This is a genomic window from Paraburkholderia sp. BCC1876 (assembly GCF_902833695.1).
Lineage (GTDB): Bacteria > Pseudomonadota > Gammaproteobacteria > Burkholderiales > Burkholderiaceae > Paraburkholderia.
The window spans coordinates 229,903-286,801 of record NZ_CADFGI010000010.1; the positions used below are offsets into that span (position 1 = coordinate 229,903).

The 56,899-nt window shown below is 63.4% G+C and carries 52 protein-coding genes (1 of these 52 cut by a window edge); 27 read left to right on the forward strand and 25 right to left on the reverse strand.

Features of this window, described 5'->3' with window-relative positions; translation table 11 throughout:
* Positions 1-4: 4 nt before the first annotated feature.
* Complete coding sequence (locus tag HWY05_RS30065) at positions 5-1,408, forward strand: four-carbon acid sugar kinase family protein (protein ID WP_176060595.1); 1,404 nt, start codon at positions 5-7, stop codon at positions 1,406-1,408.
* 3 nt (positions 1,409-1,411) lie between these two features.
* Here HWY05_RS30065 and HWY05_RS30070 read toward each other — a convergent pair whose 3' ends face one another.
* The 7 genes from HWY05_RS30070 to HWY05_RS30100 all read right to left on the reverse strand — a co-directional run bounded on the left by HWY05_RS30070 (position 1,412) and on the right by HWY05_RS30100 (position 8,137).
* Positions 1,412-2,212 (reverse strand): SDR family oxidoreductase, encoded by an 801-nt coding sequence (locus HWY05_RS30070; protein ID WP_176060596.1) that lies wholly within the window; start codon positions 2,210-2,212, stop codon positions 1,412-1,414.
* Positions 2,213-2,386: 174 nt separating this feature from the next.
* Positions 2,387-2,542, reverse strand: coding sequence for a DUF3309 family protein (locus HWY05_RS30075; protein ID WP_035559900.1), 156 nt, complete (start codon positions 2,540-2,542; stop codon positions 2,387-2,389).
* A gap of 162 nt (positions 2,543-2,704) precedes the next feature.
* On the reverse strand, positions 2,705-3,934 hold the full coding sequence (locus HWY05_RS30080) for a YbfB/YjiJ family MFS transporter (RefSeq protein WP_176060597.1): 1,230 nt from the start codon (positions 3,932-3,934) through the stop codon (positions 2,705-2,707).
* 96 nt (positions 3,935-4,030) lie between these two features.
* A complete protein-coding gene (locus tag HWY05_RS30085; protein ID WP_176060598.1) occupies positions 4,031-4,669 on the reverse strand; it encodes a TetR/AcrR family transcriptional regulator in 639 nt (212 codons plus the stop codon).
* 116 nt (positions 4,670-4,785) lie between these two features.
* Entirely contained in the window at positions 4,786-6,432 is a 1,647-nt protein-coding gene (locus tag HWY05_RS30090; protein ID WP_035559893.1) for an MFS transporter, read from the reverse strand.
* 121 nt (positions 6,433-6,553) lie between these two features.
* Positions 6,554-7,222: a GntR family transcriptional regulator gene (locus HWY05_RS30095; protein ID WP_035559890.1), complete on the reverse strand. Its 669-nt coding sequence runs from the start codon at positions 7,220-7,222 to the stop codon at positions 6,554-6,556.
* Positions 7,223-7,369: 147 nt separating this feature from the next.
* Positions 7,370-8,137, reverse strand: a complete 768-nt coding sequence (locus HWY05_RS30100; protein ID WP_176060599.1) for a DinB family protein — start codon at positions 8,135-8,137, stop codon at positions 7,370-7,372.
* 218 nt (positions 8,138-8,355) lie between these two features.
* On the opposite strand from HWY05_RS30100, the gene HWY05_RS30105 reads away from it, so the two are divergent.
* The 10 genes from HWY05_RS30105 (at position 8,356) to HWY05_RS30150 (ending at position 17,702) form a co-directional block, all read left to right on the forward strand.
* A complete protein-coding gene (locus tag HWY05_RS30105; protein ID WP_176060600.1) occupies positions 8,356-9,243 on the forward strand; it encodes a LysR family transcriptional regulator in 888 nt (295 codons plus the stop codon).
* Positions 9,244-9,463: 220 nt separating this feature from the next.
* On the forward strand, positions 9,464-10,159 hold the full coding sequence (locus tag HWY05_RS30110) for a GntR family transcriptional regulator (protein WP_035559876.1): 696 nt from the start codon (positions 9,464-9,466) through the stop codon (positions 10,157-10,159).
* 232 nt (positions 10,160-10,391) lie between these two features.
* A complete protein-coding gene (locus tag HWY05_RS30115) occupies positions 10,392-11,375 on the forward strand; it encodes an ABC transporter substrate-binding protein (protein WP_035559873.1) in 984 nt (327 codons plus the stop codon).
* A 7-nt stretch (positions 11,376-11,382) separates the two neighbouring features.
* Complete coding sequence (locus tag HWY05_RS30120; RefSeq protein ID WP_035559865.1) at positions 11,383-12,246, forward strand: ABC transporter ATP-binding protein; 864 nt, start codon at positions 11,383-11,385, stop codon at positions 12,244-12,246.
* Positions 12,243-13,001, forward strand: coding sequence for an ABC transporter permease subunit (locus HWY05_RS30125; protein WP_176060601.1), 759 nt, complete (start codon positions 12,243-12,245; stop codon positions 12,999-13,001). Before HWY05_RS30120 ends, HWY05_RS30125 begins: the two co-directional genes overlap by 4 nt.
* Entirely contained in the window at positions 12,998-13,774 is a 777-nt protein-coding gene (locus HWY05_RS30130; RefSeq protein ID WP_176060602.1) for an ABC transporter permease subunit, read from the forward strand. Before HWY05_RS30125 ends, HWY05_RS30130 begins: the two co-directional genes overlap by 4 nt.
* A 13-nt stretch (positions 13,775-13,787) precedes the next feature.
* The gene (locus HWY05_RS30135) at positions 13,788-14,678 is read left to right on the forward strand and encodes an isocitrate lyase/PEP mutase family protein (protein ID WP_035559856.1); all 891 of its coding nucleotides are present in this window, start codon (positions 13,788-13,790) and stop codon (positions 14,676-14,678) included.
* Positions 14,675-16,093 carry a 3-isopropylmalate dehydratase large subunit gene (gene leuC / locus HWY05_RS30140; RefSeq protein ID WP_176060603.1) on the forward strand — a complete coding sequence of 473 codons (1,419 nt, stop codon included), beginning with the start codon at positions 14,675-14,677 and terminating at the stop codon, positions 16,091-16,093. The genes HWY05_RS30135 and leuC overlap by 4 nt, the downstream gene beginning before the upstream one ends.
* Positions 16,090-16,710: a 3-isopropylmalate dehydratase small subunit gene (gene leuD, locus HWY05_RS30145; RefSeq protein ID WP_176060604.1), complete on the forward strand. Its 621-nt coding sequence runs from the start codon at positions 16,090-16,092 to the stop codon at positions 16,708-16,710. The genes leuC and leuD overlap by 4 nt, the downstream gene beginning before the upstream one ends.
* A gap of 86 nt (positions 16,711-16,796) precedes the next feature.
* The gene (locus HWY05_RS30150; RefSeq protein WP_035559840.1) at positions 16,797-17,702 is read left to right on the forward strand and encodes an isocitrate lyase/PEP mutase family protein; all 906 of its coding nucleotides are present in this window, start codon (positions 16,797-16,799) and stop codon (positions 17,700-17,702) included.
* Positions 17,703-17,843: 141 nt separating this feature from the next.
* Here HWY05_RS30150 and HWY05_RS30155 read toward each other — a convergent pair whose 3' ends face one another.
* The 4 genes from HWY05_RS30155 to HWY05_RS30170 form a co-directional block, all read right to left on the reverse strand.
* A complete protein-coding gene (locus HWY05_RS30155) occupies positions 17,844-18,125 on the reverse strand; it encodes a DUF3303 domain-containing protein (protein ID WP_035559837.1) in 282 nt (93 codons plus the stop codon).
* Between the two features lie 321 nt (positions 18,126-18,446).
* Positions 18,447-18,665, reverse strand: a complete 219-nt coding sequence (locus tag HWY05_RS30160; RefSeq protein WP_035559836.1) for a hypothetical protein — start codon at positions 18,663-18,665, stop codon at positions 18,447-18,449.
* A 196-nt stretch (positions 18,666-18,861) separates the two neighbouring features.
* Positions 18,862-19,146, reverse strand: a complete 285-nt coding sequence (locus HWY05_RS30165) for a hypothetical protein (RefSeq protein ID WP_035559833.1) — start codon at positions 19,144-19,146, stop codon at positions 18,862-18,864.
* 97 nt (positions 19,147-19,243) lie between these two features.
* Entirely contained in the window at positions 19,244-19,519 is a 276-nt protein-coding gene (locus HWY05_RS30170) for a hypothetical protein (RefSeq protein ID WP_176060605.1), read from the reverse strand.
* A gap of 415 nt (positions 19,520-19,934) precedes the next feature.
* On the opposite strand from HWY05_RS30170, the gene HWY05_RS30175 reads away from it, so the two are divergent.
* Positions 19,935-22,226, forward strand: a complete 2,292-nt coding sequence (locus tag HWY05_RS30175; protein ID WP_176060606.1) for a serine/threonine protein kinase — start codon at positions 19,935-19,937, stop codon at positions 22,224-22,226.
* 60 nt (positions 22,227-22,286) lie between these two features.
* On the opposite strand, the gene HWY05_RS30180 is transcribed toward HWY05_RS30175, so the two are convergent.
* Positions 22,287-24,278 carry an SUMF1/EgtB/PvdO family nonheme iron enzyme gene (locus tag HWY05_RS30180; protein ID WP_176060607.1) on the reverse strand — a complete coding sequence of 664 codons (1,992 nt, stop codon included), beginning with the start codon at positions 24,276-24,278 and terminating at the stop codon, positions 22,287-22,289.
* A 495-nt stretch (positions 24,279-24,773) separates the two neighbouring features.
* On the opposite strand from HWY05_RS30180, the gene HWY05_RS30185 reads away from it, so the two are divergent.
* The 9 genes from HWY05_RS30185 (at position 24,774) to HWY05_RS30225 (ending at position 37,357) form a co-directional block, all read left to right on the forward strand.
* Positions 24,774-25,148: a DUF4399 domain-containing protein gene (locus HWY05_RS30185; protein WP_231585161.1), complete on the forward strand. Its 375-nt coding sequence runs from the start codon at positions 24,774-24,776 to the stop codon at positions 25,146-25,148.
* Positions 25,149-25,195: 47 nt separating this feature from the next.
* Entirely contained in the window at positions 25,196-25,630 is a 435-nt protein-coding gene (locus HWY05_RS30190) for a DUF4399 domain-containing protein (protein ID WP_035559822.1), read from the forward strand.
* Between the two features lie 280 nt (positions 25,631-25,910).
* Positions 25,911-26,186: a hypothetical protein gene (locus tag HWY05_RS30195; protein ID WP_035559819.1), complete on the forward strand. Its 276-nt coding sequence runs from the start codon at positions 25,911-25,913 to the stop codon at positions 26,184-26,186.
* A 135-nt stretch (positions 26,187-26,321) separates the two neighbouring features.
* Positions 26,322-27,863, forward strand: coding sequence for an efflux transporter outer membrane subunit (locus HWY05_RS30200; protein WP_244146735.1), 1,542 nt, complete (start codon positions 26,322-26,324; stop codon positions 27,861-27,863).
* Positions 27,864-28,102: 239 nt separating this feature from the next.
* Positions 28,103-30,766, forward strand: coding sequence for an FHA domain-containing protein (locus tag HWY05_RS30205; protein ID WP_176060608.1), 2,664 nt, complete (start codon positions 28,103-28,105; stop codon positions 30,764-30,766).
* Positions 30,744-32,117 (forward strand): HlyD family efflux transporter periplasmic adaptor subunit, encoded by a 1,374-nt coding sequence (locus HWY05_RS30210; protein WP_176060609.1) that lies wholly within the window; start codon positions 30,744-30,746, stop codon positions 32,115-32,117. The genes HWY05_RS30205 and HWY05_RS30210 overlap by 23 nt, the downstream gene beginning before the upstream one ends.
* Before the next feature lie 37 nt (positions 32,118-32,154).
* Positions 32,155-32,907, forward strand: coding sequence for a peptidylprolyl isomerase (locus HWY05_RS30215; protein WP_176060610.1), 753 nt, complete (start codon positions 32,155-32,157; stop codon positions 32,905-32,907).
* 41 nt (positions 32,908-32,948) lie between these two features.
* Positions 32,949-36,005, forward strand: a complete 3,057-nt coding sequence (locus HWY05_RS30220) for a peptidase domain-containing ABC transporter (protein ID WP_176060611.1) — start codon at positions 32,949-32,951, stop codon at positions 36,003-36,005.
* Entirely contained in the window at positions 36,005-37,357 is a 1,353-nt protein-coding gene (locus HWY05_RS30225) for a sigma 54-interacting transcriptional regulator (protein ID WP_176060612.1), read from the forward strand. The genes HWY05_RS30220 and HWY05_RS30225 overlap by 1 nt, the downstream gene beginning before the upstream one ends.
* 33 nt (positions 37,358-37,390) lie before the next feature.
* Here the strand turns inward: HWY05_RS30225 and HWY05_RS30230 are convergent, their stop codons facing one another.
* Together HWY05_RS30230 and HWY05_RS30235 are read right to left on the reverse strand one after the other, a co-directional pair.
* Positions 37,391-38,161, reverse strand: coding sequence for a protein phosphatase 2C domain-containing protein (locus tag HWY05_RS30230; RefSeq protein WP_176060613.1), 771 nt, complete (start codon positions 38,159-38,161; stop codon positions 37,391-37,393).
* A gap of 5 nt (positions 38,162-38,166) precedes the next feature.
* Positions 38,167-38,454 carry a hypothetical protein gene (locus HWY05_RS30235; RefSeq protein ID WP_035559792.1) on the reverse strand — a complete coding sequence of 96 codons (288 nt, stop codon included), beginning with the start codon at positions 38,452-38,454 and terminating at the stop codon, positions 38,167-38,169.
* A 463-nt stretch (positions 38,455-38,917) separates the two neighbouring features.
* Between HWY05_RS30235 and HWY05_RS30240 the strand changes: the two genes are divergently transcribed.
* Both HWY05_RS30240 and HWY05_RS30245 read left to right on the forward strand, forming a co-directional pair.
* Positions 38,918-39,421 (forward strand): lecithin retinol acyltransferase family protein, encoded by a 504-nt coding sequence (locus HWY05_RS30240; protein ID WP_176060614.1) that lies wholly within the window; start codon positions 38,918-38,920, stop codon positions 39,419-39,421.
* Between the two features lie 53 nt (positions 39,422-39,474).
* Positions 39,475-39,726 carry a hypothetical protein gene (locus HWY05_RS30245; RefSeq protein ID WP_176060615.1) on the forward strand — a complete coding sequence of 84 codons (252 nt, stop codon included), beginning with the start codon at positions 39,475-39,477 and terminating at the stop codon, positions 39,724-39,726.
* Here HWY05_RS30245 and HWY05_RS30250 read toward each other — a convergent pair.
* Positions 39,723-40,601 (reverse strand): LysR family transcriptional regulator, encoded by an 879-nt coding sequence (locus HWY05_RS30250; RefSeq protein WP_176060616.1) that lies wholly within the window; start codon positions 40,599-40,601, stop codon positions 39,723-39,725. The two genes, HWY05_RS30245 and HWY05_RS30250, sit on opposite strands and share 4 nt — an antisense overlap.
* Positions 40,602-40,700: 99 nt before the next feature.
* Between HWY05_RS30250 and bla the strand changes: the two genes are divergently transcribed.
* Positions 40,701-41,639 (forward strand): class A beta-lactamase, encoded by a 939-nt coding sequence (bla, locus tag HWY05_RS30255; protein WP_035559779.1) that lies wholly within the window; start codon positions 40,701-40,703, stop codon positions 41,637-41,639.
* 106 nt (positions 41,640-41,745) lie between these two features.
* On the opposite strand, the gene tehA is transcribed toward bla, so the two are convergent.
* From tehA to HWY05_RS30305, 10 genes are all read right to left on the reverse strand, one after another.
* On the reverse strand, positions 41,746-42,759 hold the full coding sequence (tehA, locus tag HWY05_RS30260; RefSeq protein WP_176060617.1) for a dicarboxylate transporter/tellurite-resistance protein TehA: 1,014 nt from the start codon (positions 42,757-42,759) through the stop codon (positions 41,746-41,748).
* 188 nt (positions 42,760-42,947) lie between these two features.
* Positions 42,948-43,778 (reverse strand): citryl-CoA lyase, encoded by an 831-nt coding sequence (locus tag HWY05_RS30265; protein ID WP_208459120.1) that lies wholly within the window; start codon positions 43,776-43,778, stop codon positions 42,948-42,950.
* The gene (locus tag HWY05_RS30270; protein ID WP_035559771.1) at positions 43,775-44,974 is read right to left on the reverse strand and encodes a CoA transferase; all 1,200 of its coding nucleotides are present in this window, start codon (positions 44,972-44,974) and stop codon (positions 43,775-43,777) included. The genes HWY05_RS30265 and HWY05_RS30270 overlap by 4 nt, the downstream gene beginning before the upstream one ends.
* Positions 44,975-44,990: 16 nt before the next feature.
* Entirely contained in the window at positions 44,991-46,424 is a 1,434-nt protein-coding gene (locus tag HWY05_RS30275; protein WP_176060619.1) for an MFS transporter, read from the reverse strand.
* 185 nt (positions 46,425-46,609) lie between these two features.
* Positions 46,610-46,960, reverse strand: a complete 351-nt coding sequence (locus HWY05_RS30280; RefSeq protein WP_035559767.1) for a response regulator — start codon at positions 46,958-46,960, stop codon at positions 46,610-46,612.
* Between the two features lie 6 nt (positions 46,961-46,966).
* Positions 46,967-48,472 (reverse strand): ATPase domain-containing protein, encoded by a 1,506-nt coding sequence (locus HWY05_RS30285; protein WP_176060620.1) that lies wholly within the window; start codon positions 48,470-48,472, stop codon positions 46,967-46,969.
* 398 nt (positions 48,473-48,870) lie between these two features.
* The gene (locus tag HWY05_RS30290; protein WP_176060621.1) at positions 48,871-50,598 is read right to left on the reverse strand and encodes a tannase/feruloyl esterase family alpha/beta hydrolase; all 1,728 of its coding nucleotides are present in this window, start codon (positions 50,596-50,598) and stop codon (positions 48,871-48,873) included.
* A 10-nt stretch (positions 50,599-50,608) separates the two neighbouring features.
* Positions 50,609-51,748 carry a porin gene (locus HWY05_RS30295; protein WP_176060622.1) on the reverse strand — a complete coding sequence of 380 codons (1,140 nt, stop codon included), beginning with the start codon at positions 51,746-51,748 and terminating at the stop codon, positions 50,609-50,611.
* Between the two features lie 72 nt (positions 51,749-51,820).
* Complete coding sequence (mhpT, locus tag HWY05_RS30300; protein WP_176060623.1) at positions 51,821-53,080, reverse strand: 3-(3-hydroxy-phenyl)propionate transporter MhpT; 1,260 nt, start codon at positions 53,078-53,080, stop codon at positions 51,821-51,823.
* Positions 53,081-53,367: 287 nt separating this feature from the next.
* Positions 53,368-53,838, reverse strand: a complete 471-nt coding sequence (locus HWY05_RS30305) for a MarR family transcriptional regulator (protein WP_035559753.1) — start codon at positions 53,836-53,838, stop codon at positions 53,368-53,370.
* Between the two features lie 166 nt (positions 53,839-54,004).
* Between HWY05_RS30305 and HWY05_RS30310 the strand changes: the two genes are divergently transcribed.
* The 3 genes from HWY05_RS30310 to HWY05_RS30320 all read left to right on the forward strand — a co-directional run.
* On the forward strand, positions 54,005-54,832 hold the full coding sequence (locus HWY05_RS30310; protein WP_035559751.1) for a p-hydroxycinnamoyl CoA hydratase/lyase: 828 nt from the start codon (positions 54,005-54,007) through the stop codon (positions 54,830-54,832).
* A gap of 74 nt (positions 54,833-54,906) precedes the next feature.
* Positions 54,907-56,346, forward strand: a complete 1,440-nt coding sequence (locus HWY05_RS30315; RefSeq protein WP_176060624.1) for an aldehyde dehydrogenase — start codon at positions 54,907-54,909, stop codon at positions 56,344-56,346.
* Between the two features lie 119 nt (positions 56,347-56,465).
* Positions 56,466-56,899, forward strand: partial view of a feruloyl-CoA synthase gene (locus HWY05_RS30320; RefSeq protein WP_176060647.1) — the 5' portion only. 1,426 nt of this gene lie beyond the right edge of the window; 434 of the gene's 1,860 nt are visible here — the first part of the coding sequence; its start codon is at positions 56,466-56,468; its stop codon lies off the right edge, out of view.

Sequence of the window (56,899 nt, forward strand, 5' to 3'; positions counted from 1 at the left end):
GAACATGAGCGACTTGCCGCGCAACGATGGCCCGGACTACGCGTTTTACGGCGACGATTTCACCGGCGCGACCGACACGCTCGCGCATCTCGCCCGCGCCGGCTTGCGCACGATGCTGTTTTTCGAGCCGCCGGATGCCGCGCGTCTGTCGCGGCTGGGCCCGCTCGACGCGCTCGGTGTCGCGGGCGCGGCGCGGACCATGGCGCCCTCCGCGCAGCAACGTGAACTCGCCCGTGTCGGTGCGGCATTCGCGAGCCTTGGCGTGCGCGTGATGCACTACAAGGTGTGTTCGACCTTCGATAGCGCGCCGCAGACCGGCAGCATCGGCGTGGCGGTTCGCACGCTCCGCGAGTACTGCGCGAACGAACTGGTCGCGGTGGTCGGCGGACAGCCGGATTTGCGGCGCTATTGCGTGTTTGGCGAGTTATTCGCGGCGGCCGGTGCCGACGATGCGCGGCAAGCGGTCTACCGGATAGACCGTCATCCGACCATGAGCCGACATCCTGTGACGCCGATGCACGAAGCGGATTTGCGCGTGCATCTACAGCGACAAGGATTGGAAAATGTGCAATCGATCGATTGGCGGCGTTACGCGGCGGGCGCTGCTGCGTTGGAATCCGATGTGCGGCGTCGGCTCGATTCAAAGCCGGACGCCGTGCTGTTCGACGTGCTCGACGAGTCGCATCTGCAAGCGATTGGCGATCTGATCTCGCGTTACGCCGCGACGTCGGCGCCGCTGCTGGCGGTCGGCGCGAGCAGTGTCGCGCAGGCGTATGCGTTGGCGCGCGGTGACGCGTGTCGGTCCGCAACGGCAAGCGAACCCGTCGGGCTGGCGCGCGCGCGTGGTCCCGTGTTCGTGCTGGCGGGCAGTTTGTCGCCGTTGACCGAGTTACAGATCGAGGCGGCGCGATCTTATTTGCGTGTCGAGTTGGACCCGTTGCAAATGACCGGCAACGATGCCGCCGCGTATCTCGCGACACGTGTGGAAGCGATAGCCAGTTCGTTGCGCGATGGGCGTAACGTGCTTGCCTTCACGAAGCGGCGAGCGGTGCGCGCGGCGGATCGCGAGACGACGGTGAATGCCGATGCGAATATAACCGCATCTGCCGAAGGCGCACTCCCACAACTCGCCGATGCCTGCGCGGCACTGCTGCAACAAGTACTCAACGCCGTGCCTTTGCAGCGCGTCGGCATCGCCGGCGGCGACACGTCGAGCTTCGCCGTGCGTGCGCTCGGCGCATGGGGTTTATCGTATCTTGCGCCCTTGTCGGCTGGCGTCACGGTGTGTCGTCTGCATGCCGATCGCGCGGAACTCGACGGCATGGAGATCATGCTCAAAGGCGGTCAGATGGGCGGCGCGGATCTGTTCGAACAACTGCTCAACGGCGACGAAGCACAAGACGCGTAACGGTCAGCCATTATCCGCAAAGCCAGGATAAAGCGTCATGCCGCCGTCGACGAACAACGTCGTGCCGACCACATAATCGCTATCGTCCGACGCGAGCCAGACAGCGGCCTTGCCGATGTCCTCCACGTCGCCCACACGGCCGTACGGAATCAATTTCAGCAGCTTCTCGCGCGCGGCCTCGGTATCCCATGCATCTTTATTGATCGGCGTGCGGATCGCGCCGGGCGCAATGGAGTTGACGCGAATCCGTTCGGGCGCGACCTCTTGCGCAAGGGATTTCATGAACATCTGAATGCCCCCTTTCGACGCCGCGTAGTTCACATGTCCCGCCCACGGAATGACTTCGTGCACGGAGCTCATGCAGATAATTTTGCCCAACGCTTTGGACACGTCGTGCGGTCCGCGTCGCCTGAATTCCTTCACAGCGGCTTGCGCGGTCAGAAATTGCCCGGTCAGATTGGTTGCCAGTACCGTTTGCCAATCTTGCAGCGTCATATCGGCAAACGCGCTGTCTTTCTGCACGCCCGAATTCGCGATCACGATATCCACAGTCCCGAAGCGCGTACGGCAGGCGTCGAACATACTGTCGACTTGAGCGGGGTTGGCCACATCGGCTTGAACCGCGAGTGCGGCGCCACCTGCCTGCTCGATCTCGTCGGCGAGTTGTTGCGCTGCATCGGCATGCGAGTGGTAGTTGAGCACCACAGTGGCACCGGCATCCGCCAGCGCTTTCGCGACGCCGTAACCAATCCCGGAGCTAGCGCCGGTGATCAAGGCGACCTGATTCGCGAGTAACTTTTCCATCGCATTCTCCGGCATGACAAGCGTGAATAAGCGTGAATAAGCGGCAACCGTCGACATAACGAAGCCGCCGGATAACCGAGCAGCGAACTGCATCGATATCCGGCGGCCGGCCCGGTTCAAGGTTCGGTTCGAACGAAACTGAACGAAAGAACCTGGTGCTTCAATCTGCCGAGGCTATATCACACCCGCCACAAGCAACACGATGATGACGATCAGCACGACACCGATACCACCCGTCGGCGCGTAGCCCCACGAGCGGCTATGCGGCCAGGTCGGAAACGCACCGATGAGAAGAAGAATCAGCACAATCAGAAGAATAGTTCCCAACATATTAATAACCTCCGCTTGGGTTGACAGGATCTGCCGTCACGCTAGCCACGCAGCGCCCATCGTGAGAAGGGTTCGCGATCGGCAGATCGATGTCCCTATTCAGCAAACCGCATGCCCAGGCGGAGAGTCGTGTCGAGAACGTTTTAAACCCGCGTCATTCGCTTACCCCTGTGCGGGCCGCAGCGCGCCGATGCGAGCCACCACCAGATCGGCAACGAACGCAACGCCGAGCGCTACCGCACCGCAGATGAAAATCAGCGCGTAATTGTTATGCGAGTGCGAGAAAAGATACGAGTAGCCATAGCCGCCGAGCGCCTGGAAGAGAGCGAAGGCGGTCGTCGCGCGGCTCCATGCGGCACGCTGTTCGGTGTGGTCGTGCGGCACGAGTTCATGAATGCGGCCGAGCGCCAGCGTGACGATGCCAGGCGTGAAGATACCGAGAATCACCGTCGCGATGACCAGGGCCACTGTGCTACCCGACAGCGCCAGCATCGCGACCGCTAACGCTTGCAGAAGCAGCGCGAGCCGATAGGCCTTGCCCGCGCCGATACGATCGGCCATGTTGCCGCAGAGTACCGGTCCCACGATCGCCGCCACGCCGTACAACACCCAGTAGTCGGCGCCGATCGCCGCGCCACGTCCCAGGCCGCGCGCCACGTAGTCCACCAGCAGCACCATCGCCGGGACGAGTCCGAGTGCGTTCGCCGCGTATTGCGCGTACAGCACGCGTAGCTTTAAACCCTGCGGGCGCGCGTCATGATGCGCGGCGGACGACGCCGGCGGCGCGGGCTGATTGGTCGACGGCCAGCCGAACCAGCTCACGGCGGTCAGCACCAACGCGACGACGCCGAGCCCGATCCACGTGGTTTGCAAACCGAAGTGCAGTAGTTGGGGAATCAGCGTGCCGGATGCCGCGATACCGAGACCCAGCCCGAGAAAGATCATGCCGCTAACAAAGCCACGACGTGGCGCGGGAATATGCGGAAGAATCGACGTGGCCACCAGCACCATGATCGCGCCGCCGGAGATGCCCGACAGCAGACGCCAGCCGAAAAACCAGCTAATCGACAGCGGATACGCGCAGGCGAAGAACGCGGCGGTGACGACCACCATCAGCCAACGCAACGCGCTGCGATTCGACAACGCCGACGCCAGCGGACGGCCGATCAACGCGCCCACCAGATAGCCGGCGAAATTCGCCGCGCCCAGTGTCACGGCTTGCGACGAGGTGAACCAGTGCGCCTGGATCAGCGAGGGAATCAGTGGCGTGTAGGCGAATCGCGCCAGCCCGATCGCGACGAGACTCCCGCACAACCCCGCGAGCGTTGCGAACAGCGCGCGGCTATCAAGTGAGGGCGTGCTTTCGGGCGTTAAAGCGGGGACTGTGGACATGACGGTTCCTTTACCGGCGCGCGCATGGCGCGGCGACCGGATGTCGGTGGGGAAAAACTTTGCATTAGAAGAGGCGCCGCGTTCGGCGCGTGGGGCTTAGCCGGAGCTGCCTGGCGCAGATGGCGCTGGCGCGGATAACTCCGGCAGTGCCGGCAGGCCTAGCAGCATGAGCGCCGGCGCGATCGCCGCGACGAGCTGCGCGCGTTGCGGTTTGACGCGCGCGAGAATCCGGATGCCGATCAACGTGGCGAGCAGATGAGCGGCGGCATCGTCCGCTGCAACGGTGGTCGCGATCTCGCCACTTTGTTGAGCCTCCGCCACACAGCGGCGGAAAAACGCCTGAAGTTCGTCCAGTTCGGCGGCGACGGTGGCGCGGAACGCCTGATCGTCGGACGAGGTTTCCAGCGCCGAGTTGACCAGCATGCAACCGCGTTGGTCCGGATCGGCAATTGCCCGCTCGATGATTTCGTGGAAGAACATCGTGACGCGCTGTGCCGCCGTCATGGTGGTTTCCAGCCGGTTGATCCGTTCGCGCAGCGTGTGCTCGAGATAGTGCTCGAGCGCCCGCAGATACAGACCGCGCTTGTCGCCGAACGCGTTGTAAAGGCTGGGCTGTGTCAAACCGGTCGACTTGACCAGGTCGCGCGTGGAAGTGGCCTCGTAGCCCTTGCTCCAGAACGCGGCGCTGGCCGCTTCGAGCACCTCGGATTCGTCGAAACCGCGGGGTCGTGCCATGGCGAAGATCCTTCCTGCGTAGCAAACAAAATTCTGTATCACTCGATATAGAAACGGATTATATATCGAGTGATACAGAACGCAAGAAGAATGTCGACGCCCGCCGCAGCAGGCGTTTAGAGCGCGCTGCGCGGCACGGGAGGGGCCTCGGCTGGCGTTGGATCGTCCGTCGCGAGGGCGGTGTCCGGATAGCCGATCCGCACCGGCGGCACGAACCAGGCGAGGCAGAGGCCGACCAGCGCGGCAGCGCCGGCCACCAGAATGCCGATGTGAATCGACTGCACGAGGGCGTCGCGGGCGGAATTCATCATCGCGTCGCCCGCGTGGCCCGCGCTGACCAGCCGGTTGATCAACGCGGCCTGTTCCGCGCGATCCACCAGCAACTCCGGACTGGCGAACGATTTGAACCACTGCGTCGCCTGATACGAATCGAGCGAACGGTGGACGCCGCGCGAGTAGAGATGACCGAGCAGCGCGCCGGTCATCACCGTGCCGAGCATGCCGCCGAAGGTCCGCAGCGATTGCAGCAGCGCGGTCGCCGCGCCGACGTGATCGCGCGAGACGATCTGTTGCGAACAGACCGTCAGGCTGGTGGCGACCAGACCGAGGCCGAGTCCGCTGATGCCCATGCACGACATCCACACCAGATGCGGCTCGTTGCCGTGCAGCGCGACCACGCTGAGGCAAGCCAGCGCGGACAGCGCAAAGCCCACGTACATGATGCCGTTCGCGCGGCGGATTCGTGTGACGATCCGGTTGTTGACCACGCTGCCGATCGTCGTGCCCAGCAGCAGCGGCGTGATCAGCATGCCCGAGTCGTGCGCGGACATCGCGTAGCCGCCTTGAAACAGCAGCGGCACATAAAACACCAGCGAAAACAGCGCGAAGCCGCCGAGCACCGACATGGCGAACAGCGCGGACAGCTTGCGATCCATCAGCATGTCCACCGGCACGATCGGATAGCCGACGCGGCGTTCCCATAGCCACAGGATCAGCGCGCAACTCGCCGCGACGGCGGTGAGCGCGATCGTCATGGTGTCGATGCCGTGCTTGGGAAACAGTTCGATCAGCACCTGCAGCGTGCCGAACGTGAGCGCGAGCACGCACGCGCCGAGCCAGTCGAGCCGGACCGGGCCTTTGCGGCGCAGTTCATGCAAAGGCGGCAGAAAGCGCTGCACGAACAGCAGCGAGACCAGCCCGACCGGCACGTTGACGAAGAACACCAGCCGCCAGCCGCCGTATTGCGTCAGCATGCCGCCGAGTGACGGCCCCACCATATTGGCCACGCCGAACGAGGACGTGACGAACACCAGCCAGCGCAGCCGCCGTTTCGGATCGGGGAACAGATCGGCGACGGTGGCGAACATCGTGCCGATCAGAATGCCGCCGCCGATCCCTTGCAGGCCGCGCGACAGGACGAGCAGCAGCATGCTGCTGGCGAGCCCGCACAACACGGACGCGCCGGTGAACAGGATGATCGCGGCGATCAGAAACGGTTTGCGGCCGAACTGGTCGCCGAGCCGCCCGAAGATCGGAATCGTAATGACCGAGGCCAGCATGTACGACGTCGCGACCCACGCGTACAGGTCGAAGCCCTTCAATTCGGCGACGATACGCGGCAGCGCGGTGCCCACGATGGTTTGATCCAGCGCGACCAGCATCGCGACGAACGAGATGCCGAGCATGGCCAGCAGCGATTCGCGGAATGGCAGGAGTTGTCCGCTGGGGACGTTGGAGGGCGCTGCAATCGACGCTGCGGTCATGACGTGCCTATCTGAATGGGCGAGGCGTTCATAAGCATGATAGGTGAGTGGGCGGCGGCGGGCGTCGTCGCGCGCGGACATTCGTTCGCCAGGCGTGGGCGTGTAGCCGGTTTGCCACCGGTCACACTTCGAGAATGCGGAATCGCCGCAACGTATCGATCTCGAACTGCAGACAACTCGCGCGATAGTCGCGGCACAGGCGTTCGGCTGTCGCGCCGTCGCCGGCGCGGATCGCCTCCACGATCGCCCGATGCTGCGCCACCGGCAGATCGGCCAGTGCGGTCAGACGCAACGTGAGGTCGCGCACGCGTCGAATCTGGTCCCAGCATTCATTGACAATCTGCGTGAGCCGAGGATTGCCGCCCAGCTTCAGCAGATGCGCGTAAAAGGCTTCGTCGGCGGCGGTCCAGGCGGCGAGGTCGTTTTTCTCGCGCGCCCGCTCCATGGCGTTGCAGGCCTGATCGAAGGGCGCCAGGTCTTTGGCGCGCAGCGTTGCGGCCGCGGCAATGCCGGCAGCGGTCGCTTCGAGACTGGTTTGCACCTGGTTGATTTCTTCGATATCCGCGAGCGACACCTGACGTACGCGAATACCGTGGCGCGGCACGATCTGCAGCAGGTTTTCCTTCTGCAAACGCACGAGCGCTTCCCGCACGGGCGTGCGGCTTACACCGAACAGACTGACGAGGTCGCGTTCCAGTAACTGCATGCCGGGACGAAACTCGTTGCTGAGAATTTTGGTGCGTAGCTGTAGATACACCGAGTCGGTGGATTTTTCGCGCAGCGTGGTCATGTGTTTCTGTCTCGCCGACGGATTGAAGGCGATTCTGCCACGCAGACGCGAAAGATGGGTTCAGTTTATGAGCCGCTTGCGAAACTCCGTCACGCTTTCAATGCGGCGCTTTGCGCGCCGCACCACCCCGACAGGCCGGGTCGACCGTTACCTGTCCCACACTTCATCCGGCAGCGGCAAGCCGGCCAGATCCTGAGCCGTCAGCGGGCGGTCGATCGCGACACCTTCGCTTTCCAGCATCAGCATGACCTGGCGCGTGTGTTGTGCGCTATGCCACGCGGTGCGCTCCAGCACTTCGTGCATGGGCCGCCGTCCATAGTAAGTCGGCACGTCGTAGCTGAGCGAGCGATCCGTCTCAGCCTGCCACCACGCGCGCAAATGCGCCCTCACGCTGTCGCCCCAGGCGGCGATCTCCTGCGGTCCCCAGTCGGCGGGCGGCACTTCGTCGAATCCTTCGAATCGCAATTCGATCTGCTGCGCGGCCTCGATACCCATCTCGGCCACGCGGAAGACGTGAAACGTCAGACCGGCCGGCGTCCGGTTGCGATTCCTGAACGGCTCGCGATACGCGGCGCCGCCGAATTGCCGCGTATAACGCGCGTTCGATTCGAGCACGAGTTCGAGGCGGCTGACCAGTTCCGCCGGCGGCAGCGGCGTCATGATCTTCGTTTTCAGATCCAGAAACTTGATGACGTCGTTGATCGACTGACAGAACGTGTAGCGGCCGCCGAGCGCGACCACGGGCACGCTGCGCGCGCCCAGCGCGGCGAGTTGCTCGGCGCCGTCGGGATCGTTATGCACGTCGATCGATTCGAATTCGATGCCCTGCTTCGTCAGAAACTCCTTGGTGCGTAAGCACGACGAACAGCCGGGTTGCCAGAACACCTTGATCTTTGCGTGGGTCGCGGTTTGCATCGCTGTCTCCTGTCGCGCGGTTCGCCTCGAAAGAGGCCGCCGGTCAATCTCATTGTTGCCAGGCCGTGGCTACGTGCAAAGCATTGCTTGACCATGCCGCCATCGCGAGCCACGATGGCGGGCAAACGTGCCAGTGGTGGTGGCACGCACACGCCGTACCGAGGAGCGCCGAATCCATCGGCGAACCCGGTTAGCTCGGTTACTTGCCGCGGGACGTCATGCCGACACTCGATCCGCTTTCGCTCAGGCTGTTTGTCAGCGTTGCTGAAACCGGCACCATCGCGGCTGCGGCGCAGCGCGAACATATCGCGGCAGCGGCCGTCAGCAAGCGCATCAGCGAGATCGAAGCCACGCTGGGCGTGGCGCTTCTACGGCGTACCAACAAAGGCGTGATGCCGACCGCCGCCGGTGAACGGCTGGTCGCGCTGGCACACCGCGCGCTGCATGAACTCGACGACATTGCCGTGCAAATGCGCGATTACGCCAGCGGCGTCAGCGGACTCATTCGGCTGGCGGCGAATGTGTCGTCGGTCGTGCAGTTCCTGCCGCGCGAGATCCAGTCGTTTGCCGCGCAGCATCCGCGGATTCAGATCCAGCTCGAAGAAAAGCCCAGTACCGGGGTGGTGAAAGCCGTCGCCGATAACGCAGCGGATATCGGCGTGTTCACGTCCGTGCCGCATGGTTACGACGTGCAAACGTTCCCCTATCGCCGCGATTCCCTGACGCTCGTCATGCCGGCCGGTCATGCGCTGGCGCAGCATCAGGCGGTGGCTTTCGCGGACACACTCGACTTCGAGTACGTCGGCCTGCCGCCCGATACGGCGATCAGCCAGCAACTCACGCGCGCGGCGCACGCTCATGCGCGCCCGGTCAATCTGCGCATTCAGGTGACGAGCTACGACGCGCAATGTCTGATGATTGCAGCGGGACTCGGGCTCGGCGTCATGCCGCGTGCAATCGCGCAGGAGCAGGCGGACAAGCTGGGTTTGTCGATCGTCGCGCTTACCGATGCGTGGGCCGAGCGCGAGCTGCTGTTAGCCGTGCGTTCGCTGGACGCGTTGCCGGTGGCTTGCCGCATGCTGGTCGCGCATTTACGCGGTGGGTGATTGGCCTTTGCCACGCGTCATGCGCCATGCGCACCGCCTGTTTGTCATGACGTAGCGCATTGCATTAAGCGTTTCCCTTCATGCCGCCGCACAGCGCGCGGTGCTAGCATCGAAACGTTCGCGCGTTGCGCACGGCGCCAGCCGGCCAGCACGCTGCGCAGACTGCCGTGCAGGATAGTCGGATAGCCGCGTGCGCTTCGGCGCCGCCTGGAGGAGCGTCGTGCCAAAACTCAAATCGGCCACACAACCCGAAGCGCGCAACGGCAACTCATCGCAACTCGCCTACGAAAGCCTCAGGCAAAAAATCATAGAAAGCGAGCTGACGCCCGGCTCTTACGTGCTCGAACAGGATCTCGCGCAAATGCTCGGCGTGAGCCGCACGCCGATCCGCGAAGCGGCGATTCGCCTGCAGGGCGAAGGGCTGGTCGAGATCGTGCCGCGTCATGGCATTCACATCGTGCCGACCTCCGTCTCCGATATCAGCCATATCTACCAGGTGCTGATCAGCCTCGAATCGACGGCGGCGGGGTTGGTGGCCGCGCGCGGCGGCGTCGATCTGAGTCCGCTCGACAACGCCTGCCAGCAGATGACCGACGCGCTAGCCACGCAAGACATGCAAGCCTGGGCCGCCGCCGACGAAGCCTTCCACGAGGCACTCGTGCAACTCGGCGGCAATGCGCGCCTCGCGCAGGTCGTGATGAATTGCCGCGACCAGGTGCATCGCGTGCGACGCTTCACGCAACAGTTGCGGCCGCATCCACAGCCGAAAAAATCGATCGCCGAGCATTACGAAATCATCGACGCGATTCGTCGCGGCGATGCAGCGCGAGCGAGCCGCTTATACCGCCTTCATCGTGAACGCGGCTGGCGCGAGCAGACTGCGGTGCTGCAGCAACACGGCATTCATCAGGCTTGAAAAGCCCTTTAAAACAGAGGAATTCGCATCGGTATAACGGGTAAACCCAGCCGTTTTCCGATGCCGATGTTCTGTACTTTTAACGATTTAATGCATACATTAACTTACACGGTGAGCGGAAAAAGTCGACTTGACGAAGCCGTTTGCTGACCCGTCGCCGGCGTCACGGCGCGCGGCGGCATAACGACAATGACGGGCACTCAACCGTCAATCGTGGATGGAGACGAACCACATGAACGCGATTCGCAATGTCGTGCGGGGTATCTGCCTGAGCGCGACGCTGACGCTTGCGAGCGTCGGCGCCCACGCCAGTTCGCTGACGGTGACGCACTGGGGCGACGGTATGTACGGCGTGCCGTTCGCGGTTGCGCTGGACAAAGGTTTCTTCAAGGACGAGAAAGTCGACGTCACCGGTTTCATCACGTCGGAAGGCGGTGGAACCAGCATTCGCAACGCGATGGCGTCCGACATTCCGTACGGCGAGGTGGCGTTGCCCGCGGCGATCGCCGCGGTGAAACAGGGCGTCGATCTGACGATCGTGCACGGCGGCGTGCAAAGTCTCGGCGACCTCGTGTGGGTCGAACTGAAGAACGGCTCGATCACCAACATCAAACAGATGAAGGGCAAGACGATCGGCTACAGCAGTCCCAAATCGACGACCGACATGATCTCCACGATCGCGCTCGACCGCGTCGGCCTGCTGGGCCAGGTGCAGCGCAAACCGGTTGGCAGTTCGAGCGGCATGCTCACGTCGCTCCAGCAAGGCGCGATCGACGTCGGCTATATGACCGAGCCGTCGTATAGCGCGAAGAAAGAGGGCCTACGCATCGCCTTTCGTTCGAACGACGTCGTGCCGAACGAAACGCAGACCGTCGGGATTGTCCGCACCGATTATCTGAAGGCGCATCCCGAGGTGATTCGCGGCATTATCCTGGCGCGCCGCAAGGCGGTGATCTACATGGCCGCGCATCGCGCCGAGGCCGCGCAGATCCTCGCCAAGGAATACAAGATGGACCCGGCGGTCGCTGCCTCGGCGATCAACAACGTACTCGACGCCGATCCGAAGTACTGGAGCGAAGGCAGTCTCGACTACAAGAGCATGGACGAAGTACTCAAAGGCCTGGTGCTGGTCAAGGCCATTCCCGAAGGGCCATTCGACTGGTCGAAGATCGTCGACGAATCGATGTTGCCGGCCGATCTACGCAGCAAGAAGTGAGGTCGCGATGAGCGCACTATCCCGCCAGAAAGCCAATATCTCGGTGGTCGCGCCGAGTGCGCTGTCGCCCGACGGCAAGCGCATCGAGGCCACGCTTACCGACGTCACGCGCATCTATCCCGGCACGGGCGGCAAGCCGCCGTTTCACGCGCTCGGCCCCGTGAGCCTCGAATTGCGTGCGGGCGAGTTCTTCTCCGTGGTGGGTCCATCGGGTTGCGGCAAGTCCACACTGCTCGACGTGCTGGCTGGTCTGAATCCCGCAAGCGGCGGGACGGTGACGTTCGAAGGCAAGCCGGTCGGCGCGGAAGTGCCGGACGGCGTCGCCGTGGTGTTTCAGGAAGACGCGAGTTTTCCGTGGCTGAACGTGTTCGACAACGCCGCGTTCGCCGCGCGTCAGGCCGGCGTCGCCGAAGCGGAAGTGCGTGAGCGGGTCGACCACGCGCTGTCGTTCATGGGACTCAAACGGTTTGCGAGCGCTTACCCCGCGCAGTTGTCGGGCGGCATGCGCCAACGGGTTTGTATCGCGCGTGCCATGGTGGTGCGGCCGCGCCTGCTGTTGCTCGATGAACCGTTCGGCGCGCTCGATCAGCAAACCCGTCTGCTGATGGGCGACGAAACCCTGAAGCTATGGCGCGACACCGGCGCGACCGTGCTGCTGATCACCCACTCGATCGACGAAGCCGTGTTGCTGTCCGACCGCATCGGCGTGATGTCGGCATGTCCGGGCCGTTTCATCGCGACGATCGACACCGGCTGGCCGCGTCTGCGCGACAGTACGACGGCGCTCGACGCGCGTTTCGGCGAATTGACCGCGCAAGTGTGGGGCTTGCTGCGCGAAGAAGCGCTCAAAGCGCTCGGGAGCCAGCAATGAATACCGCCGCGCGTTGGCGGCTCGGTCTGATCGTCGGGCTGATCGTGCTGCTGGAGATTGCGAGCCGCGCCGCATGGATCAATCCGGTGTCGTTCATTCCGCCTTCACGGATGATCGTGAGCGCCGTGCAACTGCTGATGTCCGGCGAATACACGTCGGACATTTTGCAAACGCTCGGCAGCGCGTTGCTTGCAGTGGCGCTGGCGGTGGTGGTGGGTTTCGTCGGCGGCGTGCTGCTGTTCCGGTTGCCGCGCGTGCGGCGTGTGCTCGATCCGCTGCTGCTGTCGTATTACGCGGTGCCGGTGTTCGTGCTCTACCCGATCCTGATCGTGCTGCTCGGCCTGAATCGCTGGCCGCTGGTGGGCATCGGCTTTCTGTTCGCGGTGGTCGCGATGGCGGTGAATACGCTCAACGGTCTGGAGCGCGTGCCGCGTGTGCTGCTGCGTACGGCCCGCGTGTGCCGCCTGAATACGTTCGACGAAATCCGGCTGATTACGTTGCCGTCGAGTTTGCCGTTTGTGTTCACCGGCATCAAGTTGACGGTGGTGTACGCGTTTATCGCCGTCGTGGCCGGGGAATTCGTCTTGTCGGGTTCGGGCTTCGGCTACCAGATCGCCTTTGCGTACAACAACTTCGACAACCCGACCATGTACGGCCTGATGGTGCTGATGCTGCTGTTCGTCGGCACCGTCAACGCGCTGCTGCGTTCGGCCGAAGCACGCCTGTACCGGCGGATTCGCAGGGAGGTGGCATGAGCACGATCGTCGTTGCGCACACAATCAAACCGCGGCACGCGCGGCGCTGGCTCGACGGCGTTGTGCTGCTCGTCGTGCTGGCCGTGCTGTGGCAGGTATCGAGCGAGATGCTGGGTCCGGACGTGCTCACCACGCCGTGGCGCACGCTGGTCCGCGCGGTTCATATTGTCAGCGACCCGGATTTCCCGGCGAGTCTGTACGTGACCGCGTTCGCGTTCGGCTCGGCGTTTCTGATCTCCGCGGTCTGCGGGGTGTGTCTCGGCATGCTGCTCGGCGCGCGCAAGCTGGCCGGCGACGTGATGGAGCCGCTGATCATGGGCTTCTACTCGATTCCCAAAGTCACGCTGTATCCGGTCGTGCTGCTGGCGTTCGGCCTGGGCCTGTGGGCCAAGATCGTGTTCGGCGTGATGCACGGCATCGTACCGATCACGATCTTCACGATGAACGCCGTGCGCAACCTGCCGCCCATTTACACACGTGCGGCACGCACCTACCGGCTGAGTCCGGTCGCTTTCGCGCGCCGCATCCTGCTGCCCGCCTGTGTGCCGGAAGTGGTCGCTGGCCTGCGGATCGGCTTTTCGCTGACGCTGCTCGGCACGCTGATCGGCGAGATGTTCGCGTCGCAGAGCGGCATCGGCCACATGCTGATGATCGCGATGAACCGCAGCGAGACCAGCACGATCATGGCGCTCGCGCTGATGCTGTTCGTCTTCGCGACGCTCGTCAATCTGCTGTTGCTGGCGTGGCAACGGCGTCTTACCCATAGCAATTGAGCAGGAGCGTTCGATGAGTACTCCCGGAAAGCTGAAAGCGATTCTCAAGAGCGGACGCTTTGTCGTCGCGCCCGGCGTATTCGACATGTTCTCGGCGCGGGTCGCCGATCGCCTGCCGTTCGAGGCGCTGTACATGACTGGCTACGGCGTGTCCGGCTCGTATCTGGGCGTGGCCGATGCCGGTCTCGTCAGCTATGCGGACATGGTGGGGCGTGCGCGGCAAATCGCCGAGGGCATCGGCAAGCCGTTGATCGCGGACGCGGATACGGGCTTCGGCGGTCTGCTCAACGTGCGGCACACCGTGCGCGGCTACGAAGCCGCAGGCGTGCAGGCGATCCAGATGGAAGACCAGGTGATGCCGAAAAAATGCGGCCACACTCAAGGCCGCCAGGTCGTGCCGCTGGACGACATGCTGAAGAAAATCGAAGTCGCGCGCGAAGCGCGCCGCAGCGACGACATGCTGATCATCGCCCGGACCGATTCACGCACCACGCTCGGCCTCGACGAAGCGATCCGGCGCGGCAAGGCGTTCGCTCGCGCGGGCGCGGACATCGTGTTCGTCGAATCGCCGGAAAGCGCCGAGGAATTCAAGCGGATCGGCGGCGAACTCGCCGATTGCGGCGCGTGGCTGTTCGCCAATATGGTGCCCACGGGCCGCTCGCCGGTGGTCGCGAGCAGCACGCTGAAGGAGTGGGGCTTCAGCATCGCGATCTATCCGTCGATCGGCATGGCGGCGGCGACCTCCGCATTGGACAGCGCGTACCGTCATCTGCTCGAACACGGCGACTCGCTCGATCTGCAGGTGCCGTCGTTCACGATGGACCAGTTGCACGAACTGGTCGGTTTCCCCGAGGTGTGGGCGTTCGAGAAACGCCACGCGCAAAGCGGCGAGGCGGCATCATGAACGCGCCGCGCACGCTGTTCGACAAGCTGTGGGACAGCCACACGATTGCGAAATTGCCGGGTGGCGTCGATCTGTTGCAGGTGGATCGCAATCTGATGCATGAACTGACCGGCGTCGAAGCGATCCGCGTGCTCGAAGCGCGCGATTTGCCGGTCAGCAATCCGGAGTTGACCTTCGCGACGCTCGATCACGTGATCTCCACGCAACCCGGCCGCCGCGCCGGCGACGCGGACTGGAGCACGACCATGGTCGACGCGATGCGCGAGCAGATGACGCAGCACGCGATCCCGTTGTTCGATATCGGCGCGCAGGGGCGGCAAGGCATCGTCCATGTGATCGGTCCGGAGCTGGGCTTGTCGTTGCCGGGTACCTTGATCGTTTGCGCGGATAGTCATACCTGTACGCATGGTGCGTTGGGGGCGCTGGCGTTCGGCATCGGCTCGACCGAACTGGTGCATGTGCTGGCAACGCAAACCGTGCGTCAGAAGAAACCGCGCACCATGCGGGTCCGTTTCAACGGCAGCGTGGCCGAAGGCGTGACCGCCAAGGACATGATTCTGTACGTGATCGGCACGCTCGGCGCGAGCGCGGGAACCGGTTACGCCGTCGAATTCGCCGGCGCGGCAGTCGAGGCGCTCTCGATGGAAGCGCGTTTGACGCTCTGCAATCTGACGATCGAACTCGGCGCCAAGTTCGGCCTCGTCGCGCCGGATGACGTGACGTTCGCGTATCTGCGCGGCCGCCCATACGCGCCGCAGGACGCGAGCTTTGACGCAGCGCTGGAAGACTGGCGCCGCCTGCCGAGCGACGCAGGCGCGCATTTCGACCGCGAAGTCGAGATCGACGCGTCGGCGATTGCGGTGCAGGTCACCTGGGGCACGAGCCCCGAGCATGTGATCGCGATCGACGCCGCCGTGCCCGACCCCGTCGACGAAACCGATCCGGCGCGCCGTGAAGCGCTGCAACGCGCGCTCGATTACATGGGCGTGCATGCGGGGCAGCATCTGGACGAGTTGAGCGTGGACCGCGTGTTTATCGGCTCATGCACCAACAGCCGGATCGAAGATTTGCAGGCCGCCGCGCGCGTCGTCGCGGGACACCATGTCGCCGACGGCGTCACCGCGTGGATCGTGCCCGGCTCGCTAAGCGTCGCGCGGGAGGCGGAAGCGCAGGGCCTGGCGCAGGTATTCCGTGCGGCGGGCTTCGATTGGCGCGAGCCCGGCTGCTCGATGTGCGTCGGCGCGAATGGTGACGTCGTCGGGCGTGGCGAGCGTTGCGTGTCGACGTCGAATCGTAACTTTGTCGGCCGGCAAGGACCGGGTGCGCGCACGCATCTGGCGAGTCCCGCCGTCGCGGCGGCCAGCGCGCTGGCAGGCCATATCGCCGCGCCCGCGCGTGCCGGAGTCGTTCGATGAAAGCGTTCACGGTAGTCAAGGGGCCGGCCGCGCCGCTGCTGCGCAATAACGTCGACACCGACCTGATCATTCGCATCGAACGAATCTCGCAACTCGTGCGCGGTCAACTCGGGCCGTGGTTATTCGAAACGCTGCGGTATCGCGACGGCGGTCCCGAGCAGGGCGAGCGCGAGGACTTCGTGCTGAATCAGCCGGCCTTCCGGCACGCATCGATTCTGTTGGGCGGTGCGAATTTCGGTTGTGGCAGCTCGCGTGAAATGGCGGTGTGGGCGCTCGAAGAATTCGGCATTCGCTGCGTGATCGCACCTTCGTTCGGCGATATCTTCTTCAACAATTGTCTGCAGAACGGGCTGCTGCCGGTGCGTCTCGACGCCTCGGTAATCGAGTCGCTCGCTGCCGCCGCAGCGGACGGCGAGCCGCTCGAAGTCGATTTGCGCGCCCTCGACATTCGCGCGCGCGGATTGCCGCCGATCCCGTTCGAATTCGACGCCGCGCGTCGCGCGGTACTGCTCGAAGGACTCGACGAGGTCGACCAGACGCTGCGTCTCGCCGCCGACATCGACGCTTTTCGCCGCAAGGATCGCGCGAGGCGTGCCTGGGCTTACCTGCCGCGATAGCGCGCCGACGTGTGGCGAGCGCGAACCGTTGCGCGAGCCCCACGTCACGAGCATCGACTGATCCGACCTTGACTGGGAGAAGCACCGTGAGCCGTTCCGCACGTTTCAGAGAATTGTTGAAGTCCCCGCCGTTTGTTTGCCTCGGCGCGCACGACGCGTTGACCGCGAAGCTCGCCGAACAGGCGGGCGCCAAAGCGATCTACGTGAGCGGATTCGCGGCGTCCGGCATTCTGGCCGGCGAGCCGGATGTCGGCCTGCTGACGCAGACGGAGATGTTCGATCACATCCGCCGCATTTGCCGGGCGACGTCGCTGCCGGTTTTCGCCGATGCCGACACCGGCTACGGCGGCATTCTCGACGTGCAGCGCACGATTCGTCTGTGGGAAGAAGCGGGCGCTTCGGTCCTGCATCTGGAAGATCAGGCCGTGCCGAAGAAATGCGGCCACTTTGCGGGCAAGCAGGTGATTCCCAAAGAAGAGATGCAGGCGAAATTGCGCGCCATGCTGGCCGCGCGAACCGATCCGGATTTCTTCGTGGTGGCGCGCACCGATGCGATTGCCGTCACGGGAATCGACGACGCGATCGAGCGGCTGACGGCCTACGCCGAAGCCGGCGCGGACGGCCTCTATGCGGATGCGCCGGAAAGCATCGAGCACATGCAGGAACTGGTGCGAAGACTGAAACCGCTCGGCAAGCCGATCCTGTTCAATATGGCGCGCACCGGTAAAAGCCCTTATCTGACGCTCGATCAGGTGTACAAGCTCGGCTTCGACTACACGCTGTGTCCGATCGAATCGATGCTCGCGACGCACAAGGCCGTCAAGGAGATGATGGAGATCTTCTTGCGCGAAGGGTCGACCGATGCGGTCGCGGATCGTCTCACGTCGTTTACGGACTTCAACCGCTTTGTCGGCCTCGACGAAGCGGTCGCGATAGAAGCGTCGTATAACGTGCCGAATGCGGAGCTGGAACGTAAAGTCGACGCCGCGTGAAGCAGGACGATGCTGGAGCGGCGCACGGTTTCGCGCCGCTCCAATGAACGTTCCCCGCTTCGTTCCCGCTTATCTAAACTATCTGAACGACACGTCCCCGCGCAGACGCGAAGAACTCGCCTGTTAACTATTAACTATTAACTAGTGCGATGCCTGATGTTTGCCGAGCGCCGCGCCGAGTTCCTCGTCGGTCATGGCGGGGACAATGCTCATGGTCAGCAAGTCGCCCCATTCGAGCGCCAGTGCCGACAGTCCCCGCGCGTCGTCCGTCTCGACGATCGCGAAGCCATGCAGACCCGCAGTCGCATGCCAACGTCCGAGTAGGTTGACGCCTTCCGGCGGCTTGCCGCCCGTTTTCATGAAGCGTTCGATCACGGAACGCTCCGCAGTGGGCAGACCATTCCATTGCACGATGAATTTCATGGGGTGTCTCCAATCGTGAGTTCGCAATGGCGGTGCGTGGCACGCCGCGATCACAAATGCGCCGACAGGCTGTCCGAATAACGCGTGCTATTGGCGGACGGCGTGAATCGAACCACGTGGCGTCCTTATCAGCATAGGTGAGTGCGCGATGGCTAACCTCGCTGCGTGCGGACAATCGTCAGGCCGAAAAAGCAGATGCCCCGTCGCGCGGAATGCATGACGGGGCATCGTATTTCCAAATTGCGGACGGCTTTTGCGTCCTATAGGTAGGCGCCTTGTACGCGGTCTCCGAAGGGCATGAAGTCAATGCCTCAACGGAGACTAGCCACGCGGCGTCTTGCGTTGCATCGCGGCCTTGACGATTGCCTGATGCGCGGCAGGAAAGCCGGGCGGGTAATCGACGACGCGGGCCGAAGCGGGCACCAACGGCACGGCCAGACTCGAACGCGCGCCGATCCGTGCGCCGCCGACAATGGCGGCCATCGCCTCGCGGTCGAGTTCGACGTTGTCGCTGAGGTCTTTGATCACGAGCTGGGTCATGGCGGCTCCATAAAAGAAGTCGAGCGGCTGGCCGGTGCGATGGTCCGGACGCCGCTCGTTGTGCTGCTGAATGTGCTGAGGTCTCCTCGCACAAGCAGTATAGGAAATCTGCTCAGGGCTCGCCCGATGTTTATGCACGAGCGGCACGAGCCGCCGCGGCGTTGCGCAATCCCCGGCGCGTCGCGACGGCGGTTCGTCACACGTTGGCGAAGTTGGCGCCCGACAGCGAAGGGCTGACGTTCAGGTGCAGCGGCACGAAACCCGCGCCGATCACGCCGACGTTGTTGAGTGCGGCAACGTTCACGTACTGCATCTGGTTGAGGTTCTGGTTGATCGAGACGTTGACGTTGGCGATGCCGCCGAGGCCGGCGATGGACGGCAGGCCCGGCACGCTGCTGCCGGTGCCGCCGACTACCGCCGACATGGCGCGCCGGTCGAGCTCGCGGGTGCGGGACAGATCGCGAATCATGAGGGATGACATGGTGATTCTCCAAAGGTGCGCGGAAGACGAATGGGGTCCTGAAGCGGCGAAGCGGGCCGTAGGGGGCACATGGGCCGATGCTTCGCCGCGCCGGGCGTTACACGTGGATGTTGTTGCTCGACGTGATGCTCGGGTTGATCGTCGACGTCAGGCCGGCGGCGAAGGCGACGTTGTTGGCGTTCGCGTTCTGGATGTTCATCGACGTGTTGATCAACTGGGTCGCGTCAACGGTCTTGCTGTTGTTCGGCGCGACGACCGGGCTGAAGTTGAAGTACGAGCTCGTCGGGTAGCCGTAGCCGCCGCGTACGGCGCTCATGGCCTTGCTGTCGAGTTGAGCGGTGACGGACAGGTCTTTGATGGTCAGCGTGTTCATGGTAAATCTCCTGGAAGAAAACATCACAGTGTTGCGGTTGGGTTCGAGCATCTTGTCTGCTCGAGTGTCACTAATGCATGGGCTGTGCCAGTTTTATTCAAGGTTCCTAATAAAGTTTTGGAAAGCCCGCTGGGCAAGGCTTTCGCGTGGAACGATCCGGTCATGCACGTAGCCGCGGCAGGGTGGTGCGATCCGCTACTGATGGCGCGCACCCGACAAACACGCGCAGGCTGTTGGCTCTCGCACGACACCGCCGTGCCGCGCGCGCAGCGGGGCAATCCTGGTTTGCGAAAGCGCCGACCTGGCGCTAGTATCGAACCGGCACATGTAACTGGTTACGACAGGTTCTCTCCCAGCCGGAGCGGCGTCGGCCGCATGACATCCGGCTCAACGGCAGCGGCAGCGCTTCGCACACATGGCTAGCCTTGCGCGTGTGATTCACGACTTCCAGAGCGGCGAGCTGTCCCGTGACGAGTTCGTCGCTCAACTCGACAGCACGTTGACGACCGAAGGACTCGGCCCCACGCAGCTGCTGGAGATGCTCGGCAGCGCGCAACGCAAGGCGCCGTTGCCCGACGATCTGTACGTGGAAGTGCGCCGCCGTATCGAACAGTTGCGCGTGTCGAACGTTGCGGCGGGCGGCGAGGAAACCGGCATTCAGACTACGGTCGACATTCCGTCGCTGCACGGCATGAGCAGCGGCTACGCGGCGAGCGCGAGCAACGCCGCCAACGCCGCCAACGCCGCCAACGCCGCCAACGCCGCCAATGCGCCGGGCGCGGCCGGACACGATCAGATCAAAGGCACGGGCGATACGCTGAACAACCGCTTCGTGCTCGAAGAATGTCTGGGCGTGGGCGGCATGGGCACGGTGTACAAGGCGCTCGATCTGCGCAAGCTGGAGGCATCGGATCGCAAACCGTATCTCGCGATCAAGGTGCTCAATGTCCAGTTTCGCGGCAACCCGAACTCGCTCGTTGCGTTGCAGCGCGAGGCGCGCAAGGCGCAGGTACTCGCGCACCGAAACATCATCACGGTGTACGACTTCGATCGCGATGGGCCGATCGTCTATCTGACGATGGAGTACCTGACCGGCAAAGCGCTCAGCCAGCTTTTGCGTACGCCGGGCTATCAGGGCATGCCGGTGCGTGCGGCGCTGCCGATCGTGCGCGGCATGTGCAGCGCGCTCGCCTATGCGCATGAGCGCGGCTTCGTGCATTGCGATTTCAAGCCGGCCAACGTGTTTCTCACGACGAATGCCGAAGTCAAAGTGATCGACTTCGGCATTGCCCGCGTGTTTCAGCGGCCGGAAGAAGAGAGCGATGCGACGGTTTTCGACCCCGGCAGTCTCGGCGCATTGACGCCTGCGTATGCGAGCCCGGAAATGATCGAGCATCGCGAGCCGGACCCGCGTGACGATATTTATGCGCTGGGCTGCATCACGTATGAGCTGTTGACGGGGCATCATCCGTATGACCGATTGTCGGCCACCCAGGCGCGCAATGCGGATTTCAAGCTGCAGCGGCCGCCGAATCTCGACACGAAACAGTGGCGCGCGCTGCGCGCCGCGCTGTCGTTCGATCGCAATACGCGTATGCCGAGCGTGACGCGTTTCATCGCCGAATTTGACAATGAAGCGCGCGCGGAGAAGTCGGGTACGTTGGCGAAGGCCGGGCTCGCGGGGTTTGCGGTGGTGTGTGCTGCGGTGGTTGGGGTGTTCGCGCTGCGGTCGGCGCCGAACCGGCAAGGGGAGACGGTGGCGTCGGACTCGGGGGCGTCGGCGGCGTCGCAAGTGGCGGCCGAGCAGACTGCCTCTTCGGCAGGGAGTGGCGCGGGTGCGTCGGCTTCCGCAGGATCTTCGGCCTCGGTTTCAGCATCGGTTTCGACACCTGCCGCGTCTGCGTCCGTGCCTGCATCCGTGCCTGCGTCCGCGTCTGCGTCCGCGTCTGCGGCTTCAGGCGGCGCATCGCCTCGCATCGCGCTTGCTGCGCCGCCCGTCACACCGCCCGCACCGCCCGCACCCAAACCGGCGCTAACCTTGGCTGCGATCGCGCCGGCGTTGGCGCAGGTACCCTGCTCCGCGCTTTCCGCGTCGATTCAGGATCATTCGCTGTCTGTGCGCGGCTATGTCTCGCAGCGCTATGGGGCGGCGCATCTGAAGGAAACCTTGTCGGCATTGCCGGGCGTCGATACGGTCGCACTCGACGTCGAACCGCTCGTCGACGACAAATGCGACACCGTCAAAGCGCTCGCCCCCTACTGGACGCGCAACTGGCAAGCAGGCCGCGTCGCGGCCCTGCATGTGCGCCCGCCTGGTGGACAACTCACGGAAGGCAACCCGCTGGTCGTGGACGTGGTCACGCCGGCCTACGACTCGTACGTGAATCTGGACTATTACCAACTCGACGGCAGCGTCGTGCACATGGTCCCAAGTCCGCGCGCGAAAGACAATCAGGCGCCGCCGCACTATTCGGCGACGATCGGCAGCGCGGGCGACTGGATCATTTCGAAGCCGTTCGGATCGGAGATGGTGGTGCTGCTGATCACACCGGTCGCGCTATTCGACAAACCGCGACCCGAGAGTGAACCGCGCGCCGATTATCTGCGCGCGCTCGAAGCGCGGCTCGCGCAGATCGGCGGTAAATATGGTCAGGACCATATCGTCGCCGATTTCGCACCGATTACGACGAAGCCCGCCACGCCTTGAGCGGAAAGTCCGGCGAAGGAGCGGTTCCGGCGAGCAGAGCCCACGAACCGCTCGATCGAATCACTTGAGATCTTTGACCACCCGCAGACCGTCTTGCGATTGCCGTACGCCCGAGCTGTACTTGAAGCGCGTCGCGCTGAGCATGTAGTCGCCGCCTTCGCGCCATGAGCCGCCGCGAATTACCCGCATATCGCAGCCGGGGCTATCCCACCCATGACCGTCGAGAGGCGCGCCCTGGTAGCTGTTGTGCCAGCAGTCGGCCGTCCACTCCCAGACGCCGCCGTTCATGTCGTACAGGCCGAGCGGGTTCGGCGCGAATGAACCGGCGGCCTCAGGGCCTTCCTTGTGCCAGGGATCGCCGCAGTCTTTGCAATTGGCGTTGCCCTTGTGCATCTGATCGCCCCACCAGTACTTCGTGGCCGTGCCGGCGCGGTCCGCGTATTCCCACTCGGCTTCGGTGGGTAAGCGGTAGGGCTTGCCGGTGATTTTGCTGAGCCACTTCACGTATTGCTGCGCGTCGTCCCAACTCAGATCGCGCGCGGGCGCGGCTTTGTTCGGGTTGTTCTCCGGCGTGAGTTTCTGACACGCATTGGCGGCGACGCACGCGTTCCACTGGTCGACCGTCACCGGGAATTTGCCGATCGCGAACGGCGCGCCGATCGTCACATGGTGGACGGGTTTCTCGGAGGGGTCGTCGGTATTGCTGCCCATTGCGAATGCGCCGGCCGGTACGGGAATCATGATCGGACAGGTGGCACAGTCGCGGCTTTCACCGGCGCTGGGGGGATGGGTCGCGGGCTTTGACGCGACGGGCACAGCGGGCGGGGCGGCCGCTGTGCCCGGTGTGGGAGCAGGCCGCGGATGCTCCTGTGCGGGAGCAGCGACCGGCGTGGCTGGTGCGGCCGGCTTTACGGCTTGCGGTGCGGCTATCGGTGCGGTGGTGGGCGCCGCAGCCGACGTCGGCGCACTCGCCGCCGACGCGGCACGCAAGCGGTCGATACGCGCATGGGCAAGCGTGGCGAAGCGGCCGTTCGGATAGGCCTTCAAATACGCTTCGTAATCACCGGGGTAGTTGCTGTCCTTGATCGAATTCCAGAAGGTGATCTCGTACTGTTCGCTGCTATCTTTCGGAAGAATGCCCCGGCTGTGCAGGTCGACGACGCGGTTGTCGGCAACGTAGCGCGCGGAAGAGTCAACGGCATCGGCGTAGTTGAACTCGTGCGGAAGCGCCGATGCAATCCACGGCGTTTGCTCGCCGCCGGTCGCGCTAGCAACACGACTCGCGACGCGCCGCAGCAGCGTCGTCAGAGAGTCCGATGGCGCATCGTGAAGTGCATGTAGCCATTCGTTTGTATAAACGCCGTGCTGCGTGCTGTCCGCGGCAAACCCGCCGGGCGCCGTTGCGTACGCAACTACAGTATTCGCCGGAAGCTTGAGTGTCGAAACGTGGGTGCTTGCCGAGAACGGATTGTTCAGACACGTATCGAGGATCACGAGATTGAACGGGCCGTTTCGCGGAAAAGCCATTGCCTGCACCACCGTATTCAGGTCGAGGCCGTTACGCACTAATTCGGCCGGCGTGCCTAAATCGAGGCCGGCAGGAACCAGCAGCGTTTGCCCACCGATTTGCATACCGTGTCCGGCAAAATAGAAGAGCCCGACACCCCCCGCTTGCAATCGCCGATGAAATTGCGCAATAGCCTGCCGCATTTGCGACGGCGACGCATTCGTCCGCAGGATAACGTCAAAGCCGAGCGCGCGAAGGCTGTCACGCATGGCTTTAGCATCGCGCGGCGCATTATCGCGGACCGCATCAGCATCCGCTTTCGCACCTGGCTGATGCCCATAGGCGCCATTGCCAATCACAAGCGCAATACGCGGTGAATCCGAATCATCCCGTCGCAGCGTGAATGGCGAAATCGCGCCATGAAAACCAGCGGCGGTATTCGTCGTCGTGTCACTCGCGCCGTCGCGTTGCGTCGCGGCGCGAGCATTATCCGAATGCGCCTGAATGGCCCCGGCCATGCATACCAGCAGGAATATTCGCCACATCTTCACATCCTGTTTGATCCGGACAGAACATAGGCATTCGAGGACCGCGACGCACGCCGCAATCGCCGGAGTACATCGGACAAGGTATCGATGCCGCTATCGACCATCCATCTGCAACCTGTTAATAACGATAGCACGCGCTTTGCGCGTCACCAGGGTCTGCTTCTCCTCATTGCGCTATACGGTTAACGAGTGTGGCGTATCTTTTTGGCAAGTTACGTCCTAAGCTAATTCACAAAGTAACGCGGTACGGTCGTTTTAACTAGGCGGCCGACCCATCGAGCGAGCGCCCGCGAAATTCGGCTGGAACACTCGGTCTGCCTTGCGCGGCCGAGATGGCCATGACCCTCTTCGGGAGAGTGCGCTATGCGAAGAACTCACACCCACGTCGATCCCGGCAAGCAGCATGACGCGGCGGCGCATTTCGCCACGCGTCGTACCGCTTTGTGCGCGATTCTCGCTGCGGCACTCGGTTGCGTCGCGTCACGCGCGGCCATGGCGGCCGCGCAAACTCCTTCGCCACCGGGCGCCGAGGAGTACATCATCTGGCCTCCCGACGGCGCCGTGATTCACGGCGGCAAGCTGTGGGTCCGCATGGGGCTGCGCAATATGGGCGTGTGTCCGAAAGGCGTCGTGTTTCCGAACACCGGCCATCACCATTTGCTGATCGATACCGATCTGCCGCCGCTCGACCAGGAAATTCCGTCGGATCGCAATCATCTGCACTTCGGCGCGGGCGAAACCGACGCGCGCATCGAGTTGCCGCCGGGCAAGCACACGTTGCAACTCATTCTCGGCGATCACAATCACGTGCCGCATGTCCCACCCGTGTACTCGAAAAAGATCACCATCACCGTGCAAAAAGACTAGCGCTGCCCGCTGCTTCCACGCGGGCCCGTCAGGACGGAGAGACCTTCATGTTCAAGATCATCGCGGTCGCGGCGCTCATGGCGTCGGCGGCTTTGATTTCGTCGATTCCCGCCACCGCCGGGACGACACCGGCGCCGGCCGGCGCTTATGCCTACATCGGCTATCCGAACGATGGCCAGGTGGTCGCGGCCAATAAACCGTTCCGCGTGTGGTTCGGCTTGCGCTACATGGGCGTGGCGCCGAAGGGCGTCAAGTTTCCGAATACCGGCCACCATCATTTGCTGATCGACACCGACCTGCCGCCGATGGATCAGGAAATTCCGTCGGACCGCAATCATCTGCACTTCGGTGCGGGTGAAACGGAAACCATGATTCAGTTGCCACCGGGTAAACACACGCTGCAATTGCTGATGGGCGACGACATGCATGTGCCGCACAATCCGCCGGTGTACTCGAAGAAGATCACGGTGATCGCGCGATGACGTCGAGCGATTTTCGTCTGCGCGACTCGGTGTCACGCCGCAACCAACAGCATCACACCGGTTGTTGGCTGCGAGCCACCACTCGTGGCGCGCGGTTTCTCTGCCGTGATTTGCCGAGTAACGGGACGACTCCCCGCAGCCCTTTATCCACAGCGGTTCGGCGATTTATTTAGGAGCGTGAAGCGAAACTGGCACAGCCCATGCGTTAGTGACACTCGAGCAGACAAGATGCTCGAACCCAACCGCAAGACTGTGCAGCTTCCCTTCCAGGAGATTTACCATGAACACGCTGACCATCAAAGACCTGTCCATCACCGCCCAACTCGACAGCAAGGCAATGAGCGCCGTGCGCGGCGGCTACGGCTTCCCGTCTTCGTCGTACTTCAGCTTTGCGCCGGTGTACGCGCCCAATAACAGCAAGACCGTCGACGCGACCCAGTTGATCAATACGTCGATGAGCATCCAGAACGCCAACGGCAACAACGCGGCTTTCGTGGCCGGCGTCACGACCACGATCAACCCGCATGTGACCGCGAGCAACAACATCAACGTCTGACCGGCGTTGAAAACCGCGGAGGCCACAACGGCTTCCGCGGTTCGCTCCTCAAAAAGATTTCGCAATCAATCGTTCTTTTCACGCCCCCAACGCTCCCACGCCATCGCCCGACTCCCAGCACCGCTTCAAGCTTCAATGCTGAAGTCGCACACGAGGTGGCCGATCGACAAGGTGCGTTTTGCTCATGCAGCGAAATGGGTGTCATCGGAGACCATCGTGTCAGCGTTGCTCGATTTCCCGGTCCGTCAGCGCTTCTGTAAAGCCTCGGCGCACACTCTGCGTACTGTCTGCGCCGCGACGCTCTGCGCGCTCTCGCTGGGCGCGTGTATCGACGTCAGCATGCCCGCTTACCAGCGTCCCGAAACCCCCGCAAAAACCGCATGGTCGGACCAGAAGGGTGCGCCGGTATCGGCCGCCGCGACGATCGAACCTGACTGGTGGAAGGGCTTCCGCGATCCGTATCTGGACACGTTGATCGCGAAAGCGATTGCCGGCAACTTCGATATCAAGGTGCTGGCCGCGCGGATCGACGTCGCCGGCACACAGATCGGCGAAGCCAAAGCGGGCGGTTTGCCGACCATGGATCTCGGCGCCGGCGCGGACTTCGAAAAGACCACCGGCCAGACGTTCTCGAAGCAGTACAACCTCGCGACTCAGGTGAACTGGGACATCGATATCTGGGGCAAAGTCGAAAAAGGCGTTCAGGCGCAGAAGGCCGAATTCCACGCCAGTGAAGCGGATTGGCGCGCGGGCTATCTGGAATTGGTATCGAACGTTTCCAGCACGTACTTTCAGATTCTGCAATTCGACGACCAGATCGAGCAGCAGCAAAAAACCCTCGTCACCAACAAACTGATTCTCTCGATCTACGAAGGCCAGCGCCGCAACGGCATCGTGCCGCAAACTCAGGTGCTGCGGCAGCAGGCAGAAATCAATCGCCTGACGAACCAGTTGCTTGAACTGCGCCGCTCGCGCGATATCGCCAATAACGCGCTGTGTACGCTGATCGGCGTGCCGGCGGGCGAATTTCAACTGCCTAAAGGCCATTTGCAGCAACGCGTGCAATTGCCGGCCGTTCCCGACGGCCTGCCCGCGCAATTGCTCGCACGGCGTCCCGACGTGGTGGCCGCGGAATTCAGAGTGCTCGAAGCGTACGACCTGGTCGGCCAGGCGAAGCTCGCGCAATTGCCCACCATCAGCCTCACCGGGCACGGCGGCACGGCCAGCTTCGCGCTGACCGACTTGCTGAAATCGTTCACCTACGGCTTCATGCCGAGCATCAACATTCCGCTGCTCGATCCCGGCGTGCGCGCGCATGTGAAAGTCACCAAAGCGCAATCGACAGTTGCCGAACAGCAATATCGCGTGGCTGTGATGGGCGCGTTCGAGGAAGTGGAGAACGCGCTGGTCAATCTCAATTCGCACAAGCAGCAGCGTGTGGAGTTGCAGCAGCAGGTGGACCGCTTACAGATCGTCGCGGATCAGATTCAGTCGCAATTGCGCCTTGGTGTGGTGTCTCAGCTGGAGGTTTTCGAAACCGAACGCACGCTGCTGGATGCGCAACAGTCTTTACTCGCCAACCATCAATTGATTTTGTCCGACACCGTGCTCCTCTACAAAGCGCTCGGCGGCGGTTGGCCGAGCGTCGACGTGCAGGCCGAAGTAAAGGAACACTGAGAGAACATTGAGCTAAACCGCAACGTGGCGCGCAGCGCGGGTATTTCGGCTGCGGATGACGCGCCGATTGCCTTCATCACCGACCATCCGGAAATTGACACTTGCCATGCGTGACTTACAATCCTTAAGGAGCCGGCTTTCGCGCGGCTCGCTCGAACAACCTCATTTCGCTGCAGTTCTTCGTGCCGTTTTCGTTGCGTGTTTTTCGCAACGGGTAAACGCTTAGTGATCCAGATAAAATGGCCACCGGCGAAGCTCCGATTGCTGAGATGCGCGTGACAGCGGGCACTGCCTTCGACGTGGTGCTGTCTCCCGTTGCGTCCGCGCAGCGCCCCGCGCTCGACGCGATCCGGATCGTCGACAACCTGTTCGCGATCGGCCGCAGCGAGGCGCCGTTCACCGATTACCCCGCCGAGCGGATCGCGCGTCTGTCGCGCCGGCACGCACGCGTTTTCACGGAGCAGGGCGCGCTCTATGTCGCCGATCTCGAGAGCAAGAACGGCACGACCGTGAACGGCGTGGCGGTGCGGCAAACGCCGGCCCGCGTGCGCGCCGGCGACGAGTTGTGCTTCGGCGGCGAGCTCTGTTACCGGGTGAGTATCGAGCCGCGCGCGCGAATCGTGGCGGGAGCCGGCTCGTCGCCCGTGTCGGCCTTGCTGCTGGTGCCGCAGCGCGACGACCTCGGCCTGCAGCCGATTGAAGTGCAGGCCTTCCCTTTTCTCATCAGCAAAGCCGACGAGGTTTTCTCGCGCTACAAGGAACGCTACCCGCATCAGGTCAATTACATCTCACGGCGTCATGCGCATATTTTCCTGAAGGGCGGCGAGTTCTACGTCGAAGATCTCGGCAGCACGAATGGCACATTCGTTGGCGGAAAACGCCTGGACGAATCGGCGCTGCCGCTGGCGGATGGCAACCTGGTTGCATTTGGGGGCGATCACTTCGTCTACAGGGTGACGCTGCAGAAGCCCCCTGAAGTCGAGCCCACCGTGACCCAACTCGTATTCCATCCCACCGCCGACGAAGCCGCCGATACCGACAAGACCACCTTTGTCGGCGCGGCGAATTCGTTCCTCGATATCTTTTGCGTCGATCCGGCGCGGCAACGCGAGGACGAAGTCAATCAGGCCGCCCAACCGTGGTCGGGACCGAGCAAGCGCGACGCGACCGGCTCGGCGGCGCGAGCGGGGAACGGCCTGAGTGACGCGCGCATCGCGGAGCATGTGAACGGCGCCAATGCGACAAATGGCGCGAACGGTGCAAACGGTGCGACCCATGCCGCCGACGCGCGCGGTTCGAACGGTGCCAACAATAAGAGCGCCACACAGGGCCGCACGCATCGTTGGCGCCTCGTGGCGGGAGAACTCAGCAAGACGTTCGCTGGTGGCGATCGCACGAGCGTGCGGCGAATCGCCATGTGGGGCGGCGCCGGCCTCGTCGTGCTGATTGCACTCGTGTCGACGCTCTACCTGCGCGGCTCGTCCGAGCGCGAATTGAAGGACCTGCTGGCGAGTGGCGATTACAACAGCGCAGTCACGGCCGCGAAAGGCTACCTCGCGGATCATCCCGCCGATACGAAAGTCAGCGCGCTGGCCAGCGAGGCGTTGCTGAAAGCGCGTCTCCCCGACTGGCTGAATACGCTGCAAAAAGTGCAGTTCGATCAGGCCGACACGCTGCTCAACGAGATGCGCTCATTGAGCGCGAACAATGCGGACGCGATGTCGCTGATCGGCGAATTGCAATGGGTCGGCGATCTGGAGCGTTTCGTCGCGGTGCGCGGCGGCGTGGAAGCGCCGATTCGCATGTACGCGGACGAGACCACCATCAACGGTTTGCTGCAACGCTGGGACGACGACGCCAAAAGTCATCAGCGCGCGCTCGACCGCATCGCATCGTACGTGCCGGTGTTCGCGGAGCCGTATGCGCAGGCGCTCAGCCATCTGCGCAAACTGGAGAGCGACGACTCGGTGTACGTGGCCGCCATCGACCGTCTGAATGGAACGATCCGCACCGAGCTGGCGCGCGACAAACCCGACGCCTTGCCCGCCGTGCTCGACGATTACGCGCAGCGCTATCCGCGTCTCGCGGGCCTGGATCGGGTGCGCGACGATTTGCGGCAATACACGGCGCTATTGAATGCCGCGCTTAGCCGGCAATTGGCGCCGTTGCTCGCCATGCTGAAAACCACGCGTTTCAGCACACCGCCGTTTCAGGCGCAGTTTCAGCAGTTGGCGGCGAGCCGCCTGCCTTCGCAGGATGTCATTCAGCAGCAGTCCGCCGTGACGGCAGCGTGGCAGCGCGGCGACGCCCAGCAGGCGCTGGCGGGTTTGGCCGCGATGCCGGCGGGACCGTGGTCCGACGTGCTCGCAGCGGAGCAGACGCATAAGAAGGCCTTGCTCGATCAATTCAGCGATCTACAGAAAACGCGCGGCGGCAAGGATTACGACGAGCGTTTGCTGTCGTTCTACGCGAGCCTCGATCCGGTCACGGATGTGTGGTTCGCGCAGTCGATCCAGAAAGACGTGGCCGCGCTGCACGATAAAGCGCTGGCGCGTGCGCAAGATCTGCTGCTGCGCGCGCAGAGCCTGTGGAAACAATATCGCGCGAGTGGGCCGATCGGCGGCACGCAACGGCTAGAAGCGGGAATTTCGCCGGGCTTTCGCAGCGAGGCGCGCTTGCTGTCCGACGCGCAGACCGCGGCGCAGCAGGGCATGCGGATCTTTACGCAGTTGAAGGCCGACCATCCCGCCGACTTCGACCGGCTGCTTGCCGACATCGACGCCGAAGCTGATTTGCAGCGTCGCTCGCTGACGGAATTGCGCATGGTGCTGGATCCGGGACTGCTGAAGGCCAAGTTGGCGTTGATCGGAGACGAGCAGAGTGAAACGCGACCATCACCCTAGGCCGCTGTCCGAGGCGCTGGAGGATCACAGCGTCGAGGGCATCGCGATCCTGACCGCCGAGCCGGTGCGGCTCGCGCGCGCGCTGATCTGGGCGATGGTCGCGCTGGTGGTGGTCGGCCTGCTGTGGTCGTTCGTGGGCCGCGCGGACGTGATTGTCAGCGCACAAGGCACCTTGTCGCCGGAGTCGGACGTGCGCCGCATTTATGCGCCGATCGACGGCGAACTCGCCGACCTGTATATCGCCGAAGGGCAGCCGGTATCGAAGGGCGACGTGTTGGCGCGGCTGAATGCACGCGGCGCGATCGAAGCGGCCAGCAACGCACTGCAAGCGCAACTCAAGCTCGAAGACGCCGAGCGCGACTGGAAACAGTTTCCCGAGAAGAAAGCGCTGATGGAACGCAAAGCCGCCGCGCTGAAGGCGCAAATGGAAGTGGAAGCACGCCTGCACGAAAACCGTGTTTCCGAAGGCACCACCAAGCTTGCCGAAGGGCAGAAAGCCGAACTCGACGAAGCGCGCAGCGTGCTCGATAACGCACGCCGCACGCGAGAAGCGGCGCGCCAGGAACTGGACCGCTATTCACAGTTGTTCGCGCAACCAGGTGGTGGCGGCATTGCCGAATTGCAGGTCGAACAGAAGCGCACCGCCGCGCTGGAGGCGGACAACGCCTACCGGGTCGCCCAATCGAAACTCGCGGAACTGGATTTCCGCCTGAGCCACGAATACGCGCAGGCGAATGCGCAACTCGAAACGAGCGGACAGCAGACCACGGATCTGCAACTGCAATACGACTCGGCGGTCCGCGATATCACCGACGCCGAAGACAAGGCGCGCCTGCAACTGCAGAGTGCGCGATTGGTCGCCGAAGCGGCGGCGCGAATCCGCTTCGAGAACATCGACAAAGATAATTTTCTGCTGATCCTCGCGCCGGTTTCGGGTGTTATCACCGACGTCACGTCGACCCAGCGCGGCGACAAGATCCAGGCGAACGCGCCGCTCGGCGGCATTGCACCGAAAGATGCGCGGCCCGCGCTGAAGATCGAGATCGCCGAACACGATCGTGCTTTTCTGCACGAAGGCCTGCCGGTCAAACTGAAATTCAACGCGTTTCCTTATCAGCGCTATGGGCTGATCAGCGGCACGCTCGCCTATATCTCGCCGGCGACCAAACCGTCGCAGCAGGACAAGCAACCGGTGTACGAGGGCCGCGTCACGCTCGACCGAAACTACTACCAGATTGCCGACACCCGCTATCCGTTGCGTTATGGCATGACGGCGAGTGCGGAAATCGTGGTGCGCGAGCGGCGCCTGATCGATCTGGGTCTCGATCCGTTCCGCGAGGTGGCGGGTTGAACACGCGAATCACACGTCCATAAAAGGAGCGGATGACATGACCGCGATAGTGCGTATCGATGATGAAGTCGTGGATGTGGCCGAGTTCATTCGTCTTCTGAAACTGACCGGCCAGTTCGAGAGCCTGATCGAGCAGATTGTGCGCGACAAGCTCACGGTGCATGCGGCGAGGAAGCAAGGCTTGACGGTCAGCGCCGACGAAATCCAGCAGCGCGCCGATCAGTTCCGCCGCGTGCGGGGATTGCACCGCGCGACGGATATGAATCAATACCTCGATGCACTCCATGTTGGTCTCGACGAATTCGAGGCCTTCATTACCGACGGGCTGTATCAGGAGAAGATGCTCGACGAGGTCGGCAACGACACAGCAATCAAAGACTATTTCGCGCTGAATTCGCCGAAGTTCGACGCGATCGAGGTGAGCCACATCGTGCTGGACAGCGAGGGCAAGGCGAAGGAAATGATCTCGTATCTGCACGACGATCCCGACAGCTTTGCCGACATGGCGCGCGAGCATTCCATTGCGGATACGCGCGAGGCGGGCGGTGTGATCGGCAAGGTGCTGCGTGGATCGCTGAAGGCGGACATTGAAGCCAAGATCTTCAACGCGGCGGTGGGCGATCTGCTTGGACCGTTTCCGTCGGCGGATCGCTCGTGTTTCGAGATTTTCGCGGTGACGGCCAAATATCCGGCCGCGCTCGATGACGACGTGGCCGCCGAAGTCCGGCGCCTGTTGCGCGAAAGCTGGCTGATCGCGCGCGCGCAGGAGCACGTCATCGAAGCGCGCTAACCGATCCGCAACCGCCACGCCGAACGGAGGTCCGCAAGCCCATGGACGCCCCTCAGACCGCGCCCTCAGCCGCCGAGTTTCTCGCCTCGGTGGAAATTCTGTCGCCGTTTTCACGCGATGAGATCGAGCGTCTTGCCGATTACGCGCAGGCACGGTTCTATTCGTTCGGCGAAACCGTCTGCTCTGCGGGGGAGACAGCCGACGGTCTGTACGTGGTGCGCTCCGGCACGGTGCGGCTCTTCACCGAGGAACACGGCAAGGAAACCAGCATCGGCGTGCGCAAATCGGGCGAGATCTTCGCCGACATCGCGATGCTGCGCGCCTATGCCCACGAAGCGTCGGTGCGGGCGTCGGCGAAAACCGAGTTGCTGTTCATTCCGCGCGAGGCGATCGAACTGGTTATCACCGGCAACCAGGCCGCGTTGGCCTTCGTGGCCAGTTACGTGGCGATCAGTTCGGCGGGCGGCTTCGTCGCGCAGTTGTTCGATCTGCGCGGCAAACTGAACAAGGCGGAACTTGAGGAATACGTGCGTAGCGTCGGCGTAAAACGTGTGGCGGCAGGCAAGGAAATCTTCAGGCAGGAGGGCCGCGACGACCGGCGGCTCTACGTGGTGCGGCAAGGTGAAGTGCGCATTGTCCGGCAGGAAGAGGGCCACGACTACACGCTCGCCACGCTCGGCGAAGGGGAAATATTCGGCGAAAAAGCCTGTTTGATGCGCCAGGAACAGATGGCCTCGGCCGTGGCGGTGACCGATACACGCCTGCTGGTGATTCCCGAGCGCACCGTCCATTTCATCCTGGAGCGCAACCCCAAACTCCGCGAAGTACTCGACGAGCGGATTCGCTACGGCGACCGCGAATTGCAACGGCAAAAGCGCCTCGAACAGCGGCGCAAGTTACCGTTGATGCTCGACTTGCAAAGCAAACCGGAGTTCGGCGAAAAGGTGATCAAACGCTTCGCGCTGGTCGAGCAGGCCGAAGAGATGGATTGCGGCGCCGCGTGCCTCGCAATGGTATGTCGCCACTACAGCATTCCCATGACGCTCGGCAAGTTGCGCGAGCTGGCCAACGTCACGACCCAGGGCGCGACACTCGACAGTCTGGCGCGCGCCGGTGAATCGCTCGGTTTCACCGCGCGTGGCGTGCAGTGCACGTTCGACTCGCTGCGCGGCTTCGATCTGCCGTTCATCGTGCATTGGGAGGGCTATCACTACGTCGTGGTCTATGGACTCTCCAAAGACTACGTGTGGGTGGCGGACCCAGCGGTCGGGTTCAGAAAGATGAGCGTCGAAGATTTCGAGCGCGGCTGGAGCGGTACGTGTCTGCTATTTACGGGTGGCCCGCATCTATTGCAAATGTCGGCCGCGCGTTCGCCGTGGATTCGCTTTGTCGGCTACCTCACGCCGTACAAGAAGATTCTCGGCCACCTGTTTCTCGCCACCTTCGTGATCCAGGTATTGGGCGTGATTCCTCCGCTGATTATCCAGAACATTCTCGACGGCGTGATCGTGCATCAAAACGTCAGCCTGCTGCATCTGCTGATTGGCGGCTTGATTATCGCCAACGTATTTTCGCAATTGATGTCGTCGATTCGCGCCTATCTCGCGAACTTCATGGTACGCAACATGGACTTCGCGATGATGTCGCAGTTCTTCAAGCACACGCTCTCGTTGCCGTTTTCGTTTTTCGCCAAGCGCAAGACCGGCGATATTTTTGCGCGCTTCCAGGAAAACCAGACGATCCGCGCGTTCCTCACCGAGTCCACGGTGACCACTGCGCTGAACCTGCTGATGGTGTTCATCTACTTCACGATCATGTTCGTCTACAACGTGAAGATGACGCTGGTGCTGATCGCGTTCGTGATTCCGATTATGGCCTTGACTGCGATTGCCACGCCAAAAATTAAAAGCTACGCGCGCGAGGTGTTCACCGCTTCAACCGAGTCGAAGTCGTTTCTGATGGAAGCGCTCGCGGGTGTGGAAACCATCAAGGGCATGGGGATCGAGCGGCCGGTGCGATTGCGCTGGGAGAAGAAGTACGCGAAGGCGCTTGAAGTGCAGTACCGCGCGCACGCATTCAATATTCTCGTCGGCCTTGGCAGTCAATTGCTGAATGCGGCGACGACGATCGCTATTCTGTGGGTCGGTGCAAACCTGGTGCTGGCGCGTGAGATGACGATCGGTCAGTTGATCGCCTTCAATGCGTTCATGGGCAGCGTGCTCGGTCCGTTGATGGGCCTGGTCGGCTTGTGGAGCATGTTGAACGATGCGGGCGTGGCGATGGAGCGCCTCGGCGACGTGCTCGACATCGAGCCCGAGCAGAAGCCGCAGGATTTGCCGTCACGCGTGATGCTGCCAGAATTGCAGGGCGAAATTAGCCTGAGCGGCGTCTATTTCCGTTACGGCGACAACGATTCGTCGTACGTGCTCGAAAACATCAGCTTCGACATCAAACCCGGTGAGCTGGTGGCGATCGTCGGGCGCAGCGGTTCCGGCAAAACGACCCTGGCCAAGTTACTGGTCGGCTTCTACACGCCGAGCGAAGGCAAGATGACGATCGACGGCTACGATCTCGGTGTGGTAGACAAAGCCTATTACCGCGCGCAGATCGGTTATGTGATGCAGAGCAATCTGCTGTTCTCCGGCACGATTGCGGAGAACATCGCGAGCGGTGACGACGCGCCCGAGCGGCGCCGCATTGAAGAAGTCGCGAAAATGGCCGACGCGCACGCCTTTATCAGCAAGATGCCGCTCGGCTATGAGCAGATTGTCGGCGAGCGGGGCATTGGACTCTCCGGCGGGCAGATCCAGCGGCTGTGCATTGCGCGCGCGCTGTATCACGATCCGCGTCTGCTGGTTTTCGACGAGGCCACCTCGGCGCTGGATTCGCAGTCGGAAAGCAATATCCTCGGCAATATGCACGACATTCTGAAGGGCCGAACGGCGGTGATCATTGCGCATCGGCTCAGCACGATCATGCGCGCGGACAAGATTATCGTGCTGTACGAAGGGGCGATTGTCGAACAGGGTCGTCACGACGAACTGATCGCGCGCGGTGGCATGTATTACCAACTGGTCCAGAAGCAACTGAGCGCGTGATGATGAAAATACTCGACCAGATTGAGGAGGCGAGCCCGGCGATTTCTTATGCCGGGCTGCTGGAACGGATCGAGATCTTGCGTTCCACGCTGCGCTGGTCGTCGCGGCTGGAACGTGGCGATATCGACAAGCTCCTGCGGCAAGCCACGTCGTTGCGCGACGAGGTGATGCAACTCTCGCACAAGGAGCGTTTCGTGCAGGCGGCCGTGGCCGCCGAACCGCAGGAGCGTGTCGAACTCTCTCGCGGTGCGCGCAGAAAAGCGCTGCTGGAGCGCAGTTTTATTTTCGAAGGCACGTTCGGCGACAATCCGCGCCTGCTCGAATCGCTCGAAATCGCGGAGAAAGCTGCGCCGACCGATCTGCCGGTTCTGATCGACGGCGAAAGCGGCACTGGCAAAGAGCTGATGGCGAAAGTGGTCCACGCGAACGGTTCGCGGTCGGACAAACCGTTTATTTCGGTGAACTGCGGCGCGATTCCGGACAACCTGCTGGAATCGGAATTGTTCGGGCATCGGAAGGGCGCGTTTACCGGGGCCTCGAATGACCGCAAAGGGAAATTCGAAAGCGCGCATACCGGCACGATCTTTCTCGATGAAATTGGCGAGTTGCCGCTGGCGGGGCAGGTGAAGCTGCTGCGTGTGCTCGAAGCACACGAGATTCAACGGGTAGGCTCCGACGAAACGATCGCGGTGGATACCCGGATTGTCGCGGCCACCAATCGTAATCTGCGGCAACTCAGCGAAGAGGGCCGGTTTCGCGAGGATCTGTTTTACCGGCTGAGCGTGATTCACGTCACGCTGCCGCCGTTGCGCGAACGTCGCGACGAAATACCGTTGCTGATCGCATGGTTCGGCGATGAAGCGGCGGGCTCGTTGAAACGCAGGCCGATCAGATTGACCCCGCGTTTGCGGGACTTTCTGCTCAATTACGCGTACCCGGGGAATATCCGCGAGTTGCGCAACGTGATGTACCGGTTGTCGTGTCTCGCCGGCGAGATGGCGGATATCGATCACCTGCCGGTCGATATGCGACCGGCGGCACCGGGGTCGGTTGCGGCCTTGGCGAATGCGGCGGGTGCAAACGGCCAGGAACCGATCAGCGTGGCGAATCTGATGTCATTGAGCGACGCCAAGCGTGCCGCCAGCGACGACGCCGAAAAGGCTTTTCTCGAACGAGGCCTGCGCGAAGTAAGCGGCACGGTGGCGGAACTGGCGCGGCGTATCGACATGAACCGCTCGCATTTGCAGATGCTGCTGAAAAAACACGGGCTGCATTCAAAGGATTTTCGCAATCGGAATGCGGCGGCCGCGAATAAAAACGACGATCACGATGAGGAAGACAGCGACGCATGAGCGCGCTGCGCCTAAGGTGCCGCTAACGTGCTGCTAAGGCGCCGGATTCAGCAGGGTCTTATCCGATGCATAAGGATCTTCCGCGCGCACCACCACGGCGGTAATGTTGTCGCGGCCGCCGCGCGCCAGCGCCAGCGCGATCAGTTCCTCCGACGCCGTGTCACCTGAAGCCGTAGTTAGCACGGTGAGTATTTCGTCATCGGCGACCTCATTGCTGAGGCCATCGCTGCACAGCAGAAAGACGTCACCGTCGGCGACCTCAATCGCATCGTCGTCGAGTTCGAGCGAATCGGTGGCGCCGACCGCGCGCGTGATCATGTGCTGCGCGGGATGATGGCGCGCCTCTTCTTCGGTAATCACGCCGAGCGACTTGAGTTGTTCCACCTGACTATGATCGCGCGTGAGTTGCCGCAGGCTGCCTTCGCGCGCCAGATATAAGCGGCTGTCTCCCGCCCACACGTAGGCGCAGAAGCGGTCGCACGCAATCATCACGACGACCGTGCTGCCGATACGCTGCACCTGGCGGCGCGCGGCTTCGTCCCTGAGTTGACGGTTCGCGGCCTGTAGGCGCGCACGCGCGTCGGCGACACACGTCTTCATGCTGACGGGCGACGCGAGCCGGCTCAGCGTGTCGATCACCAGGCGGCTCGCCAGATCGCCGACCGCGTGCCCGCCCATGCCGTCGGCGACGGCCCAGCGTCCGAGTTCGGGCTGGTCGAGGCAGGCATCTTCGTTGATCTCGCGGACGCGTCCGGCGTCGGAACGCGCGGACGACGTCCAGCGAAAGGGGCTGGCACAGGTCACAACGGCTACACCGTATCGTTTCTGCTGCGTGCGTCGGGGGAAACGTTGATGTTCGAATTCGCGCCGGTATTGTGGACGTCGACCGACTGGAACTGGTTGATCATCTGGTTAGCATAGAAGTTGTTCGACACCTCGTACAGGTTGACGACCGGACCAATGCTCGGCGTTTCCCGCACATAGGGTTGAATCCAGCCATATACCCACGGCGCACCGCCGCCGCCGCGGATCGCCGCCATCGCTTTACGGTCGAGCGCGAGGTTGAGCGTGAGGTCGTTCACTGTGATGGAAGCCATGTCGTTCTCCGGTTGGCCGCGTGCGCAAGGCGCGTTGTTAGCTAGGATTTGACTTCGATATTGCAAGGGTTATGCCAATAGAAGGCGGCGTTCGACGTTGTGTCCGCAACGTGTTGATGGCTGGTCGATTGCGCGCGGACGGCCGCGCTGCAAGGCGGCGTGCGCGGCGTTAGAGGTCGGCTGTCAACCAACAAGCGCGGCTGCGAAACGGTGTGGGACCCAACACATCGAAACGACGGATAAGACCTCGCCAGTGTCCGCGCTGTAACCCCGTAACGTGTCCGCAACAGAACGACACGCACCAACATTCCGCATCAAATTCTGTTGGCTCGGCACCCACACATCGCCCCGCCGAATCGCCATGGGTATAGCGCCAGGGCCTTTAAACAAAGGCTTCCCCGCGCATGGCCCGGATCATGCAAAAGCTCTCGCAACAGTGTTGGAAATTGATGCGAGGCCAGCCATGAACACAAACCTTCTCCCGACGAACCGCGCAGCCAGCGACGCAGTGTCCACCATCGACCTGCCGATCGGCGCGCACCTCGTCACGCAACGCCGCGGTTACGAACACCACGGCATCTATGTCGGCAACGGCCGCGTGGTGCATTACGCGGGCTTCGCGAGTTCGACGCATCGCGGTCCGGTGGAAGAAGTGGAAATCGAGCGCTTCGCCGCCGGCCATCCGCTGACGGTTCGCGCGACTCCGTCCGCCCGCTACGTCGGCGACGAAGCCGTGAGCCGCGCACGTTCCCGTCTCGGTGAAAACCGCTATCGGCTTCTGACCAACAATTGCGAGCACTTCTGCGCATGGTGCCTGCTCGGCGAAAGCCGCAGCGAACAGGTGCATTGCTGCTTGCGTCATCCGCGTGCCGGCATGCAGACGCTGGTGTGCCTCGTGAAGGCTTTTGTCGAAAGTGGCAGCCGGGGTGTTCAAACCGGTGCTCAACTCGGCGCGCAACTGGCGTAAGCGGATCGCACTGAATTCAAGCTTCGAGCGTTGAACGATTCAAGGAGAGCATCATGGTTGCCGCAGAAAAGACCTTGCACTGGGCCGTCGACAAATGGCTCGCCCCGACCCCGTCGATGCCCGCCCGCGTCGTGCAGTTTTGCCACCGCGCTTCGCATCAGCGCTACGTCTGCGTGGAAGCATTGCGGCCAGGCGGCTTGCTGTCGATCTTCTTCTTTCGCCACGACGACGGCTCGTGGAACGTGTTCCCGCCGCAAGTCGAGCGGCCGGCCATGAACGGCCATCGCCGCGCGGTGCTTTCCTAGTGACGCGGTTGGGCCGCCGCTTCCTTGATGATCCACTGGCTGAACAGCAGCATGGCCGGCGTCATGGGTTTGCCCTTCAGACAGGTCAGCCAATAGCTGCCCGCATGAACGTCGACATCGAACGGCCGCACCAGGCGGCCCGTTTTGATCTCGTGACCGAACATCAGCGCGGGCGCGAGCGCAATACCCGCGCCCTGCATGGCCGCTTCCACCATCAGTCGCGATGAATCGAACACCGGCCCGCGTACTGGCCGCGGCGGAATGCCGGCCGCGTTGAACCAGTTCATCCAGTCGTCGGTGCGATAGGAACGCAGCAAGGTTTCGTCGACGAGATCGGCCGGCTTCGACAGACGCGCGGCGATCTCGGGCGCGCACAGCAGCGACAGCGGCGCATCGAGCAGGCGCGTGGCGAGCGAACCGGGCCACGTGCCGTCGCCGAAGCGGATCGCGAAGTCGAGGCCTTCGGTGGCGAGATCGACCAGATTGTTGTTCGTCTGCAGCCGCAGTTCGACAAACGGATGCGCGTCGCGGAACGATTTGAGGCGCGGCATCAGCCAGCCGACCGCGAACGTGCCCACTACGCCGACCGTCAACACTTCGTGGAAGTGGCCGCCTTCGAACTGCTTGAGCACCGCTTCGATGCGATCGAACGCGTCGGTCAGGACCGGGCGCAGCGCAAGGCCTTCGTCGGTCATGGCAAGGCCGCGCGGCAGGCGCTTGAACAGGGCGCTGCCCAGACGCTCTTCCAGCGTTCTGACCTGCTGGCTGACGGCCGCCTGGGTCACGTTCAATTCGAGTGCCGCGCGCGTGAAACTCAAATGCCGGGCCGACGATTCGAAGGCCCGCAGCGCGTTCAGTGGCAGATAAGGTCGCATGACGAAGGCATAAGATTTTCTTGGGAGTCGTCTAACTTATCATCGTTTGTCAGCGCGCGGCGGAAAACCGATAGTGGCGGCTTCACACAAGGAGCGGCAATGATCACGAGACGGAAATTCGCGGGCGCAGTGCTGGGTGTGTCGATAGCTGGGGTTGCGGTTGGCAGCGTGGGCGCGTTCGGCAAGGCGGTGCCGAAAACAGGCAAGGCTGCGGCGGGACTGGAATTGGCGAAAGCGGAAACGATCCGTCGGCGGCTTGCGCAGATCGAGGCGGAAAGCGGTGGGCGGCTCGGTGTATCGATCGTCGATACGACCTCGGGTTTGCACGCCGGCCTGCGTACCGACGAGCGTTTTCCGATGTGCAGCACGTTCAAGGTGCTGGCGGCGGGCGCGGTGCTGACGCGCGTGGATCGCGGTCAGGAGGATCTGGCGCGCCGCGTCGTTTTCTCGCAGCGCGATCTGGTGCCGAACTCGCCGGCCACGAGCCGGCATACGCGAGAGCGAACCGGCGACACGGGCATGAGCATCGCCGAATTGTGCAAGGCGGCCATCACGCTGAGCGACAACACGGCGGCCAATCTGTTGCTGGCCACCTTCGGCGGTCCCGCCGGATTGACCGCATTTGCGCGGGATCTCGGCGACGGCATCACGCGTCTGGATCGGATCGAGCCGATGCTGAACGAAGCGATTCCCGGCGATCCGCGGGATACCACCACGCCGAATGCGATGCTCGGCAATTTGCGCGAGCTGGTGCTCGGCGAGCATTTGTCTTCGTCCTCTCGAGCGCAACTACTTGCATGGCTGGTGGCGAATGAAACCGGCGGCGCGCGGATTCGCGCGAAGCTGCCGCAGGAGTGGGGCGTCGGCGATAAGACCGGCACCGGCGATCACGGCACGGCCAACGACATCGCGATTCTGTGGCCACCCGGGCGCGGGCCGGTGCTGGTGGCCGTCTATCTGACCGGAACGAATGGTGACGCGGCGCGCTGCAATGCGGCCATCGCGGAGGTTGGGGCGTTGGTGGTGCAGTCCGTTTGAGCGGACACGGATGGATAAAGCACGGGATTGAAGCGAGGGGCGCTGCGTGTGTTGCGTGCTGATGCGTTTGAGCGAGGCGCCTAACGCGCCTCGCTCGAAGAGCTGCCTAGTGGGTCCGTGCGATACGCGAGCCGACCGGCATTTGCGTTGCCAACCGAGCCGGTGTCGCAGCCGGCGGAATCAGCTTGCCTCGCACCAGCAAGCTCACCGTCTCCACCGCCAGAATGCCGACAATCACGTTCGCGGCGATAAACAGAATCGGCGCAGCCCATTCGATCGGACCCGTCACACCGCGTTCGACCATCCGGGCAGCCATCGTCGGCAAGGCGGCCACGCCGAAGCTGAAGGCCCAATAGCTGGGGGCGAAGGGTTGCTGGCGAATCCACGGCAGCAGGCGCAGCAACATCACAGCCTGGTAGACGCCATAACCGAGCAACATCAGCGCGAACAGATCGGGCGCGCCGCTGGTCAGGCTCAGGTACGCTGCGCCACCGACAACCGGCGGTGCGAGTTGAATGCCGAGCACCGGGCGCAAAGCTGCCGGCAGCGGTTCGAGCACGGAGGCGCGGTGCAGCAGCATCGATTCAATGGCGAGCCATGAAAACAGGCCGGCACCGAAAAACAGCACGCCGAGCTGATGAAAACCGAACGACGCGGCCGCCGTACTCGCAACGAAGCTCGATGCGACGCTCGGCAGGTACATGGCCGGCGTGCTCAGTTCAGGCTTACGGCCGCCTTGCCAGAGCCGTCCATGCAGATACACGCCGAGGGTCAGTTGCACGACCATCGCCACGCCGAATAAACCGAGCGCCAGCGTATGCGCATACGGCTGCAACAGTTGCGCGGCCAGCAGGCTCGATACCGGCACCAGCGCCGCGAACGACGATTGCACCGGGTGTTGCATTTCGGCACGTGCTTCGTCGGCATTCGTCAGCCACTTATGTCCGTACGCCGCCAACAGGACCACCCAGACGGCCAGCGCCGCGACCGTCACCAACGGTCCCATTTCGGTGGGCAGGTGCCACACCTTGATCGCCACACGCCACAAATTGGCTAGCGCCAGCGCGCCCACCGCGATGCCGAAGAAACTCACTGGAATCGTCCCACGATTGCCGTTCATGACCGCACCTCCCACTGTCGTTGCGACGCGCTCCGATGTTCTGGCGTTGCGCGTTCGATGACGTACTGTAAAAGGTGGCGGCATTACGGTGAACGCGGAGAAAACTCAACAAATCGCGCGATCGTCTCAACGTGGGGCGGCAGGTTTTGGTGGGTTTAGCGGGCGTCGCGGGCTGAGGAGCGGCCCGTTCACGGCAGATGACGCTCGGGCTCGCCCGTGTACGTGTAGTTCATCTGGCGCGGCATCGGGCCCTTGTTGCGCTCATGGCGTCCGCGCTGCTCCCACGCGTGCGACAGAATCCCGACCGCCCGCGACAGGCAGAAAACGCCGCGCGCCAGTTCCGGCGCAAAACCGAGTTCGGCGTAGATCACCGCGGTAGCGCCGTCGATATTCATCGGCACGGGCTTGCTTTTGCGGCGCTGGAGCAGCGCTTCGATGCCGCGCGCGATCGTCGCATAGCGTCCGCTGATGTGTTTCTCGGCGACGCTTGCGTCGACCAGCGCGAGCAGTCGCACAGCGCGCGGATCGACTGGATGGAAACGGTGGCCGAAGCCGGGCAGATATTTGCCGTGCGCCGCCGTGAAAGCATCCACGCCTTGTTCAACCGCGTCTTCCAGCGTCGCGCCCGTTTCCATCAGTGCGCCGATCGAGTCGTACAGTTCGACCGCCTGCTGTCCGGCGCCGCCGTGCACGTCGTCTAGTGCGTTGATCGCCGAGGCCATTGCGCCGTTCAAAGGCAGGCCGCAACTGGTTGCCATCCGCGAAATCGCGATCGAAGGCGCATGCGGGCCATGATCGACGGAAGCCACTAGCGCCGCCTCGAACAAACGCGCCTGTGCCGCGTCGGGCAGTTCGCCGCGCAGCATCAGCCAGATCATCTGCGGAAAGCTGACGTTGCCGATCAGCTCCTGAATCGGAAAGCCGCGCACCTTGATGGACCCCGGATGGATGTCGATGATCGAGGTGCTCCAATAGTCGGCGGCGAGCCTGGCCGCGTCGAATGTTTGCGTCATGGTCAGATCACTCCTTCGGCGCGCAGTTCGTCGATGCGCGCGTCGTCGTAGCCGAGCGCGCCGAGTTGTTCACGGGTGTGCGCCGAGAGAACCGGCGCGGGGGTGGCGGGCGCGGTGTCCGCGTCATGCAGACGGAAACCCGCGCGTGTTACGCGTTGCCGGTCGGTGTCGTGCGTGCCGGCAAATTCGCGGATAAACGCGCGCGACTCCAGATGCGGATGCGCGAGGATTTCCGGCACCGACATCACGCGGCCGGCCGGCACGCCCGCATCGAAGAATTTCGTTTCCCAGTTCGCGGCGCTATCGCTCGCGAGCGCCGCTTCGATCTCCGCTTTCAACACCGCGCGATTCAGCTTGCGCGCGTTGCGTTCGGCAAAGCGCGGGTCGTCGAGCAGATCGGCGCGGCCGATCAGTTCGCACAGGCTCGCGAACTGTTTGTTTTCGTTGGCCGCGATATTGAGCGGGCCGTCGCCGGTCTTGAACGTACCCGACGGCGCGGCGGTGAAATTCTCGTTGCCCATCGGCGTTGGCGTGACACCGGCGTTCAGGTAGTTCGATACGACCCAGCCCATGGTTGCGAGCGTGGCTTCGAGCATCGACACGTCGAGCATGCGGCCGTGTCCGGTGGTCCGCGCGTCGAGCAGCGCCGCGCAGATACCGAACGCGGCGGTGAGGCCGCCCACCGTGTCCGACACCGGATAGCCGACGCGCAACGGCGCGCTGTCGGCGTCGCCGGTCACGCTCATCACACCGGAAATGCCTTGAATGATCTGATCGTAGGCCGGGCGCTTCGCGAACTCGCCGTCCATGCCGAAGCCGGAGATCGCGCAATACACGAGCGTCGGATTGACCTCGCGCAACGCGTCGAAATCGAGCCCGAGGCGCGTCATCACGCCGGGCCGGAAATTTTCGACGAGCACGTCGGCGGTCTTGACCAACTCGCGCAGAATTTCCTTGCCGCGCGGGTCTTTCAGATTGAGCGTGACGGACTGCTTGCCCGCGTTCACCGCAACGAACGAGGCGCCCATGTTGCGCGCCGACGCTTCCTTGTCGGCACCCAGCCGCCGCGCGAGATCCCCGCCTTCGGGATGCTCGACCTTGATCACCTCGGCGCCGAGCAGCGCGAGTTGATACGCGCAGAACGGCCCCGCTAATACATTCGATAAGTCCAGTACGCGGACTCCAGCCAGTGGCAGCGTCATGTCAAAAGCCTCTGTTTCAATGCGAGATTTCGTCGAGATTGAGGTTGTTGGTGCGCGGTCCGAAAATGCCGATCGCCCCCATCACCATCACCATCGATACGCTAATTAGCGCGAACACACCGGTCACGTCGAAGTGGCGCAACGCGAACGCGATCATGAAGCCCGAGAACATCGCGGACAGCCGCGACATCGAGTAAACGAAGCCGACGGCGCGTGCTCGCAAACGCGTGGGGAAGAGCTCGGTTTGATACGCGTGATAGCCGACCGACAGCAGCGTGCCGCACAACGTGATCAGCACGCCGAGCGTCATCAGCATGGCGGGCGAGGTTTGCGTGGCGAACAGACTGCCGAAAATGACGATGCCGAGCGCCGACAGCACGATCAGCGTTTTACGTTCGATCCGGTCCGCGATTGCCATGCCGATCAGCGGTCCAAACGGATTCGAAATCGCGATCACGAACGAGTACAGCAGGCTGTGCGTGATCGTCACGCCTTTGGACACCAGCAGCGTCGGCACCCACGAGGCGAAGCCGTAAAAACCGATTGCCTGGAACAGGTTGAACACGAGCATCGTGATCGCGCGGCGGCGATACGGCGGTTGCCAGATTTCGCGGAAAGCCGCCTTGGTGGTGGCCGGTTCGACGGTCGGCACCGGCGGCGGCAACGGCTTGCCGTATTGCGCGGCGACCTTGGCTTCGAGGGTCTGCAGCACCTGTTCGGCTTCGGCGGTGCGCCCCTGTTGCGCGAGCCAGCGCGGGCTTTCCGGCACGCGCCGGCGAATCGCCCACACCACCACCGCGCCCAGCGCGCCGATGATCACCACCCAGCGCCAGCCGTCGAGTCCGAACGGCGTGCGCGGCACCAGCCACCACGCGAGGAACGCGACCGAGGGCACCGCCGTGTACTGCACGAGGTGGACGAACGCGAACGCACGGCCGCGCAGATGCTTCGGCACGAGTTCGCTGACGTAGGTATCGATCGTCACCAGTTCGACACCCACGCCGATCCCCGCGATCAGCCGCCACAGATTGATGGCGGGCGCGGAGCTCTGGAACGCCATGATCAGCGTGGCCACGGAGTACCACAGCAGCGACACGGTGAAGACGGTCTTGCGGCCATAACGGTCGGCCATGCCCGCCAGAAAGAACGTGCCGATGAACAGCCCGGCGAACGACGCCGCCACGAACGCGCCGAGACCCGACACGCCGAAGAACGACGCGGTGGTCGTCGCGTACATGCCGGTCTTGACGAGGCCGGGGCCGACATAGGCGGTGAAAAACAGATCGTAGAACTCGAACCAGCCGCCGATCGACAGCAGGAAGACCAGCATCCACACCGCGCGCGTGGCGGGTAGACGGTCGATGCGCGCGTTGATGCCGGGCGTGAGCCCCGGCGTCCCGGCGGTTGAATCGGACGACGCGCGTCGCGCATCGATCGGCAGGCTTGCCATGGAATCCTCCTTCGTCTGTCTCTTGTTCAGATCGTTCTATTAGGCGGAACGATGTTCTATAGAATAGATTGGCCGAGAGTAGTCCGACCAGGCGATGCCAGGAATCGGGGGTTCTACCTAGAGAGCTAAACGGAAAGGTCGGGCGAGCAGGCTGCCGGAACGGTCACTGACCGTCCGGTGCTGGATTACGGAGCGAGGCGTTGCAGCGTCTGCAGCAGGGTGTCGAATGAAAGCGGCTTACGCGCGTATTCGATATGAGGATTCGGCTGAACGGCAATGTCCGCCGCCGCGCTGCACAACAGGATTGGAATATCGCGCAGATCGGCGTCGGCGTTCAGCACCGCGCACAGTTGCTGCCCGGACATGATCGGCATCATGCAGTCCGACACGATGATGTCGGGCCGGGTCTTGCGTATCTGTTCGAGCGCAGCGACTCCGTTCGACGCCGTCAGCACCGTATAGCCGTGCCGCTCCAGCAGCAGTCGCCAGACCGTGAGAATGTCGAACTCGTCGTCCACGACCAGAATGGTTTTCATGGGCGGCTAGGGATTTCGTCGCGCTTGCAGCGTGGCCGACAAGCCGGGCGCCGAGACCACACTGGCGGGACTGACCGCGCTTTCAATCACGTCGAGACCGTCGGACGAAATTACGAGCTCGCGCAACGACGTGTCGTGCGCGCTTTCGCGTTGCTTGACCACCGAAATCATCCGGCGCAAACCGGCGTCGGTTTCGGCGTAGCGCAACAGCACGAGGTTTTCGGTCAAGGCCGACACGCGCACGCTCTTCGCGTGGCCGGGGTCGGCGTAGAGCGGCAGTTCTTCCGTGAGCAGCGTGGTGACGCAGGCTTCGCGAAGCTGATGCAGAAAGGCGTTGAGGAACAGGCCGAAGCGCTCGGTGCGCAGCGCCGAGTCGCGGAACCCCTCCACGCCGTCGATCACGATACGCGTCGCGCCGATCCGTTTGACCGTGGCGAGCGCGGTGGCTGCGAGTTCGTCGACGGCGAGTTCGATGGCCGGCTGCCACTGAATCGTCAGACGCCCGTCCGCGTGCGCGTCGGTCAGCGCGATCGACACGGCCTCGGCTTTGCCGATCAGCCGCTGCGGCCCTTCGTAGAAGCCCAGGTACACGCAGCGTTCGCCGCGCGCCACGCCGGCCGCGAGAAATTGCAGACAGAGGAGCGTCTTGCCGACCCCCGACGGTCCGATCAACGTGGTCGTGGACCCTTGCGCGAAGCCGCCGCCGAGCAGCGCGTCGAGATGCGGCAGGCCGAAGCCGAGACGTGTTTTCAGATCCACCGGACCGGGCGCCGCGGCGCACTGCGCCTCCATGCGCGGGAACATCAGCAAGCCGCTTTCGGCGATACGGAAGAAGTGCTTGCCCATCATATGATTGCGCGCGCGCATCTTGTGCACTTCGATTTCGCGGGCGCGGCGCATGCCGTCGTTATAGCGGTTCAGCTCGATCAGACCGTCGACCAGCGTGTGTTCCGGATGCGGCTCGTTGCCCGAGAGCGGCGCGAGCAGCAAGGTGGTGCAGTCCATTGCCGCGACCAGCGCGTTCAGTTCGTGGATGAACTTCGACAGCGACAGCTCGGTTTCGCTGAATTCGCGCGCGCTGCGAAACCCGTCGATGATCATCAGGCTCGGCCGGTAGTCGTAGATGCTCGACGCGATCAGTTTCAGGAAGCCGTCGAGGCCGTCCTGCATCAGTTCGTGATAGCCGGACACGAACAGCATTTGCTGCGCGACGGCGTTCTCGTCGAAGAAACTCAGGCCTTTGAGGTGGCTCAGCAGCTTGTCGTGCGATTCGGCGATCAAGGTCATGTACAGCACCTTCTCGCCCCGGCTTACACGATGAAAACCAATCTGGCTCGACAGAATCGTCTTGCCCGCGCCGGCCATGCCTTCCAGCAGGTACACACCGCCGCGGACCAGACCGCCGCCCAGGATCTCGTCAAGGCCCGGCACCCCCGTTTCCACATTGGCGCGGGCCGCGCTCGATCGGCTGGGCTCCGGCGAGGAAGACGTCTGGGATTCGTGGATAGTCATGTCGATGTGTCATTCAAAGTGCGGAGAAGCGACGGCTCGTGCGTGACGCGGCTATCGCTCAAACTAAACTTGATAGCAATCCGCGTTCCTGCTGATAAGCGGCGCTGGCGCGCGTCGGCATTGGATGGTGGGGATTCTATCCGGCCCCGGCGCGGTTGGCGAACTGCAAGCGGGCGGGGCGGTGCGTCGTGCGGGTGGCGAGCGGGGAGGGGTTGTCGGCCGAGGTGGTTGGCCGGGCTTGTCAGCCGAATGTTATCCGCGGGTTATCCACGGATAACCCGCGCGACGGCGGGCGGTTCTTTCAATCCAGTGCAAGGAAGTACCGGACACGAAGCGCGAGCCCGGCCGCCATCTCGCGGCGCGGACTCCCGTTCGGGCTGCCGATATCGCCCGGCGTCTCAGCTACAAACGAAACTGCTCGCGGCGTTGACGTCGCCGCCCTGGTAGCGGGCCACTTTCGGATACGCGCAGAGCGGCCGCGTGCGTCCCGCCCCCCACGCGGCGGGCACGTCGGCGTTCGGTGCGACGTTGCTCGCGTCGCGCGCGCTGGCGATCATGCTGTCCGGCGCCTTGCCCTGTTCGACCCACGCGATCAGCGGCGTGAGCATGTCGAACTGGTCGGTGCTCGGGCCACCGCTGCAGTGGTTCATGCCGGCGATCGTGTAAAGACGCGCGAAGTTGGACGCGTCGCCACCGTTGGCCGTGGCGAGCTGTTGATACCAGCCGGTCGTGTCGTTCGACGAAAACACCGGATCGCTCGTGCCGTGATAGACCATCAGTTTCGCGCCGCGCAGCTTCAGCGCGCTGAGGTTGGTTTCGTCCGGCGGCGTCATGAACGACCAGGCCGACTCGCTATACACGCCGCTGGTGGCGAAGATCGTCGGCGCGTCGCTGTCCATGCTGAAGTTCAGCGCGTATGCCGACAACTGGCTCAGCACCGAGGCGCTTTGCGGCGGCGTGGTGAACGTGAACGCCGCCGCGGCCGGGTCGAGCGTGATCGAATTCGCCTGCTTCCATGCCGACCAGCCAGGGCCCAGACCCGCGTCGTAGGGAAAGCTCGCATACAGGGCCGTGCCGGCGCTGTTGCGCGCGCCGGAAAACACGTTGCCGATCGCGGTCTTTTGCGCGCCGGTCAGGCAGGTGCCGTCGCGGACGTTGTTGCTGCAGGTGGGGACGTCGCTGGCGAGGCTGAAGTTCGCCTGGCATGCCTTGATATCCTGGATGAGGCCGTCGCTGACGCCGTCAAGCGCATCGCATTTAGCCAGTATTTTTGACGCGACCATCTGACGTTCCGTGGCCGTGAAGCCCGTCGTGATGTCGGGCAGGCCGTTCGCCGTCGTCGCGGTCGCTACGCTGGCCAATTGTTGCGCGCTCCACATTTCGCCGATCGCCGCTTTCGGCAGATGGAAGCCCGGATCGCCGGCAATGATGCCGTCGTAATCACCCGACGAACGCGCTGCCGCAACGAGCGCATGGCGGCCGCCGTTGGAGCAGCCGTCGAAGTAGCTGCGATCGGGCGCTTTGCCGTACGCGAGCTTGATCACCTGCCTGGCCATCGGCGTGAGCACGGCGACGGCGTTGTAGCCGTAGTCGATGCGCGCCTGCGGGTCGAGGCCGAACAGCGGGTTCTGCGCCGCGCTGTGCCCCGAATCCGAGCTGATCACCGCGAAACCCATGTTGAGCGCGTCGGTAATCGGCCCGCCGCCGCCGATCTCGCCGGTGGCCGTGACCACGTTGCCGTCCAGGCCGCCGTTGGCCTGGTAGAAAAAGCGCCCGTTCCATGCGAGCGGCAAGCGCATCTCGAAGCCGATCGCATAGGTGTTGCCGTCGACGCTGCTCACGCGCTGATTCATGTTGCCCTGAATCAGACAGTGTTCGGCGATCGGCTTGCCGGCCACCGCGAGGGTGCCGGCGGCGACGTCGGTGACGGAGGTGAAGACGGTGTTGGCGAAGCTGAGCTTCGCGGCGAGCGCCGCGCAATTGCCCGCGAGTGTGGCCGACGTGGCGGCGCTGAGTTGCGGTAACGCGCTGGCGCTGGTCGCGGCGGTGCTGCCGACGTCGCTGGCGCCGCACGCGGCGAGGCTCAGCGCGGCGGCAGCGGCGAGCGCGATAGAGGTGCATTTCATGCGGGCGCTCCTAGAACGAGTGACGAAGGCCGACCATCACGCCGGTCTGGCCGGTGCCGGGCGCGGGTGTCGTGCCGCCGCCACCGCCGCTGACCGAGTAGGCCGCTTTCGCGCTGTTGGCCAGATACGAGCCCTGCGCGTAGACCGCGGTGCGTTTCGACAGCAGATAGGTGGTGCGCAGCGTGCCCATCGTGGCGCGCGTGTCGTGGTCGCGATTGACGATGTGATAGACCTCGCCGTCGACGATGAAAGCGGGGGTGACGGTGTACGCCGCGCCGACGAAGAACAGATTCGAGCGCACGTCGGCGATCGTCACCGCCGAGGGCTCGACGCGCCGGTTGAGCCAGCCCGCCCCGAGCTTGAACTTGCCGAGGTTCGCGTAGGCGCTCACGTGGGTGCGGACGTCCTTGTCGGCGGCGCTGGTGAGGGGCGTCGGCGCCAGGCCGTCGAAGAAGTTCGCCGCCGCGGTGCTGCCGCCGCGCTGTTCTTCATAGGACGCCGCGACGCCGAACAGCGGCATGTCGTACTTCAGCATGACGGACCACTCGCGGCATTGCGTGGCGTTCCCGGCCACCGACCCCGTGCAGGTGCCCTGGCCCGGCGAATTGCCGGTGCCCGCGGCGTCGCGCCCGAACGAGTAGTTGGCGCCGAGCGTCACGCCCGCATAGCTGCCGAGATAGGTCACCGAGTTGTCGGCGCGGGCGTTCGGCACGTAGGCGTCGAGTGAACCGAGTCCGTAGATGTCCGGGCCGATCAGGTCCGCGCCCATCAGCGCGAGGTAGGTCATCGTGTACTGGCGGCCGAACGAGACCGTGCCATACGGGCTCTTGATGCCCACGAACGCCTGGCGCCCGAACAGTCGCCCCCCTTGGCCCTGCTCGCCGTTGCGCACGTTGAAACCGCTCTCGAGCGTGAAGATCGCGCTATAGCCGCCGCCGAGATCTTCGTTGCCGCGCAGTCCCCAGCGCGAAGGCAGTTCGCCGGTCACGGACGGCATGCGGAATAGGCCCTTGCCCGCGGCATTCGCGTGCGAGACGTACTCGATGCCGGTGTCGATGATGCCGTACAGCGTCACGCTCGATTGGGCCGCTGCGGCGCCGCTGCCGACGCACAGGGCGCCGCAAAGTAGAAGGCGTGCGGATGCTTGCATGAAGGGTGTCTCCAAACCGTTGATTGAATTTATGGGTGTGTGGTTGTTGATTCTTCTGGCGGGACGTGCCGGTTAGTGGTCGGCACGCGGACGGCGCAGTAACAGCAGGGCGGCGGCGGCCGCGATCAGCGTGACCGGAATGCTCGCGCCGATGACGGTCGACGAACTGCGGCCCATGGCCAGTAATTGACCCGCGGCGAGCGGCCCGACCACCGAGCCGATGCGCCCCACGGCTACGGCCGCGCCTACCCCCGTACCGCGCATGGCCGTCGGATAGAACGCCGCGGACAGCGCATACAGCACGGATTGACCGCCGATCACGAACATCCCGGCGAAGAACGCGGAGGCGGCGAGCGCGCCGAAGCCGGGTGCCATGGAAAGCGCGGCGAGCGAGGCGATGATCCCGACATACATGCCGGCCACCACGACGCCCGAGCGCAGGCGGTCCATCAACATGCCGATGCACAGCGCGCCGATCCCGCCGCCGACGTTGAAGAAAATCTGTACGTAGCCGACCTGCGCGCGCGTCAAACCGCTGGCCGCCATCAACGAGGGCAACCAGTTGAGGAGGAAGTAGAGGACGATCAACGTGCAGAAGTAGCTGACCCAGATCTGTACCGTCGAGAGCCCGCGCGTGCCGCCGAACAGGATCTCGCCGACCGGCGCGGGTTTCGCGCGGCCGTCGTGCGAAGCCTGTGTGAACGCCTTCGAATCCGCGAGAAACACCAGCAGCAGCGGCACCAGGATCAACGGCCCCGCGCCGCCGACGTAAAAGATGTGACGCCACTCGGTATCGCCCGCGCTCAGCACGCCGATTACCGAAGCGATCACGCCGCCGAACGGAATGCCGCAATACATCACGCTGACGGCGGTGCTGCGCGAGCGTGGCTCGACCGCTTCCGACGACAACGCGATCAGGTTCGGCAGCGCACCGCCCAGACCGATGCCGGTGAGCACGCGCACGATCACCAGCGTAGAGAAGTCGCTGACCAGCGCGGTCATGATCGAGAGCACGCCGAACAGGCAGGCGGAAATCACCAGCACACGCTTGCGGCCGATGCGATCGGCCAGCCGTCCGCCGAACATGGCGCCGGGCAACAAGCCGAAGGTGCCGGCGCTGAATGCGAGTCCCATTTGCGCGACCGAGAGGCCGAATTCGTGCGCCATGCGCGGCGCCGCCACGCCGACCGATTGCAGGTCGAGTCCTTCCAGCAGCGCGATGGCGAAGCACAGGCCGAGCGTGACGAACGCGCCTGATTCGCGTGTCGCCGTCGCCGTCGTGGCCGTGGCTGCAGCGTCCTCGTTCGAGGTGAGTGTTCCGGTTCGCTTCACGTAGTGATCCTTATTAAAGTGTTTGGTTTGCCGGTTTCGCAGGAGGAGGGCAGGTTCCGTGCTGTCGTGCTGCCACACTGTCGCGCCGCAGGCCGGTCTGGCGCGAGTCCTGGCAGGCGTGCCGGCACCGCATCGGTTCGATGCCCGCGAGACTATCTATGTGACTGGATGCGATGAGGCGCGTCTCCACACGCTGCATCGTGGAGTGGATTTAATATCAGGTAGGCTGATAACACAAGCGCAAATCGTTCGGTGAAAACACCTAGCAATTTGACGGCGTGAAGAATTTAACCGCGCAGATTTCGCACGAAGGTTTCGAGGTGAGTTTGCAGCGCGCTGGCCGTGTCGAGTTCGATGCCTTCCATCATCTGCTTCTCGATGATCTTCACCGCCTGCTCGCATTCGCGCAGCACGGCGCGTCCTTCGTCGGTCAGTTGCAGCAGCACGATACGCCCGTGGGTCGGGTCCGGTTCGCGACTGATCCAGTTGCGGCCGGCCATCGCGTTCATCACTTCATTGGCCGATTGCGGTGTGATGAAGGAGCGCTCGGCGACCTGTGCATTGGACGCCTGCCCCTTGGCTTCCAGCACGGAAAGCGCCGTGAACTGGGCGAGCGTCAGACCGAGCGGCGCGAGCGCTTCGGTCATGCGACGCCGAAGAATGCGGTCGAGACTGCCGATCACATAGGTGAGGCGCAGGCTGGTGCGGCGGGTGCGCGGCGCGGCGGCCTCGACAGGCGAATTGTGGTTTTTGCTCATGAGGGCAGGAGATCCGGTCTATCCCGCATCTTAGCGTGCCTCGTGACGGATTCCGCCGCTAGGGGTTTGCACCAAGCCGCCGACATTCCACTTTACATATCAGGCAGCCTGATATTAAATGCGTTCATCAGGCCGCCGTCGCGGTCAACGTTCACGGAGAAAGCAGATGAATTACGAAGGCCGTTGGAATACCGTCAAAGTCGATGTCGTCGAAGGCATTGCATGGGTCACGTTCAATCGTCCCGAGAAGCGCAACGCGATGAGCCCGACGTTGAACAAGGAAATGATCGAGGTGCTCGAAGCCGTGGAGCTCGACGCCGAAGCGCAGGTACTGGTGCTGACCGGCGAAGGCGATGCATGGACCGCCGGCATGGATCTGAAGGAGTATTTCCGCGAAGTCGACGCCGGCCCGGAAATCCTGCAGGAAAAGATTCGCCGCGATGCCTGTCGTTGGCAATGGCAGCTGCTGCGCATGTATGCGAAGCCGACCATCGCGATGGTCAACGGCTGGTGTTTCGGCGGGGGCTTTTCGCCGCTGGTTGCGTGCGATCTCGCGATCGCCGCCGACGAAGCGGTGTTCGGTCTGTCCGAGATCAACTGGGGCATTCCGCCGGGCAATCTGGTGAGCAAGGCAATGGCCGATACGGTCGGACATCGTCAGGCGCTCTACTACATCATGACCGGCGAGACCTTCACGGGTCAGGAAGCCGCGCAGATGGGCCTCGTGAATAAGAGCGTGCCGCGCGCCGAACTGCTCGAAACCACGCGCACGCTGGCCGGCAAGCTGCTGCAGAAGAATCCGGTGGTGTTGCGGGCCGCCAAAAATGGCTTCAAGCGTTGCCGCGAACTGACGTGGGATCAGAACGAAGACTACCTGTACGCCAAGCTCGATCAGGCGCAATTGCGCGATCCAGAAGGCGGGCGCGAACAGGGTCTGAAACAGTTCCTCGACGACAAGGCGATCAAACCGGGTCTGCAGACATACAAGCGCTGATCGACCGCGCGCCTAACGGCGGATTGGGTCGCGGGCGACTAGCTGCAAAAGAGACAGGCGAGGAGACGACACACATGCAGGAAGTAACTTTATTGATTGGCGGCGAGAGCCGTGGCGCAGCGGACGGCAAGACCTTCGAGCGGATCAATCCGGCGAACGGCCGTGCGGCGTCGCGCGCGGCCGCCGCCACGGTGGCCGACGCCGACGCGGCCGTTGAAGCCGCCGCGCGCGCGTTTCCGGCATGGTCGGCATTGGCGCCGACCGAGCGCCGCAAACGCCTGCTCGCAGCAGCCGATTTGATGGACGCCCGCACTGCGCAGTTCATCGAAACCGGCGTGGCCGAGACCGGCGCCATGCCGAACTGGTACGGCTTCAACGTGATGCTGGCCGCCAACATGCTGCGCGAAGCCGCCGCGATGACCACGCAGATCGACGGCGATGTGATTCCGTCGGACGTGCCCGGCAGCCTCGCGATGGCGGTGCGCCAACTGCTCGGCATGGCGCCGTGGAACGCGCCCGTCATTCTCGGCACGCGCGCCATTGCCATGCCGCTCGCGTGCGGCAACACGGTCGTGCTCAAGGCGTCGGAAGGCTGTCCGGGCGTGCATCGGCTGATTGGCAGCGTGCTGCAGGACGCGGGTCTCGGCGACGGCGTGGTGAACGTCATCACGCATGACGCCTGCAGCGCCCCGTCGATCGTCGAACGCCTGATTGCGCACCCGGCGGTGCGGCGGGTCAATTTCACCGGCTCGACGCGCGTGGGACGCATCGTCGCGCAACACGCGGCGCAGCATCTGAAGCCGGCCTTGCTTGAACTGGGCGGCAAGGCGCCCGTGCTGGTGCTCGATGACGCCGATCTGGACGCGGCAGTCGCCGCCATCGCGTTCGGCGCCTTTTTCAACCAGGGGCAGATTTGCATGTCGACGGAGCGCGTGATCGTCGACCGGAAGATTGCCGATGCGCTGGTCGAGAAACTCGCGGCCAAAGCGCGCAGCCTGAAAGCGGGCGATCCCGCGGCGGCGGATTCCGTGCTCGGCGTGCTCGAAAGCGCGGCAGCGGCGCAACGTATCGCCGCACTGGTCGACGACGCGCGGCAGCACGGCGCGACACTGCCGGTGGGTTGCTCGGTTGACGGCGCGATGCTGCAACCGGTGATCGTCGACGGCATCACGCCGGCCATGAAGCTGTATGCCGAGGAATCGTTCGGCCCGGTGGTCACGGTGCAGCGCGTGGACGGCGACGAGGAAGCGCTGCGGGTGGCCAACGACAGCGACTATGGCTTGTCGGCCGCGGTCTTCAGCCGCGATGTGGCGCGCGCCTGGAACGTCGCCAAACGTGTCGAGTCCGGCATCTGCCACATCAACGGGCCGACCGTGCATGACGAAGCGCAGATGCCGTTCGGCGGTGTGAAGAAAAGCGGTTATGGCCGCTTCGGCAGCAAGGCGTCGATTGCCGAATTCACGGACCTGCGCTGGATCACGATTCAAACCGGGCCGCGCCACTATCCGATCTGATCGCGCTCGCTTCGCGCTCAAGCATTTGCATTGGGCGCGAACGCGGGTCGACCGCAGACAGCAACAGGAGACAGGCTTTGCATAACGAGCCGACACAAACGAACACGCCCGCTGCGTCGATGCGCTACCGGGTGACGACGATCGGCGCCCCATCGTTGCGCACGCAACGGCAGGGCGAGAGCTGGTATCTACGCGCGGACGAAGCGCTCGGCGCCCATCCGCAGCGGATGACCGAGCGGCTCGTGAGCGGCGCCGACGCGCATCCGGAACGCTGGCTGGCGGCGCGCCGCGGCAGCGACGGTCAATGGGTCGGCCTGAGCTACGCGAGCGCATTGCACAGCGCTCGCGCGATCGGTCAGGCACTGCTCGCTCGCGATCTTTCGGCGGAACGGCCTATCGCGATTCTGTCGGGTAACGATCTCGAGCATTTGCAAATCGCGCTCGGCGCGATGTGGGCCGGGATTCCGTATGCGGCGATCTCGCCGGCTTATGCGCTCGCTTCCGGCGACTTCGGCAAGCTGCGTCATACGATCGAACTGTTGACGCCGGGCCT

What these genes read in the sequence shown, in the direction of transcription:
- HWY05_RS30065 (WP_176060595.1), top strand. Translation starts at nt 5, where the DNA reads ATGAGCGACTTGCCGCGCAACGATGGCCCGGACTACGCGTTTTACGGC.
- HWY05_RS30070 (WP_176060596.1), bottom strand. Translation starts at nt 2,212, where the DNA reads ATGGAAAAGTTACTCGCGAATCAGGTCGCCTTGATCACCGGCGCTAGC.
- HWY05_RS30075 (WP_035559900.1), bottom strand. Translation starts at nt 2,542, where the DNA reads ATGTTGGGAACTATTCTTCTGATTGTGCTGATTCTTCTTCTCATCGGT.
- HWY05_RS30080 (WP_176060597.1), bottom strand. Translation starts at nt 3,934, where the DNA reads ATGTCCACAGTCCCCGCTTTAACGCCCGAAAGCACGCCCTCACTTGAT.
- HWY05_RS30085 (WP_176060598.1), bottom strand. Translation starts at nt 4,669, where the DNA reads ATGGCACGACCCCGCGGTTTCGACGAATCCGAGGTGCTCGAAGCGGCC.
- HWY05_RS30090 (WP_035559893.1), bottom strand. Translation starts at nt 6,432, where the DNA reads ATGACCGCAGCGTCGATTGCAGCGCCCTCCAACGTCCCCAGCGGACAA.
- HWY05_RS30095 (WP_035559890.1), bottom strand. Translation starts at nt 7,222, where the DNA reads ATGACCACGCTGCGCGAAAAATCCACCGACTCGGTGTATCTACAGCTA.
- HWY05_RS30100 (WP_176060599.1), bottom strand. Translation starts at nt 8,137, where the DNA reads ATGCAAACCGCGACCCACGCAAAGATCAAGGTGTTCTGGCAACCCGGC.
- HWY05_RS30105 (WP_176060600.1), top strand. Translation starts at nt 8,356, where the DNA reads ATGCCGACACTCGATCCGCTTTCGCTCAGGCTGTTTGTCAGCGTTGCT.
- HWY05_RS30115 (WP_035559873.1), top strand. Translation starts at nt 10,392, where the DNA reads ATGAACGCGATTCGCAATGTCGTGCGGGGTATCTGCCTGAGCGCGACG.
- HWY05_RS30120 (WP_035559865.1), top strand. Translation starts at nt 11,383, where the DNA reads ATGAGCGCACTATCCCGCCAGAAAGCCAATATCTCGGTGGTCGCGCCG.
- HWY05_RS30125 (WP_176060601.1), top strand. Translation starts at nt 12,243, where the DNA reads ATGAATACCGCCGCGCGTTGGCGGCTCGGTCTGATCGTCGGGCTGATC.
- HWY05_RS30130 (WP_176060602.1), top strand. Translation starts at nt 12,998, where the DNA reads ATGAGCACGATCGTCGTTGCGCACACAATCAAACCGCGGCACGCGCGG.
- HWY05_RS30135 (WP_035559856.1), top strand. Translation starts at nt 13,788, where the DNA reads ATGAGTACTCCCGGAAAGCTGAAAGCGATTCTCAAGAGCGGACGCTTT.
- leuC (WP_176060603.1), top strand. Translation starts at nt 14,675, where the DNA reads ATGAACGCGCCGCGCACGCTGTTCGACAAGCTGTGGGACAGCCACACG.
- leuD (WP_176060604.1), top strand. Translation starts at nt 16,090, where the DNA reads ATGAAAGCGTTCACGGTAGTCAAGGGGCCGGCCGCGCCGCTGCTGCGC.
- HWY05_RS30155 (WP_035559837.1), bottom strand. Translation starts at nt 18,125, where the DNA reads ATGAAATTCATCGTGCAATGGAATGGTCTGCCCACTGCGGAGCGTTCC.
- HWY05_RS30160 (WP_035559836.1), bottom strand. Translation starts at nt 18,665, where the DNA reads ATGACCCAGCTCGTGATCAAAGACCTCAGCGACAACGTCGAACTCGAC.
- HWY05_RS30165 (WP_035559833.1), bottom strand. Translation starts at nt 19,146, where the DNA reads ATGTCATCCCTCATGATTCGCGATCTGTCCCGCACCCGCGAGCTCGAC.
- HWY05_RS30170 (WP_176060605.1), bottom strand. Translation starts at nt 19,519, where the DNA reads ATGAACACGCTGACCATCAAAGACCTGTCCGTCACCGCTCAACTCGAC.
- HWY05_RS30175 (WP_176060606.1), top strand. Translation starts at nt 19,935, where the DNA reads ATGGCTAGCCTTGCGCGTGTGATTCACGACTTCCAGAGCGGCGAGCTG.
- HWY05_RS30180 (WP_176060607.1), bottom strand. Translation starts at nt 24,278, where the DNA reads ATGTGGCGAATATTCCTGCTGGTATGCATGGCCGGGGCCATTCAGGCG.
- HWY05_RS30185 (WP_231585161.1), top strand. Translation starts at nt 24,774, where the DNA reads ATGGCGGCCGCGCAAACTCCTTCGCCACCGGGCGCCGAGGAGTACATC.
- HWY05_RS30190 (WP_035559822.1), top strand. Translation starts at nt 25,196, where the DNA reads ATGTTCAAGATCATCGCGGTCGCGGCGCTCATGGCGTCGGCGGCTTTG.
- HWY05_RS30195 (WP_035559819.1), top strand. Translation starts at nt 25,911, where the DNA reads ATGAACACGCTGACCATCAAAGACCTGTCCATCACCGCCCAACTCGAC.
- HWY05_RS30200 (WP_244146735.1), top strand. Translation starts at nt 26,322, where the DNA reads ATGCTGAAGTCGCACACGAGGTGGCCGATCGACAAGGTGCGTTTTGCT.
- HWY05_RS30205 (WP_176060608.1), top strand. Translation starts at nt 28,103, where the DNA reads ATGGCCACCGGCGAAGCTCCGATTGCTGAGATGCGCGTGACAGCGGGC.
- HWY05_RS30215 (WP_176060610.1), top strand. Translation starts at nt 32,155, where the DNA reads ATGACCGCGATAGTGCGTATCGATGATGAAGTCGTGGATGTGGCCGAG.
- HWY05_RS30220 (WP_176060611.1), top strand. Translation starts at nt 32,949, where the DNA reads ATGGACGCCCCTCAGACCGCGCCCTCAGCCGCCGAGTTTCTCGCCTCG.
- HWY05_RS30225 (WP_176060612.1), top strand. Translation starts at nt 36,005, where the DNA reads ATGATGAAAATACTCGACCAGATTGAGGAGGCGAGCCCGGCGATTTCT.
- HWY05_RS30235 (WP_035559792.1), bottom strand. Translation starts at nt 38,454, where the DNA reads ATGGCTTCCATCACAGTGAACGACCTCACGCTCAACCTCGCGCTCGAC.
- HWY05_RS30240 (WP_176060614.1), top strand. Translation starts at nt 38,918, where the DNA reads ATGAACACAAACCTTCTCCCGACGAACCGCGCAGCCAGCGACGCAGTG.
- HWY05_RS30245 (WP_176060615.1), top strand. Translation starts at nt 39,475, where the DNA reads ATGGTTGCCGCAGAAAAGACCTTGCACTGGGCCGTCGACAAATGGCTC.
- HWY05_RS30250 (WP_176060616.1), bottom strand. Translation starts at nt 40,601, where the DNA reads ATGCGACCTTATCTGCCACTGAACGCGCTGCGGGCCTTCGAATCGTCG.
- bla (WP_035559779.1), top strand. Translation starts at nt 40,701, where the DNA reads ATGATCACGAGACGGAAATTCGCGGGCGCAGTGCTGGGTGTGTCGATA.
- tehA (WP_176060617.1), bottom strand. Translation starts at nt 42,759, where the DNA reads ATGAACGGCAATCGTGGGACGATTCCAGTGAGTTTCTTCGGCATCGCG.
- HWY05_RS30270 (WP_035559771.1), bottom strand. Translation starts at nt 44,974, where the DNA reads ATGACGCTGCCACTGGCTGGAGTCCGCGTACTGGACTTATCGAATGTA.
- HWY05_RS30275 (WP_176060619.1), bottom strand. Translation starts at nt 46,424, where the DNA reads ATGGCAAGCCTGCCGATCGATGCGCGACGCGCGTCGTCCGATTCAACC.
- HWY05_RS30280 (WP_035559767.1), bottom strand. Translation starts at nt 46,960, where the DNA reads ATGAAAACCATTCTGGTCGTGGACGACGAGTTCGACATTCTCACGGTC.
- HWY05_RS30285 (WP_176060620.1), bottom strand. Translation starts at nt 48,472, where the DNA reads ATGACTATCCACGAATCCCAGACGTCTTCCTCGCCGGAGCCCAGCCGA.
- HWY05_RS30290 (WP_176060621.1), bottom strand. Translation starts at nt 50,598, where the DNA reads ATGAAATGCACCTCTATCGCGCTCGCCGCTGCCGCCGCGCTGAGCCTC.
- HWY05_RS30295 (WP_176060622.1), bottom strand. Translation starts at nt 51,748, where the DNA reads ATGCAAGCATCCGCACGCCTTCTACTTTGCGGCGCCCTGTGCGTCGGC.
- HWY05_RS30305 (WP_035559753.1), bottom strand. Translation starts at nt 53,838, where the DNA reads ATGAGCAAAAACCACAATTCGCCTGTCGAGGCCGCCGCGCCGCGCACC.
- HWY05_RS30310 (WP_035559751.1), top strand. Translation starts at nt 54,005, where the DNA reads ATGAATTACGAAGGCCGTTGGAATACCGTCAAAGTCGATGTCGTCGAA.
- HWY05_RS30315 (WP_176060624.1), top strand. Translation starts at nt 54,907, where the DNA reads ATGCAGGAAGTAACTTTATTGATTGGCGGCGAGAGCCGTGGCGCAGCG.